The organism is Longimicrobium sp., from assembly GCA_036387335.1.
Classification (GTDB): domain Bacteria; phylum Gemmatimonadota; class Gemmatimonadetes; order Longimicrobiales; family Longimicrobiaceae; genus Longimicrobium.
Map to the genome: position 1 here is coordinate 1 of DASVTZ010000210.1, position 41052 is coordinate 41052.

Annotated in this window: 32 protein-coding genes; 10 read left to right on the forward strand and 22 right to left on the reverse strand. The window is 71.6% G+C overall.

The annotated features are described in order from the left end of the window. Window positions 1–325: 325 nt before the first annotated feature. The 14 genes from VF647_21220 to VF647_21285 all read right to left on the reverse strand — a co-directional run bounded on the left by VF647_21220 (window position 326) and on the right by VF647_21285 (window position 17038). Window positions 326–1687 (reverse strand): sigma-54 dependent transcriptional regulator, encoded by a 1362-nt coding sequence (locus VF647_21220; protein ID HEX8454614.1) that lies wholly within the window; start codon window positions 1685–1687, stop codon window positions 326–328. Continuing rightward, window positions 1684–2913, reverse strand: coding sequence for an ATP-binding protein (locus VF647_21225; protein ID HEX8454615.1), 1230 nt, complete (start codon window positions 2911–2913; stop codon window positions 1684–1686). Before VF647_21225 ends, VF647_21220 begins: the two co-directional genes overlap by 4 nt. Window positions 2914–2960: 47 nt before the next feature. Next, complete coding sequence (locus tag VF647_21230; GenBank protein ID HEX8454616.1) at window positions 2961–3149, reverse strand: hypothetical protein; 189 nt, start codon at window positions 3147–3149, stop codon at window positions 2961–2963. Window positions 3150–3433: 284 nt separating this feature from the next. Then, window positions 3434–4168 carry a hypothetical protein gene (locus VF647_21235; protein ID HEX8454617.1) on the reverse strand — a complete coding sequence of 245 codons (735 nt, stop codon included), beginning with the start codon at window positions 4166–4168 and terminating at the stop codon, window positions 3434–3436. 1 nt (window position 4169) lies between these two features. Next, a complete protein-coding gene (locus VF647_21240; GenBank protein HEX8454618.1) occupies window positions 4170–6437 on the reverse strand; it encodes a GMC family oxidoreductase in 2268 nt (755 codons plus the stop codon). A gap of 2 nt (window positions 6438–6439) precedes the next feature. Next, window positions 6440–7306, reverse strand: a complete 867-nt coding sequence (locus VF647_21245) for a fumarylacetoacetate hydrolase family protein (GenBank protein ID HEX8454619.1) — start codon at window positions 7304–7306, stop codon at window positions 6440–6442. Window positions 7307–7423: 117 nt separating this feature from the next. After that, window positions 7424–8686 carry a nickel-dependent lactate racemase gene (larA, locus tag VF647_21250; protein ID HEX8454620.1) on the reverse strand — a complete coding sequence of 421 codons (1263 nt, stop codon included), beginning with the start codon at window positions 8684–8686 and terminating at the stop codon, window positions 7424–7426. Between the two features lie 3 nt (window positions 8687–8689). Then, window positions 8690–10204 carry an aldehyde dehydrogenase gene (gene aldA, locus VF647_21255; GenBank protein ID HEX8454621.1) on the reverse strand — a complete coding sequence of 505 codons (1515 nt, stop codon included), beginning with the start codon at window positions 10202–10204 and terminating at the stop codon, window positions 8690–8692. A gap of 15 nt (window positions 10205–10219) precedes the next feature. Beyond that, window positions 10220–10981, reverse strand: coding sequence for an SDR family oxidoreductase (locus tag VF647_21260; protein ID HEX8454622.1), 762 nt, complete (start codon window positions 10979–10981; stop codon window positions 10220–10222). A gap of 382 nt (window positions 10982–11363) precedes the next feature. Beyond that, window positions 11364–12551 carry a mandelate racemase/muconate lactonizing enzyme family protein gene (locus tag VF647_21265; GenBank protein HEX8454623.1) on the reverse strand — a complete coding sequence of 396 codons (1188 nt, stop codon included), beginning with the start codon at window positions 12549–12551 and terminating at the stop codon, window positions 11364–11366. Between the two features lie 154 nt (window positions 12552–12705). Continuing rightward, window positions 12706–13878: a galactokinase gene (galK, locus tag VF647_21270; protein ID HEX8454624.1), complete on the reverse strand. Its 1173-nt coding sequence runs from the start codon at window positions 13876–13878 to the stop codon at window positions 12706–12708. Between the two features lie 7 nt (window positions 13879–13885). Continuing rightward, complete coding sequence (galE, locus tag VF647_21275; protein HEX8454625.1) at window positions 13886–14872, reverse strand: UDP-glucose 4-epimerase GalE; 987 nt, start codon at window positions 14870–14872, stop codon at window positions 13886–13888. Continuing rightward, window positions 14869–15927: a UDP-glucose--hexose-1-phosphate uridylyltransferase gene (locus VF647_21280; GenBank protein ID HEX8454626.1), complete on the reverse strand. Its 1059-nt coding sequence runs from the start codon at window positions 15925–15927 to the stop codon at window positions 14869–14871. The genes galE and VF647_21280 overlap by 4 nt, the downstream gene beginning before the upstream one ends. Window positions 15928–15934: 7 nt before the next feature. Beyond that, on the reverse strand, window positions 15935–17038 hold the full coding sequence (locus VF647_21285) for a glycoside hydrolase family 43 protein (GenBank protein HEX8454627.1): 1104 nt from the start codon (window positions 17036–17038) through the stop codon (window positions 15935–15937). 27 nt (window positions 17039–17065) lie between these two features. Between VF647_21285 and VF647_21290 the strand changes: the two genes are divergently transcribed. Continuing rightward, the gene (locus VF647_21290) at window positions 17066–18118 is read left to right on the forward strand and encodes a family 43 glycosylhydrolase (GenBank protein ID HEX8454628.1); all 1053 of its coding nucleotides are present in this window, start codon (window positions 17066–17068) and stop codon (window positions 18116–18118) included. On the opposite strand, the gene VF647_21295 is transcribed toward VF647_21290, so the two are convergent. The 5 genes from VF647_21295 to VF647_21315 all read right to left on the reverse strand — a co-directional run bounded on the left by VF647_21295 (window position 18115) and on the right by VF647_21315 (window position 24157). Beyond that, complete coding sequence (locus VF647_21295) at window positions 18115–19182, reverse strand: glycoside hydrolase family 43 protein (GenBank protein ID HEX8454629.1); 1068 nt, start codon at window positions 19180–19182, stop codon at window positions 18115–18117. The two genes, VF647_21290 and VF647_21295, sit on opposite strands and share 4 nt — an antisense overlap. Window positions 19183–19300: 118 nt before the next feature. Beyond that, the gene (locus tag VF647_21300) at window positions 19301–20362 is read right to left on the reverse strand and encodes an ABC transporter permease (protein HEX8454630.1); all 1062 of its coding nucleotides are present in this window, start codon (window positions 20360–20362) and stop codon (window positions 19301–19303) included. Next, window positions 20362–21339: an ABC transporter permease gene (locus tag VF647_21305; protein ID HEX8454631.1), complete on the reverse strand. Its 978-nt coding sequence runs from the start codon at window positions 21337–21339 to the stop codon at window positions 20362–20364. Before VF647_21305 ends, VF647_21300 begins: the two co-directional genes overlap by 1 nt. Before the next feature lie 3 nt (window positions 21340–21342). Continuing rightward, window positions 21343–22890, reverse strand: coding sequence for a sugar ABC transporter ATP-binding protein (locus VF647_21310; GenBank protein ID HEX8454632.1), 1548 nt, complete (start codon window positions 22888–22890; stop codon window positions 21343–21345). 301 nt (window positions 22891–23191) lie between these two features. Then, entirely contained in the window at window positions 23192–24157 is a 966-nt protein-coding gene (locus tag VF647_21315; protein HEX8454633.1) for an ABC transporter substrate-binding protein, read from the reverse strand. A gap of 387 nt (window positions 24158–24544) precedes the next feature. On the opposite strand from VF647_21315, the gene VF647_21320 reads away from it, so the two are divergent. The 6 genes from VF647_21320 to VF647_21345 all read left to right on the forward strand — a co-directional run bounded on the left by VF647_21320 (window position 24545) and on the right by VF647_21345 (window position 35434). Further along, window positions 24545–25663: a LacI family DNA-binding transcriptional regulator gene (locus VF647_21320; protein HEX8454634.1), complete on the forward strand. Its 1119-nt coding sequence runs from the start codon at window positions 24545–24547 to the stop codon at window positions 25661–25663. After that, window positions 25660–28164: a PA14 domain-containing protein gene (locus VF647_21325; protein HEX8454635.1), complete on the forward strand. Its 2505-nt coding sequence runs from the start codon at window positions 25660–25662 to the stop codon at window positions 28162–28164. The genes VF647_21320 and VF647_21325 overlap by 4 nt, the downstream gene beginning before the upstream one ends. Window positions 28165–28391: 227 nt before the next feature. Then, on the forward strand, window positions 28392–31493 hold the full coding sequence (locus tag VF647_21330; GenBank protein ID HEX8454636.1) for a SusC/RagA family TonB-linked outer membrane protein: 3102 nt from the start codon (window positions 28392–28394) through the stop codon (window positions 31491–31493). A gap of 29 nt (window positions 31494–31522) precedes the next feature. Further along, window positions 31523–32998, forward strand: a complete 1476-nt coding sequence (locus VF647_21335) for a RagB/SusD family nutrient uptake outer membrane protein (GenBank protein ID HEX8454637.1) — start codon at window positions 31523–31525, stop codon at window positions 32996–32998. 84 nt (window positions 32999–33082) lie between these two features. Next, window positions 33083–34144 (forward strand): glycoside hydrolase family 43 protein, encoded by a 1062-nt coding sequence (locus tag VF647_21340; protein HEX8454638.1) that lies wholly within the window; start codon window positions 33083–33085, stop codon window positions 34142–34144. A 234-nt stretch (window positions 34145–34378) separates the two neighbouring features. After that, complete coding sequence (locus VF647_21345) at window positions 34379–35434, forward strand: aldose epimerase family protein (GenBank protein ID HEX8454639.1); 1056 nt, start codon at window positions 34379–34381, stop codon at window positions 35432–35434. Between the two features lie 356 nt (window positions 35435–35790). Here the strand turns inward: VF647_21345 and VF647_21350 are convergent, their stop codons facing one another. The 3 genes from VF647_21350 to VF647_21360 all read right to left on the reverse strand — a co-directional run bounded on the left by VF647_21350 (window position 35791) and on the right by VF647_21360 (window position 38569). Further along, window positions 35791–36351, reverse strand: coding sequence for a phosphoglycerate mutase family protein (locus tag VF647_21350; protein ID HEX8454640.1), 561 nt, complete (start codon window positions 36349–36351; stop codon window positions 35791–35793). Window positions 36352–36461: 110 nt separating this feature from the next. Next, window positions 36462–36668, reverse strand: coding sequence for an MbtH family NRPS accessory protein (locus VF647_21355; protein ID HEX8454641.1), 207 nt, complete (start codon window positions 36666–36668; stop codon window positions 36462–36464). Window positions 36669–36832: 164 nt separating this feature from the next. Then, window positions 36833–38569 carry an alpha/beta hydrolase gene (locus tag VF647_21360; GenBank protein ID HEX8454642.1) on the reverse strand — a complete coding sequence of 579 codons (1737 nt, stop codon included), beginning with the start codon at window positions 38567–38569 and terminating at the stop codon, window positions 36833–36835. A 170-nt stretch (window positions 38570–38739) separates the two neighbouring features. On the opposite strand from VF647_21360, the gene VF647_21365 reads away from it, so the two are divergent. The 3 genes from VF647_21365 to VF647_21375 form a co-directional block, all read left to right on the forward strand. Beyond that, window positions 38740–39975 carry a multidrug effflux MFS transporter gene (locus VF647_21365; GenBank protein HEX8454643.1) on the forward strand — a complete coding sequence of 412 codons (1236 nt, stop codon included), beginning with the start codon at window positions 38740–38742 and terminating at the stop codon, window positions 39973–39975. Further along, window positions 39972–40574 carry a TetR family transcriptional regulator gene (locus VF647_21370; GenBank protein HEX8454644.1) on the forward strand — a complete coding sequence of 201 codons (603 nt, stop codon included), beginning with the start codon at window positions 39972–39974 and terminating at the stop codon, window positions 40572–40574. Before VF647_21365 ends, VF647_21370 begins: the two co-directional genes overlap by 4 nt. 115 nt (window positions 40575–40689) lie before the next feature. Continuing rightward, window positions 40690–41052: EamA family transporter (locus tag VF647_21375; protein HEX8454645.1), on the forward strand; the 363-nt coding region annotated here is incomplete at its 3' end.

Consider the following 41052-nt stretch of genomic DNA (forward strand, 5'->3'; position numbering starts at 1 on the left):
CCGCCGAGTGCGCCTCGATGCCGGAGCTGCCGCAGTGGAATGAGGGGGTGGAGTTCAGGCGGTGAGGGGCCCCCTCCCCCCGACCCCCTCCCCCGCCTGCGGGGGCGCAGGGCGGGGGAGGGGGAGAAAACCGTGTGCGCCCCACAGATCCGGTAGGGGCGCGATTTATCGCGCCCGTGGCCGGCGCGGCTCCGACCCCCGTCCACCGGCACCCAAACCCGTAGGGGCTGCCCCACGTGGCTGCCCGTGCCCGCCCCGGCGCCACCGCCCGCCTCACGCGCAAGGCCCAACCATTCCCCATTCCCGATTCCCCATTCCCCGCAGTTCAATCCAGCCCGTAATCCTGGATCTTGTACGACAGCGCGCGCACCGACAGCTCCAGGATCTCGGCGGCGCGGGTGCGGTTGCCGCCGCAGCGCTCCAGGGCGCGGGCGATGAGGGTGCGCTCCAGGGCCGGGAGGCGGCGCTTCACGGAGAGGTCGCTCTCGTCGTCTCGGACCTCGAAGAGCTCCTTGCCGCTGCGCACGTGCGAGGGGAGGTGCTCCTCGGTGATGCGGCCGCCGGAGAGGACCAGGGCGCGCTCCAGGACGTTCTCCAGCTCGCGGACGTTGCCGGGCCAGGGGTAGGCGGCCAGGATGGGGAGGACGCTCGCCGGGAGCTCGGGGGAGTCGATGTGCAGGCGGCGCGCGTGCATGCGCAGGAAGTGCGCGGCCAGGAGCGGGATGTCTTCCGGGCGCGTGCGCAGCGGCGGCACGTGGATCTGCACCACGTTGATCCGGTAGAAGAGGTCGTCGCGAAAACGGCCGCTCTTCACCTCCTCGATCAGGTCGCGCGCCGTGGCGGCCAGCACGCGCACGTCCACCGCGCGCTCACCGCTGCCGCCCACGCGGCGGATGGTGCGCTCCTGCACTGCGCGCAGGAGCTTCACCTGCAGGGCCAGGGGGAGCTCGCCGATCTCGTCCAGGAAGAGGGTGCCTCCGTCCGCTTCCTCGAAGACCCCCTCGCGCGCGCGGTCGGCGCCGGTGAAGGCGCCCTTTTCGTGGCCGAAGAGCTCCGATTCCAGCAGGTTCTCGGGAATGGCGCCGCAGTTGACGGCCACGAAGGCGCGCGCGCTGCGCGGCGAGGAGCGATGGATGGTGCGGGCGATGGCCTCCTTGCCGCTCCCGCTCTCGCCCGTGATCAGGACGGTGGAGGGGAAGGGGGCGACGCGGCCGGCCAGCTCCAGCACCTCGCGCATCCCCGCGGAGCTGCCGACGACGCCCTCGGTGCCGGTGAGCTGGCCGACTTCCTTGCGCAGGCGGGCGACCTCGCGGCGAAGCTGCTCGCGCTCCTCGGCCTTGCGGAGGGTGAGGATCACCTCGTCCGCGTTGAAGGGCTTGGAGATGTAGTCGTAGGCGCCGCGCCGCATCGCCTCGACGGCGGCGTCGATGCTGCCGTAGGCGCTCATCATGATGACGAGCCCGCCGCCGCCCGCCGCCTTGTAGCGCTCCAGGAACTCGACGCCGCCCAGCCGCGGCATCCTCACGTCGCACAGGATGAGCTCGGGGTCCTCGGCGGCGGCGGCGCGCAGGCCGGCCTCGCCGTCCTCGGCCACCTGCACCTGGTACCCCTCGTCGCGCAGGATCAGGAGGAGGGTGTGGCGCAGCCCCGCCTCGTCGTCGATCACCAGAACCCTGCGGTTGCTCACGATTCGGCCTGGACGGTGGGGAAGCAGACGGAGAAGACGGCGCCGCCCCCCTCCGCGGAGGAGGCTTCGATGCGCCCTCCGAATTCTGCCACGGTGCTGGCGACGATGGCAAGCCCGAGCCCCGTTCCCTCCCCCGGCGCGCGGGTGGTGAAGAACGGGTCGAAGATGTGCTCGATGTTCTCGGCCAGGATCCCCACCCCCGTATCCGAGATCACCGTGCGCACGATGGGCGTGCCGGGCTCGATGCGCGTGGCGTCGCGCACGGAGGCGAAGCGCGGGCGGCGCAGGTGCGCGTACGTGATCCCCGGCGGGTCGTCCGCGCGGCGCGAGGGGATCGGGCGGTCGATGCGGTACTCCTCCAGGATCGTCCTCACCACCAGCTTGCCGCGCCCGTTCATCGCGTTGCAGGCGTTGTCCATCAGGTTGAGGAAGATCTGGTCGAGGAGGTGCGGATCGGCCACGATCGCCGTGTCGCCGGGATCGAGCTTCATCTCCACTTCCACCTCGCCCAGCCGCTCCTGCGCCTGGAGGAGACCGAGCACGCGGCGCAGCGACTCGTTGACCTCCACCGGCTCGCGGTGCGCGGGGGCGGGGCGGGAGTAGTCCAGCAGGGCGCGCACGATGCGGTCGATGCGCCGAGCCTCGCGATCCAGCCCGTCCACCAGCTCGGCCTCCGCGCCGCGCTTGCGCAGGAGCGAGGTGTAGCCGAGCACCGCGCCGAGCGGGTTGCCGATCTCGTGCGCCACGCCGGCCGAGAGGCGTCCGATGGAGGCCAGCTTTTCCGCCTGCACCAGGTCGCGCTGCGTGGCCAGGAGGATGCGGTTGGTCTCGTCGAGGGAGTGGACGTTGTGCGAGAGGCGCTCCTGGTTCTCCAGGAGCTGGTCGGTCATGCGGTTGATGGCGCCGGCGAGCGCCGCCATCTCCCGCGTGTCGCCGACGGGTACGCGGCGCTCGTAGTCGCCCCCCGCGATGGCCTCGGCGGCGCCGACGGCCTGCGAGATGGGGCGCATCACGTGGCGCTGGATGAGGTGGCTTCCCAGGAAGACGAAGGCGAGCACGTCCACCGCCAGGAGGATCCAAACCAGGAGGCTGGAGTTGGGCGCGGCCACGCGGACCACGGTCAGCGTCCAGACGGCCAGGAGGAGCGCGGCGCCGCAGAGGAAGGCGAGGCTGAAGAGGATCTCGCCACGCAGAGAGCCCCGGCGCTTTTCGCCGGGGCTCTGCACGGTGCCCTCTCCGGGCTCGTCGCGGGCGCGCCGGCCGGCGGGGGTGCTCAGACGTCCACCGGCTCGGGCGGGCGGACGGCCTTCTTACGCGCGTCGCCCTCGAACGCTTCCTTTTCCACGAAGTGCCAGAGACGGTCCACCACCGTCCCGATCGGCTCGTCGATGCGGATCATCCCCTCGCCCATGACCTGCTCGAGCGACCTGCGCAGCGCGTGCTTGCTCACCGGCTTCCTCATGGCTTCCCCTCCCAGCGTGAGTGCTTGCTCTCTCGACCGCGGGCCTGCGTTCTGATGGTAACACCCCCGCGGGGGTGGGGGAAGGCGGCGGGGGCCCCCTCCCCCGCTCGTTCCTCGCGGCCCCTCCCCAAACTGCGGGGGAGGGGCGGTACGCGGGCATCTCCGCGCGTTTCGCACGGGTCCCATCACCGGGCGCCGCTCCGTCGCCCATTGCGCGCAACAACGCCCGGTAGGGGCAGACCTGCGTGTCTGCCCTCCGTCGCGCCCACGGGTATGCCGCGACGCTATTCGCCGGTCGGCGTGTTCAGGATGACCATCTTCTGCCACACCTTTGCGGAGAGGCCGGTGGTGAGCGTCTCGACCTCGTCGACGGCGGCGAGGACGACGGGGTCGTCGAAGTTCTGGGCGTAGAGGGCGGCGAGCTTGCTGTTGAGGGCCAGCATCTCCGAGCAGTAGTCGAGGTACCGGGAGAGCTCGTAGCGGCTGAGGGTGCGGCGCGGGGAGGAGGGGGTGTCGCTGCCCACGTTGACGAGGGTGCCCGGATCCTTCGTGAGCTGGTGCATGTCCACGATGTGGGCCACGGCGCGCAGATCGCGGATGAAGCGCAGGGCACGGCGGCGCTTGACCCTCGCCTCGGCGCTCGCCAGGAAGTAGACGGCGGCGCCCAGCAGGATCACGTCGTTGATGGCGCTCTCGGTCGTCTGGAGGAGCTCCACGATGGTGAGCCCCGCGGCGGGCGCGTCCATGCGCAGCACCAGCGAGACGAGCGCGGCCGCCAGGAGCGCGATCGCCGCCCATCCACCGACACGCAGCGGCAGGTGCGGGCGCGCCACCCAGCGGAGCTGCTCCCCCGTCGCTTCGGCGATGCGCAGCAGGTCGGTCGAGAGACGCTCCAGGCCGCTGCCGGGGAAGCGCTCGTGGATGCGCGTACGCAGGGCGCTCACGGTGGCGATGATCTGCTCGGGGCTGAGCTGGGGGCCGGGATGGCGGCCCGTCGCGATGCGGGGCATGGCGGACAAGCTAACCTCTTAGCCGGGCGGCGAGGCGCTCGGCGGCGCGGGCGCAGACGGCCCACATGGTGAGCGTGGGGTTGACGCCGTGGCAGGAGGGGAAGACGGCCGTGCCGAACACGTGCAGCCCCGGCGTGTCGTGGACCTCGAGATCCAGATCGACGACCGAGGTGGCGGGGTCGTGCCCCATCCGGCAGCCGCCCAGCTCGTGGCTGCTCACCACGCCGGCGAAGCGGGGGCCGCGCCACGTGCGTGCGGCCCCCATGGCGCGCAGGATCTTCTCCGCCTCGCCTTCCATGAACTCGGACATGCGGTGCTCGTTGGGCTGCATGTCGTAGGTGATGCGCAGCAGCGGGAGCCCCAGGCCGCTGCGGTCGCGGTGGAGCGGGTCCAGCTCCAGGTAGTTGGCGTGGTACGGGAGCGTGTCCGGCTGCAGGCGCACGGCGGCCACGTGCTGCCACTCGCGCAGGTGGTCGCGGTACGGGCGGCCCCACGAGCGCACCTCCGGCGGCAGCGCTTCGCGGCTGATCTGGATGGGGAGGCGCTGGTTCTCCACGTTGGGCGCCGCGCCGCCGATGAACCCGTGCGCCGCCGAGTCGAAGCCCGCGGAGATGTAGTCGTCCAGGCTCCACATCTGCGCGGCGGGGCCGGTGTGGGCGTTGAAGACGACGCCGGGGAAGTGGCCCGAGACGTCTGACCACAGCTTGCTCATCACGTGCTTCCCCACCTGCCCCGCATCGTTCCCCACCCCGTGCGGATGCTGGCCGCTCCCCGAAAGGAGCATCAGCCGCACGTTCTCGAACGTGTAGCTGCACAGGATGACCGTGCGCGCCTCCTGAATCCGCGCGGTGCCGTTGGCGTCCACGTACTCCACGCCGCTCGCGTGCCCGTCGACGTCGGTGAGGACGCGGAGGACGCGGCAGTGGGTGCGCAGGTCGAAGTTGCCGGTCGCGAGCGCCCGGGGGACCCAGGTCTGCCCCGGATGCCAGCGCTCGTCGTTGAAGGGGCCGAAGCCGCCGCTCCACGCGCAGTAGGTGATGGCCGGGTTGCCGTTGTACGGCTCGCTGTTGACGGCCACGGGGGTGGGGTACGGATGCAGCCCCAGCGACTCTGCCCCCTGGCGAAAGAGCTCGCCCATGCGAAAGGGGCGCACGGGCGGCAGCGGGTACCCGCCGGAGCGCGGCACGAACGGGTTGGCGCGCGCGTCGCCTGCCACGCCGATGTGGTGCTCCAGCGCCGCGTAGTACGGCTCCAGCTCGTCGTACGACACCGGCCAGTCGGCCAGCGTGTGGCCCTCGGGAAGAAGCCGGTCCGCGCCCGTCTCGCGCAGGTGAGAGAGGAAACGGAAGTGATGCGGATGGCAGCGGCGGAGCGCGCCGCCCCAGTGGATGACGGAGCCGCCGACCCCGTTCATCATCCGCCCCAGCGTGAAAGTAGCGGGGCGGGTGGGCTCGTGCTCGTTGCGGCGCCAGCGCGGCGTCTCGGCCAGGAACTTGGGGCCCATTCCGCCGCGGCAGTAGTACGAGGAGCCCAGCTCGTCCGGCACGAAGTCGCGGCTGGTGCGCCACGGACCGGCCTCCAGCCCCACCACGCGCAGCCCTGCTTTGCAGAGGATGGACGCCGCCATCGACCCCGCCGCTCCCACGCCTACCAGCACGACGTCCGCGGCGCCCGGGGGCTCGGCGCCGCGCTGCGGATCGTAGCCGGGGATCTCCACGGGCTCGCGCGGGCCGCCGTCCAGCGAGTAGCCCACGTCGGCCAGCGAGAGGATGATCCCGTTCTTGGTGGCGGGCTCGGTGGCGAGGTTCTCCTCGGCCGTATTCTCGAACCAGACGCCCGGGTGCCCCAGGAAGCGCCACCCCGCCTTCCCCCGGTTGCCGCCGTACGCGGGATCGGCGAAGAGCCCTTCCTGCAGGTGCTGCCGCAGCATGGCGAAGAAGTCGCGCGGCGGCGGCACGCGGAAGCCGTCCAGCGTCCCCGCCTCCAGCTCGGCCAGGAGCGCGTCCTGCTCGGCGGGCGCGCAGTCGGCGAACGGGCGGTCGTGGCGGCGGCAGGCGGCGCGGTCGAAGCTCGCCAGCCCCGTGCGGTACTCGTCCACCCGGTCGCGGTAGGCGCCGGCGAGCGCGCGGTCCACGTAGGCCAGCACGCCCAGCTCGGCGGCGCCCGGGCCGTGCTCGTCGGCCGGGAACATCCGCTCGAAGACCGCCGCCGCGGTGCGCGCCTCGTACGGGTTGAGCGCCAGGAGCGCGGGGTCCGCCGGGCCGGGGTACGGCTGCACGGCTACGCGGCGGCGACCGTGTTGCGCAGCACGCCGATGCGCTCGATCTCCGCCTCCAGCACGTCGCCCGGCTTGAGCCACGTCTGCGGATCCAGCCCCATCCCCACCCCGCTGGGCGTGCCGGTCGAGACCACGTCGCCCGCCTCCACCGTCTGCCCGCGCGAGAGCACGGCGATGATGGTGGGGATGTCGAACACCAGGTCGCGCGTGCGGCTGTCCTGCATCGTCTTTCCATTGAGCCGCAGCGAGAGCGCGAGGTCGCCCGCGTCCGGCAGCTCGTCCGCGGTGACGATGCACGGGCCCATGGGGCAGGTGCCGTCCAGGCTCTTCCCCTTGAAGAACTGCTGGTGCCGGTTCTGGAGGTCGCGCGCGGAGACGTCGTTGATGACGGTGTAGCCAAAGATGTAGCCGAGCGCGTCTTCGCGGGCGATGTTCTTTCCCGTGCGCCCCAGTACGAACCCGAGCTCCACCTCCCAGTCGAGCTGCGTGGTGATCGCGGCGTCGAGCGGGATCTCGGCACCGGGGCCGATGACCGTGGTGGGTGACTTGGTGAAGAAGACGGGGTGTTCGGGGAGCTTCTCCGGCAGCCCCTTCGCCCGCGCCGACTCGTAGGCGTGCGCCGCGTAGTTCATCCCCAGGCACACGATGTTCTTGCGCGGCCGCGGGATGGGTGCGAGGAGGCGCACGCGCTCCATCGGGAGGACCTCGCTCGCCGCTTCCACCGCGGCGCGGGCCTCGTCCAGCCCCGCCTCGCCGCGCTCGATCAGCGACAGCATGTCCGCCGCGACGGTTCCCAGGTCCACCACTCCGCCCTCGACGAGCGCGCCGATACGCGCGCGGCCCTGTGCATCGTACGTCACCAGCTTCATCGCGTGCTCCGGTTGTGGGCCCCACCCCCAGCGTCGCTCCGCGACGCATCCCCCTCCCCCAAAACTGCCTGGGGGAGGGGGAGGTTGGAAAGGGGGCGGGTGGGGTGTTGTATCGCGCTATGCGGCTACGTGGGCTACGGTCTGTGGGCCCTCTGGCAGGACGGCGACGCGGGCGGTGGGGCCGTAGCGGCGGAGCAGTGCGTCGAGGGTCGCTTCGATGTCGGTGCTGGGGATGAGCATGGCGGAGCGGACGGTGTCGGGGGGGAGGGTGGAGAAGAGGTGCACTTCGGCGCGGCGCTGCACGAGCGCCTGACACTGCGCCTGCCACTGGTCGTGCATCTCGAAGCCGGGCTCCTCGATCATGCGCAGGAGATCTTCGGCGGTCTCGCGCATGCGCAGGAGGTCCTTGAAGCTGCCATGGTTGGGGAGGCCGTCGCTGCACTCGGCGGCGACGACGATGGCGCCGCCGGGCTTCACGATGCGCGCGGCGGCGCTCATCCCCTTCACCGCCTGATAGACGCTCTGGTCGAGCGGGTAGCCGCTGTTCGTGGAGAGGACCACGTCGAACGCGTGGTCCACCGCGCGGGTGGCGTGGCGCGCGACGAAGCGGCACGCATCCTCGTGCGCCCGCAGATAGTGGCCCGCCCACACGCCCGTGATCTCGCGGCGCGGATTGATGGCGACGTTGACCAGGAAGTGCGGCGGCGCCATCGCCACGGCGGCGCGGATCTCCTCCTGCACCGGGTTCCCCTCCAGCCGCGCCCAGGTGGAGCCCGGGTCGCCGATCATGCGCGCGCTGTGGAGGTGCTTGATGGTGCGGATCCCCGCCAGCGCCGGGATCACCCCCTTGGCGCCGCCGCTGAATCCCGCGAAGAAGTGCGGCTCCACGAAGCCCGTCACGATCCGGACGCCCGCGCGCAGCCACTCGTCGCTCACCCACACCTCGCCACCCAGCGGGGTGTCGCCCACGCGGGTGAGCCCCGACTCCGCGAAGGCGTCGTGGTTGACGATGCGAACGGTGTCCACGATCTCCGCGCCGAGCATCGTCACCAGCTCGTCGCGCGTGTTGGGGCGGTGCGAGCCGGTGCCGTTCAGGATGACGAAGTTCTCGCGCGGCACGTGCGCCAGCTCCGCCATGATCCAGGGGACCAGGCGCTCGCTGGGGGTGGGGCGCGTGATGTCCGAGATGGAGATGGCGACGGTGGAGCGCTCCGTCGCCAGCGCGCGGAGCGGCGCGGCGGCGACCGGCGCGCGCACGGCTTCCAGGAACGCGGCGTGCTCGTCCGGCAGCCCCGGGAACTCGCGCGGGGAGATCACCACCGCATCGTCGGGGACGGCTACCTGCAGCCGGCCGCGGCCGTAGGCGAGCGAGACGTGCATCCGCTACTGCGGCGGCAGCGGGGCGGCGGCCGATCCGTACGGCATCATCCCCTCCGTGGATCCGTCGCCGTAGCTCACGTAGACGGTCTTCTTGCGGAAGTAGTGGGCGTAGCCGTGGTGGCCGTCGTCGCCGCCCATGCCGCTGAGGCCGTAGCCCGCGTGGAAGCCCTGGAACTGCTCGGGCCCGATCTTGTTGATGTACACCTCGCCGCAGCGCAGCGCATTCACGGCGCGCATCATCTTCTTGAGGTCGCTCGTGAAGAGGTAGGCGCTCAGGCCGTACGGCGTGTCGTTGGCGAGCGCGATCGCCTCGTCGAAGTCGTCGAACGCCATCACCGGCGACACCGGGCCGAAGACCTCCTGCTGCATGATCTCCATGTCGTTGCGCACCCCGGTGAGCACCGTCGGCTGGTACCAGAAGCCGCGCCCGAACTCGCCGCCCTCGGGACGCCGGCCGCCCAGCACCACCTCCGCGCCCTGCTGGAGTGCGCGTGCCACCATTGCGTCCACTTTGACCACTTCAGCTTCGTTGACCTTGGGGCCCAGGTCGACGTCGGTGCGCATCGGGTCGCCCATGCGCAGCCCGCCGGCCAGCGTCACGTAGCGCTCCAGGAAGTGGTCGAAGACGCGGCGGTGGACGTACGTGCGCTCGTTGCAGGTGCACACCTGGCCGCAGTTCACGAAGCGCGCGTGGATGGCGTGGCGCACCGCGAGCTCCACGTCGGCATCCTCCATCACGATGAAGGGCGCCTTGCCGCCCAGCTCCAGCGAAACGACGGTGATGTTCTCGGCGGCGGCGGCCAGGATCTCGCGGCCGGCCCGCACGGAGCCGGTAACCGTCACCAGGTTGGTGTTGCGGTCGCGGACCAGCGCGTCGCCCACCTCGCGCCCGGCGCCCGTCACCACGTTGACGACGCCCGGCGGCAGCCCCGCCGCCTCGCAGACGCGGGCCAGCTCCAGGGCGCTGAGCGGGGTGTCTTCGTGCGGCTTCACCACGATGGTGTTCCCGGCCATCAGCGCCGGCGCCACCTTGCGGGCAAAGAGCGCCGCCGGGTAGTTCCACGGGATGATGGCCACCACCACGCCGTAGGGAACGCTGCGGATCCAGATGTCCTCGTCCGGCGCGTCGGAGGGGAGGATCTCGCCGGCGGGGGCGCGCGCAAAGCTGGTGAAGTAGTCGAAGAAGCCCGCCGCGCCGCCAATCTCGCCGCGCGCCTCCACCAGCGGCTTCCCCTGCTCGCGCACCACCACGCGCGCCAGCCGCTCGGAGTCCGCCTCGATCGCGCGCGCAATGCGGGCGAGGTACGCGCCGCGCTGCACGCCGCTGAGCGCTTCCCAGGCGGGCTGCGCGGCGCGGGCGGCTTCCAGCGCGGCGCGTGCGTCGTCGCGCGTCCCCTCCGGCACCTCCGCGAACGCTTCGCCGGTGGCCGGGTTGAGCACCGGCCGCACCGCGCCCCCCGCGGCGCCGCGCCACTCCCCGCCGATGAGCATCGCGTGGCTTTCGAGACGTGCGTCCATCTGCTTTCCTTGTGATCAGGCGGCGGTCCAGCCGCCGTCGAGTACGATGGAGGTGCCGGTCACGAACGCCGCGTCGTCGGAGGCCAGGTAGAGCGCGGCGGCGGCGACCTCCTCGGGCGTGCCCAGGCGGCCCATCGGCTGGCGGGCTTCGAGGGCGGCGCGCGCTTCGGCCTTGTCCTCGACGCCGGCCAGCAGGCGCTCCACCCAGGGCGAGTCCACCGTCCCTGGACAGACGCAGTTGACGCGGATCCCCTGCTTCACGAAGTCCATCGCCACCTGCCGGGTGAGCGCGATGACGGCGCCTTTGCTGGCGCAGTACGAGGCGCGCTTCGGCACCCCCACCATCCCCGCCACGGAGGCGGTGTTGACGATGGCGCCGCGCCCCCGCTTCACCATGTGCGGCAGCGCGTACTTGCACCCCAGGAAGACGCTGCGGACGTTGACCGCCATCACGCGGTCCCAGTCCTCCGGCTCGCACTCCACCACATCGGTGGTGGAGCCGATCCCGGCGTTGTTGCACAGCACGTCGATGCGTCCCATCTCGGAGATCGCCGTCTCGATCATACGGCGCACCTGCTCCGGCTCGCTGGCGTCCACCGTGTGCGGCAGGCAGAGCCCGCCCTCCGCGTGCACCATCGCCGCGGTCGCCTCCGCCGCCGCGCCGTCGAGGTCCGCGGCCAGCACGCGGGCTCCTTCGCGCGCGAAGAGGAGCGCCATCGCCCTCCCGATCCCCGAACCGGCGCCCGTGATCACCGCCGTCTTGTCGTGTAGCCGCACGCCGCCTTTGTGTTGGGTGTGGTGGGGCGGAGGGCCCCCTCCCCCCGGCCCCCTCCCCCGCCTGCGGGGGCGCAGGGCGGGTGAGGGGGAGAACTCCGCGCGCGTCGCACAGATCCGGTAGGGGCGCGATTTATCGCGCCCGTGCCCGCCGCCGCTCCGCCGCACTGCCCCACGCACACCGCCGCCCGGTAGGGGCAGACCTGCGTGTCTGCCCGCCCTCGCCCCGGCCGCGACTCTCGCCATTCGGCACCCACACCCCTTGGCGCAGACCTGCGTGTCTGCCCACCCTCGCCCGACCTCGACACTGGCGATTTGGGCATCCACACCCGTAGGGGCAGCCCCACGTGGCTGCCCGTGCCCGCCGCGACGCCGTACCCTGCCTCTACGGACCGTGCCGCTCGACCCGGTACCGCTCCACCGTCTCCGGGTTCAGCGCCACGCCCAACCCCGGGCGTTCCGGAAGGGCCATGGTGCCGTCCGGGCGGACGGTGAGGGGCTCCTGGAAGAGCTCGGTGCGGAGAGGGTTGGGGTTTTGGTCCAGCTCCAGCCAGCTTCCGTTGGGGATGGAGGCGATGAAGTGCATGTTGGCGATCGCCGCCACCGCGGACGAGAAGTTGTGCGGGATCACCGGGAGGCCGTAGGCGTGCGCCAAGGCGGCGATCTTGCGCGTCTCGGTGATGCCGCCGGACCAGATCACGTCCGGCTGCACGATGTCCACCGCGCGGCGCGAGATCAGCTCGCGGAAGCCGGGGAGCGACGACTCCGTCTCGTAGCCGGCGACCGGCGTGGTCACCCGGTGCGCCACCAGCGCGGAGCCCTCGATGTCCTCCGTCCCCACCGGCTCCTCCAGCCAATAGATGTCCTGGTCCCTGACCGCCTCCATGAAGCGCAGCGCGAGCGACGGAGTCCACGCATTGTTGGCGTCGATCGCCAGCTTCACCTTCGGACCAATGGCGGCGCGGGCGGCGCGGACGCGCTCCACGTCTTCCTCGAAGGTGACGGTGGCGTAGTCCGGCGCCATCATGTCAGGGAGGGGGTTGAGGAGGGCGTCCGGCTGGCGGCCCACCTTGATCTTGATGCAGCCGAAGCCCCGCTCCGCGTATCCGCCCACCTCCTCCGCCAGCGCCGCCGCATCCTTGCCCGCCGCGTAGAAGCCGGCGGAGGCGTACACGGGAAGGTGGTCGCGGTAGCCGCCCAGCAGCCGGTAGAGCGGGGTGCCCGTGGCCTGCCCCACGATGTCCCAGAGCGCGATGTCCACGCCGGAGATGGCCTGCATCAGCATCCCGCGGCGGCCGCGCTGGTGGGCGCGCGACGCCATCATCTGCCAGAGCCGCTCGATGCGGAACGGGTCCTGGCCCACGACGGTGCGCTTCAGCTCGCCGAGGATGAGCGACTCGGTGCTCTCCAGGAACCCGCCGTACGCCGCCGCCTCGCCCAGCCCCACGATCCCCGCATCCGTGTGCACCTGCACCAGCAGCGTGGGGCGCGAAGGCATGTAGTGGATGGCGTCCGCCATCGCCACGTCCATCGTGTAGTGCAGCTTCAGGGTGGTGACGTCGGTGATGATCAACGGCGTGCTCCGGGTGCGTTAGGCAGGCGACGGTGACGGGGCGGGCACGGGCAGCCACGCCGGGCTGCCCCTACCAGGGATTTTTCCGCGACCAACATAGATCGCGGCGAGCGCCTCCCCCCTCTCTCGATAACAGAGGCGCCAGCCTCTGCTGTTATCGGGAGAGGGTCGGGGTGAGGGCCTCCACGCTCGCCCCGTCCGACGCGGAGCAGACGTAGACGCGCGGCTCCAGGCCGGCGCGGGCGCGGTACTCGTCGGCCACGGTCTGCGCGAAATCGGGGGCGGATTCGGCGCGAACCAGGGCCACGGCGCAGCCGCCGAAGCCGGCGCCGGTCATGCGCGCGCCGTAGCAGCCGGGGTGCGCCTGGGCCAGCTCCACGATGGTGTCCAGCTCCGCGCGCGAGACCTCGAAGTCGTCGCGGAGCGAGGCGTGGCTGGCGTCCATCAGGCGGCCCACGGTGGTGGCGTCGCCGCGCTCCAGCGCGCCCGCGGCCTCCACGGTGCGCGCGATCTCGGTGACCACGTGGCGGGCGCGGCGGCGCATCACCGGCTCGATCTCGCCGGCGCGGGCCTCGAAGGCTTCCGGCGTCACGTCGCGGAGGGCACGGACGTGCAGCACGCCGGCCGCCTGCTCGCAGTGCCGCCGCCGCTCGTTGTACGCCGAGTCCACCAGACCGCGCCGGGTGGCGGTGTCCAGAATCACCACCGAGGTCCCCGGCGGCAGGGGGACGGCGCGCGTATCGAGCGAGCGGCAGTCGATCAGCAGCGCGTGCCCCGCGCGGCCGGAGGCGGAGATCATCTGGTCCATGATCCCGCAGTAGACGCCCACCCACTCGTTCTCCGCGCGCTGGGCGAGCTGCGCCATCTCGCGCGGGTTCCAGGCGAAGCCCGCCATCGCCGCGAAGGCGCGCGCGGTAGCCAGCTCCAGCGCCGCGCTGGACGAGAGGCCGGCGCCGATGGGCACGTCGCCGGCGGTGACGCCCTCCCAGCCCACGAGGCCGCGGTCCTTTTTCTGGAGCGCCCACGCCATCGCCTGCAGGTACTCGATCCACCCGTTCCCGCTGCTGGCCAGGTGGCCGATGTCGAACGACCGCTCTTCGCCGAAGTCCAGCGAGTGGACGGAGACGACGCGGTCGCTGCGGGGGCGGAGGGCGATCCACACGGCGCGGTCGATGGCCATGGGAAGGACGAAGCCCTCGTTGTAGTCCGTGTGCTCGCCGATCAGGTTCACCCGTCCGGGCGCGCGCACCACCGCGGCGGGCGGCTCGCCGAAGCGCTCCTCGAACGCGCGCACCACGGTGGCCTGGAGGGAGTCGTTGCTCGTCATGTGCGGGTCAGGGGGCGGGGGCGTAGCCGTGCGGGTGCGACCGGTGCCAGGCCCACGCGCTCTCGATGATGCCGCGCAGCTCCGGGTGGCGCGGCGCCCACCCCAGCTCCGCGCGGATGCGGTCGCTCGCGGCCACCAGCACCGCGGGGTCGCCGGGGCGGCGCGGGCTCACGCCGGCGGGTATGGGGTGGCCGGTGACGGCGCGCGCGGTCTCGATCACCTCGCGCACGCTGAATCCGCGGCCGTTCCCCAGGTTGTAGGTGCGGCTTCCGTCGTCCAGCGCGTGCAGCGCCAGCACGTGCGCCTGCGCCAGGTCGCTCACGTGCACGTAGTCGCGCACGCAGGTGCCGTCCGGCGTGTTGTAGTCGTCGCCGAAGACCATCACCCGCTCGCGCTGCCCCAGCGCCACCTGCAGAACCAGGGGGATCAGGTGCGTCTCCGGATGGTGGTCCTCCCCCAGGTCGGGCGACACGGCGCCTGCGGCGTTGAAGTAGCGCAGCGCGGCGTAGCGCATCCCGAAGCGGTCGTCCATCCAGTGCAGCATCCTCTCCAGGATGTACTTCCCCTCGCCGTACGGGCTGCCGGGGGTGATGGGCGCCGTCTCGTCGATGGGGATGCGGTCCGGGATGCCGAACAGGTTGGCGGTGGAGGAGAGGATGAAGCGCCGCACTCCGTGCGCGGCGGCGCTCTCCATCAGGTTCAGCCCGCAGCGCACGTTGTCGCCCAGGTACAGGAAGGGCTTCTCCATCGACTCGCCCACCAGCGTGTGCGACGCGAAGTGGAGGATCCCCTCCGGCCGGTGCTCCGCCAGCGCACGGTCGATCGCGGCGCGGTCCGCCAGGGTGCCGTTCACGAAGGCGGCGGCGGGGTGGAGCGCCTCGCGGTGCCCCTGCGACAGGTCGTCGAAGACGGTCACCTCGTGCCCCGCCTCGAGCAGCTCCACCACCGCGGCGCTGCCGATGTAGCCGGCGCCGCCCGTCACCAGCACCCTCATCGCGCGCCCCGCGTCTCGGGGAGGGCGCGCAGGCGCTCGGCGCTGCTCTCCGGGGTGACGTCGCGCTGCGGCTCGCCCAGCATCTCGTAGCCCACCATGAACTTCTTGACGGTGGCCGAGCGCAGAAGAGGCGGGTAGAAGTGCATGTGGAGGTGCCACTCCGGGTGCGGGCGGCCGTCGGTGGGCGCCTGGTGCACCCCGGCCGAATACGGAAAGGAGACGCCGAACAGGTTGTCGTAGCGCCGCGTGAGCCGCCCCAGGATGTCCGCCAGCCCGTCGCGCTCCGCATCGTCCAGCTCCGGCAGCGAGGGCACGGGGCGGCGGGCGACGACCAGCGTCTCGAACGGCCACACCGCCCAGAAGGGGACTAGGGCGACGAAGACATCGTTGGCGAGCACCACCCGCTCGCCGCTCGCCTCCTCCAGGCGCAGGTAGTCGGCCAGCAGGGTGCGGCTATGGCGCTCCCAGTGCTCGCCCATCCGCTGCGTCTCGCGGGCAGGAGCCTGCGGCACCGACTCCTGCGCCCAGATCTGGCCGTGGGGATGCGGGTTGCTGCAGCCCATCATCTCGCCCTTGTTCTCAAAGATCTGCACGTGGCCGATCTCCGGGCGGCTGCCGAGGCGCGCGTACTCCTCCGCCCACACGTCCACCACGCCGCGCATGGCCGCGAGCTCCAGATCCGGGAGCGAAAGGTCGTGTCGCGGCGAGAAGCAGATCACGCGGCACACCCCCGGCTCGGCGCGCGCCACCAGCAGGCCGGCCACGTCCATCTCCGCCGGCTCCGCGCCGGGGCGCAGCGCGGCGAAGTCGTTGTCGAAGACGAAGACGCCCGTGTACTCCGGGTTGCGGTGGCCGCCCGCGCGCTCGTTGCCGGGGCACAGGTAGCACGCGGGGTCGTGCGCCGGGCGGTGGACGGGCGCGAGATCCTCCACCTGCCCCTGCCACGGCCGCAGCGCGCGGTGCGGCGACACCAGCACCCACTCCCCGGTCAGCGGGTTGAAGCGCCGGTGCGGCTGCTCGCGGAGCGCGCCGGGCAGATCGTGTGAAAGCTCCATCTTCTCGTCAGCGGTCACACGGCTCGCCCGACGGCACACGCATCCGCACCCCGGACGCGACCGGCTCCCCGAACTCCGGCGACCCGTCCGCCCGCCAGGTGAAGCGCTGTGCGCGGATCACGCGGTTCCAGTTGGGGAGCGTGTCGACCTTGGCGTGGTAGATGATCCAGTCCTCCGTGCCGTCCGGCGACTTCGTGAAGCCGTTGTGACCCGGCCCGTGCACCCCGTTGGCCGCGGCGAACACGGGGCCGCTCTTGGTCCAGCTCGAGCGCTGCATGGGATCCGCCGTGGGGCTGTTGAGGCGAAGCTGGCCCAGGCGGTACGCCGGCGTCCACGACTCACGCGTGGAGTAGATGATGAAGACCTGCCCGTTGCGCTCCAGGATCTGCGGCCCCTCGTTCAGGTCCAGCCCATCTTTCGGGTCCACGCGCCGCTCCCAGCTCTCGGTGGGGGCGGAGATCTGCGCGCGCGGCCCGCTGATGGTGTGCGGGTCGGACATGCGCGCCACGTAGATGTACTGCGGCGTGCGGGCCAGCGGCGTGTTGTTCTCCCACCCGGACCAGAAGCCGTAGAGCTGCCCGTTCAGCCGGTGCACCGTGAAGTCGATCGCCCACACGTCGTCCGCTCGCGTGGAGAGCTCGCCGCCGGTGTCGAGCTGGCCGAGGTCCTCCCACGCGCCCTGCGGATTATCGCCCGTGGCGCGCAGTACCCCCGCGCGCTGGTAGATGAACGGCGCGTCGGCGGGGCCGGGGCGGCCTGCGGCGTAGTAGATGTACCAGCGGCCGTCCACGCGGCGGATCTCGGGGGCCCACACGTGCGTCTGGTTCCAGCCGCTGTCCGGCGACGTCCACACGCGCACGCTGTCGCGCATGGGATCGATGAGCTTCCTCGACCGGAAGACCCACACGCTGCTATTTTGCCCCTCGGGGTTCTTGGACTGCGCCATGTAGTACCAGCCGTCGCTCAGCTCCACCCACGGGTCCGCCCCCCGCGCCACGGGGTTGGCGAACGTGCACGCGGCGGCCGATGGCGCCGGAGTGGCCGCGGGCGGCGGCGTGCACGCGCCGAGCAGGGCGAAGGCGAGCAGGGCGGTCCCATTGCGGGCGAGCATGATCCGACCACGATTGCGATTCATCTGATGCATTCCCCAGAGCTTTTTGCGGCGCCGGCCAGCTACCGGCCCCTCTTTGCGGAAGACGCCGACCAGGGCGATCCGTACCTGCTCGCCATCCCGGACGGGGTGGCGGCGGAATTCCGCTACTACGTCTACGTCACGCGCGACGAGACCAGCGACGGGCGCGGCGGCGTGGCTTCGGCGGGCGCCTTTCCCGCGTTCGGCTCGAACGACCTCGCCCGCTGGCACCCGTTGGGCCCCACCCTGCGCGGCGACGCCACCCGCCACGCGTACTGGGCGCCGTGCGTGCGCTACGTCCCCGGCCTGCCGCGCCCGTACGTCATGCTGTACTCGCACGGCATCGGCATCGGCGAGGAGGCGCACATCGGCCACGTCATCCGCCGCGCGGACAGCGAGCATCCGGAGGGTCCCTTCGTGGACAGCGGCCACGTGCTGACGCCGGACACCGACTTCGCCATCGACGCGGACGTGTACTCCGCGCCCGACGGCACGCTGCGGATGGCATACGCCACCGACTTCACGGACGACGAGCCGTACGGCACCGGCATCGTGGAGGTCGCGGTGAGCGATGACCTCACGCGCACCCTCTCGCCCCCCGCCCTGCTCGCGCGCCCGTCCGAGCTCTGGCACATCTTCGACCCGGTCCGCCGCCTGCCGTGGAAGACGATCCCCGGCGTGGACTGGAGCACCGACCGTGTCGTGTGGAGCACGGTGGAGGGGCCGGTGGGAGGCCTCGTGTCTCCGGGCGGCCGGCGCGTCTACCTGTACAGCGGCGGCTGCTACTTCGGCTTCTACGCCGTGGGCGCGCTCGTCGAGGACGACGAGGGCCGGCTGGTGAACGTGACCCGCGGCGACCGGCGCTTCGTGCTCCACACCATGCCGGAGCACGGCTTCTACGCTCCCGGCCACTGCGCCTGGTTCCGCACCCCCGACGGGCGCGAATGGCTCGTCACCCACGCCCGCTTCGGCTCCCCCACGGCGCCGCGCAACGCCACGCTCGTGGAGCTGCGCTGGGATGAGGACGATCTGCCGTACTGCCCGCCGCCGGAGTCCTAGCGCGCCGCTGGCCGCGGCCGGGGCGTGGCCGAGGGGCCGCGGTCCACGCGCGGCCAGCCGTTGGCGTACACCAGCCGGTCGATCAGCATCACCCGCCGCGAGTTGACGTCGTCGGTGGGCTTGCCGCGGGGCCGCCGCGCATCGACGGCGTGGTAGACGATCCAGTCGTCGCCGCGGGCGTCGGTGATGACGGAGTTGTGGCCCGGCGCCACCCACCAGCCGGCGCGCTCCAGGATCGCGCTGTTGCGTGCCCCCGTGGCGCTCGCCAGCGTCTCGAACGGGCCGGTGGCGCTGCGCGAGCGCGCGACCATGGCGGCGTAGTGCGCGCGCGGGCCGCAGCAGTTGTCGCCGGAGTAGAACAGGTAGTAAAAGGGCGCGCGGTACCTCACCCACGCCCCTTCCACGAGCCGCTGGTAGTCCGTGGAGTCGGAAGTCGGCACGGTGTGCACCAGCTCCACGGGGCTGCTCCCCGGCGCGAACGACACGCGGTCGGCGGCGAGCTCCTGCACCTTGATCGGGCCGAACCCGCTCCCCCAGTAGAGCAGGCGCTTTCCGGTGGCCGGATCGTCGAAGGCCATCGGGTCGATGTTGATGAAGCTGCGCCCGCACTGGAGCGGCTCCCCCTTGTCCACGAACGGCCCCTCGGGGCGGCGGGCGGTCGCCACGGCCAGGCACAACCCGCGGCTGGTGTCGCGCACCGCCGCGTCCGGCTTGGCCGAGTAGTACAGGTAGTAGGTACCGCCGTGTTCGGAGACGTGCGGCGCCCAGAAGTCCTGCGTCTCGCTCGCCCAGCGCGGCTTGGCCGGCAGCGCGTCGCCCAGCCGCTCCCACGCCACCAGGTCGCCGGACCGCGCCACCTGGATGTTGACGGGCGTGCCGTCGCGCTCCCCCTGCGTGGCGTACGCGTAGTACATCCCGTCCGCCGCGCGGATCACCGTGGGATCGGGAAAGTCCACGTCCAGCACGGGGTTGGTGTACGTCCCCGCATCCGTAGCGCGCGGCGCGGGCGTGGCGCACGCGGCAAGGGCGAGGAGGGCCAGCACCGGCGGTTGAAACCGCTGCAACGACCGCGGGAAGTCCCCCTTCGGGGACTCCGCCGCCGGGGCCGATGCCCGGCCCGGAGTCCGCGCAGGCGGACTTTGTGCTTTTGTTGCAGCGAGTTCACTCGCCATCTCACCCATCTCAACCATGGACCGCCCGCTTCTGAAGGCGGCTCTGCACCACCACCACGCCGAGCAGGAAGACGCCGCGCAGCACGCCCTGCCACCAGGGGGTGATGGTGCCCTCCAGGTTGAACAGGTTGAAGATGACGCCCAGGAGCAGCACGCCCACCACCGTGGAGCCCACGCCACCCTGTCCCCCGCTCAGAAGCGTGCCGCCCACCACCACTGCGGCGATGGCGTCCAGCTCCCAGCCGGTGCCGGCCACGGGCTGCCCCGCGCCCAGGCGCGCGGCGAGGACGACGCCGGCCATCGCCGCAAGCAGTCCGCTCAGCGCGTAGGTGGCGATCAGCACGCGGTCGATCTTGAGGCCGAGGAGCCGGGCGGCGTCCTGGTGGTCGCCGGCGGCGTAGATGTAGCGGCCGAAGCGCGTGTAGCGCAGCATCACCCATCCCACGAGGAACGCCAGCGCGGCGAGCACCACTGGCACCGGAATCCCCAGCAGCCGGCCGCGCCCCAGCCAGAGGAAGCCCTGCGCCGCGCGGTCCACACGCACCGAGTTCTCGCCGGTGACGCCCAGCGCCACGCCGCGCGCCGCGATCATCATGGCGAGCGTCACGATGAACGGCTGGATGCGCGCGCGCGTGATGAGGAGGCCGTTGATCGTCCCCAGCAGCGCCCCGGCGGCCAGCCCGCCCGCCAGCGCCACCGCCGTCCCCTGGCCCGAGAGCGTGGCCGCGACGATCCCGGCCACGGCGAGCACGGCGCCCACCGAGAGGTCGATGCCTCCGGTGAGCACCACCAGCGTCATCCCCAGCGCCACCATCCCCAGCATGCTGTTCTGCCGCAGCACGTTGAGGAGGTTCTCGGCGGAGGCGAAGGGCTCGTAGCGGATGACGCCGAAGACGCACACCGCCACCAGCGCCACCACCGCGCCCTGCCGCTGAAGGAGCGAGGCGGCCTTTGCGCGCAGCGCCGGAGTCCCGCGCGCGGGGATGCCGCTCCCGGCGCCGGGCGGCTGGCTCCCCGCCTCCGCGGCCCGCACGCCGAGCGCCGGGCCTCCCATCTGCCCCTGGTGTTCCACTAGACGCGCCTCGGTCGCTGGAGGTAGACGGCGAAGAGGATGATGAACGCCTTTAAGGCGAGCGCCCAGGCGTAGGGCACCAGGAGCATGTTGAAGCTGGTGGCGATCACCTGCATGATGAGCGCGCCCACCACCGTGCCCAGCAGCGTGGCGCGCCCGCCGCTCAGCAGCGTGCCCCCCACCACCACGGCGGCGATGGCGTCCAGCTCCACGTTCTGGCCGATGCGCGCGGCGGCGCTCGCCCCGAGCCGCGCCGCCTGCACCAGCCCCGCCAGCCCCGCCAGCATCCCGCTGATGACGTAGACGGAGACGACTGTGCGGCTCACGGGGACGCCGGCCAGCCGCGCCGCCGCCGGGTTGCCGCCGGCCGCCAGCACGTACCGTCCGAACGGAGTGGCGCGCAGCACGAAGACGGCGAGCGCCACCACCAGCGCCGCAACCAGCACCTGCACCGGCACCGGCCCGATGTGGCCGCGCCCCAGCGCCAGGAAGTTCGGGTTGTCGATCGCGATCAGCGCGCCGTCGCGGTTGATGATCTGCGCCAGCCCGCGCCCCGCCAGCAGCGTCGCCAGCGTGACCACGATCGCCTGCACCTTGAAGTACGAGACGAAGGCGCCGTTCAGCAGCCCCACCGCCATCGCGACGATCAGCGCAGTCGGCACGGCCACGGCGATCCCCCGGTCCAGCGTGACCGCCGCCACCGCCGCCGAGATCGCCATCACCGAGCCCACGGAGAGGTCGATGCCGCCGGTGGCGATCACCAGCGTCATCCCCACCGCCACCAGCAGCGTGACGGAGAGCTGGAACAGGACGTTCCAGAAGTTTCCCGCCGTGGCGAAGCTGGGGGTGAAGATCGCGTTGGCGGCCACGATGGCGACCAGCGCGATCACCGCTCCTCCGGTTGGTCCCATCGCGCTCCACCAGCGGCCCATCGTCCCGGCGCCCTGGGTGGGGCGCGCGGCTGCGGATGCCTCCATCGGTCAGCTCTCCAGGGCGGGGGCGGCGGCCGCGCTTCCTTCGGCCATCGCGTGGATGATCGACTGCTGCGAGATCTCCGCGCCGCGCAGCTCGGCCACGTTCTGGCCGTCGCGCAGCACCACCACCCGCGAGCTCCCCTCCACCAGCTCCTCCAGCTCCGACGAGATCATCAGCACGCCGAGCCCGGTGCCGGCCAGCTCGTTGATCAGCGCCTGGATCTCCGCCTTGGCGCCGATGTCGATGCCGCGGGTGGGCTCGTCCAGGATGAGGAGCGCGGGGTTCATGCAGAGCCAGCGGGCCAGCAGCACCTTTTGCTGGTTGCCGCCGGAGAGCTCGCGGATCTTCTGGTCGGCGCTGGTGGCCTTGATCCCCAGCCGCCGCATGAAGCGGTCGACGATCTCCCGCTGCTTCGCCCGGTCCACCACGCCGGCCCGCGTGAGGGTGGGGAGCGCCGCCAGCGTCAGGTTCTCGCGCACCGAGAGCTCGGGGATGATCCCTTCGCCCTTGCGGTCCTCGCTGACGAAGGCGATGCCGGCGCGGATGGCGTCGTCGGGGGTGCGGGGGTCGAGGCGCTTGCCGTCCATCTGCATGGCGCCCTCCTGCGGCGGGTCCGCGCCGAAGATGGCGCGCGCCGTCTCGGTGCGTCCCGAGCCCAGCAGCCCGGCCACCCCCAGGATCTCGCCCTTGCGCACGTCCAGCGTCACGCCGCGCAGCTTCTGCCCGCGCCGCAGCCCCTCTGTGCGCAGCAGCGGCGCCGCGGCGGATGCTTCGACCGGGTGCCCCGTGAATGCCGTGGTGCCCTGCCGCAGCGCCTCGCGCGGCTTCCCCAGCATCAGGCAGACGAGGTCGAGCCGCTCCAGATCGGCCAGGCGGTGCGTGCCGACCAACTTCCCGTCGCGCAGCACGGTGACCCGGTCGCAGACCGCGTACAGCTCGTCGAAGCGGTGGCTGATGTAGACGATGGCGGTGCCTTCCGCCTGGAGCTGCCGGATGAGGTCGTACAGGATGGCGACTTCGCGCTCGGCCAGCGAGCTGGTGGGCTCGTCCAGCACCAGCACCTTTGCGCCCAGCGACACGCCCCGCGCGATCGCCACCATCTGCTGCTGCGCGGTGCTGAGCGCGCCGAGCGTGGCGCCGGGGTCGATGTCCAGCCCCAGCCGGCGGAGGAGCGCGCCCGTCTCCGTGGTCATGCGGCCCCAGTCCACGAACCCCCATCTGCGCGGCTCGCGCCCCAGGTACACGTTCTCCGCGACCGTGCGGAAGCTGAGCAGGTGGATCTCCTGGTGCACGGCGATCACCCCGGCCGCCTGCGCGTCGGCGGGCGACCCGAAGTGCACGGGCTCGCCCTCCAGCCACATCTGCCCGCCGTCGCGGCGGTACGCGCCGGTCATGATCTTGATGAGGGTGCTCTTCCCCGCCCCGTTCTCCCCCACCAGCGCGTGCACCTCGCCCCTGCGCAGCGTGAAGTCCACGCCGTCGAGCGCCGTTGCGCCCGCGAAGCGCTTGACGATGCCTTCGAGGCGGAGGATTTCGGGGGCGGGTTCGGTCATGGAGGAGTGCGTGAGTGCGTGAGTGCGTGAGTGCGCTTTTCTTATGTCATCCTGAGGGAGCCGCCGGCTCCAACGCCCGAGACGCGCACCGTACTCCCTGCGGCGACCGAAGGATCTAGCCGGCGAGGCGGGAGGTCAGTGGGCAACAGCGGTCCCCTCGGTACGCGCAGTAGATCCTTCGCTGCGCGCCAGAGATTGGAGACGGGTCGAGGTCAGAGAAGCGCGCGCTCAGGATGACAAAATGGGGGGCGGCGGCTCAGGGTGCTGTGCCCCATTCCCCATTCCCCATTCCCCATTCCCCTCAGTACGCTTCCGCCACGAACCGCGCCGCATTGGTCCGGTCAAAAAACCGATCCTCGATCAGCTTCTTCGTCGGCACCTTTTCGCCCTTGCGCACCTGCTCGATGGTCTCGAAGGCGATGGGGCCGAAGCGGGGGTTGCTCTCGACGGTGGCGCCGAGCTCGCCGCGCTGGATGGCTTCGAGGGCGGCGCGCTGGCCGTCGATGGAGACGATCTTGACCTGGGTGCCGGGGGTGAGCCCCGCGGCGCGCAGCGCCTGGATCGCGCCCAGCGCCATCTCGTCGTTGTGCGCGTAGACGGCGGTGATCTGCTTGCCCAGCGACTGAGCGATGTTCTGCATCACGCTCTGCCCCTGCGCCCGCGAGAACTCGCCCGTTTGCGAAGCCAGGATCTTCATCCCCGGGTGCCGGGCGATGACCTCGCGGAACCCCTTGGCGCGGTCGGCGGCCACCGAGGAGCCGGGAGTGCCGGTCAGCTCCACGATCCCCGCGGTGCCCCCCGTCTCCTTCACCAGCCACTCCGCCGCCCGCTTCCCCTGGTCGATGAAGTTGGAGCCGAGGAAGGTGACGAAGTCCTCGCCCGGCGTCCCCTCCGCCTCGCGGTCCACCAGGATCACGGGGATGTTGGCGTCGCGGGCGGCCTGCAGCGCCGGGGCCAGTCCCTCGAACTCGCGCGGCGCCAGCAGGATGACGTCCACGCGCCGCGCGATCAGGTCCTCCACGTCCGCCACCTGCTTGGCCGTCTGGTCCTGCGCGTCGGTGACGACGAGCTCCACGCCGCGCTTCGCCGCCTCGGCGCGCAGGCTGGCCGTCTGCGCCATGCGCCAGGGGTTGTCGTGCCCCATCTGCGAGAAGCCCACGGTGAACTTGCCGTCGTCCGCGCTTTTGCGGCAGCCGGCCAGCGCGGCGAGGGCGAGCACGGGAAGCACTCCCGCGCGCATCAGGGTACGGAACCGGGGCAGGGGCATCGGGAAGCTCGGGCAGGTGGGGGGCTGGATTTCCGGCGGTCCGGACCGGCCGCATCGCCAGGCAGTCCGCGGATACGAACTTTCTTGAAACGTTTCAAATCGGTTCAGAGACAGTACGGCGGCGGGGTGCGCGCTGTCAAGAACCTTTTTGGCGCGCCTGACGGCGCGTCGTAGCGGAGGATCGGCGACTTCGATGCAGCGCAACGAGATGCAGTGTTTCCCGGCCTTTTCGCGAGGGAGCGCGCGGAGTGGGCGGGCGTGGCGAGCCCTCCACCCAGAGAAACGGGATGCTTGACACTGTGGATGCCAACGTCTAACCTGAACCAATCGAACCCGTTCAATGATGTTCAAGCCGGGCATCTTCCGCGCCCTCCCCGACCCATCCGCATGACCACCAGGCAGTCCACCATCAACGACGTCGCGCGGCTGGCGGGGGTCTCCAAGGCCACCGTCTCGGCCGTTCTCAACGATACGGGCACGGTGAAGCGCTCCACCCGCGAGCGCGTGCTCTCGGTGATCGAGTCGCTCAACTACCGCAAGAGCGGCCCCGACCGGCGCAGCACGGGGCAGCAGGTGCGCAGCCTGGCGCTGGTCATCAAGGAGATCGACAACCCGTTCTACGGCGAGGTCATCACCGGCGCGCGCGCGGCGGCGGACGATGCGGGCTACACCTTGCTGGTGATCAGCTCGGAGGGCGGCCACGAGGCGGAGCGCCGCGCCGTGGAGCTGCTCCAGCGCAAGGAGGTCGACGGCCTGATCCTGACGCCGGTGCTGGACGCGGACGCGGACCTCTCGCACCTGTTCGAGCTGAAGCGGCGCAACTTCCCCTTCGTCCTGCTGGAGGAGGTGCGCGGGGTGCCGGGGAGCCTGATCGACGTGGACAACGAGGCCGCCTCGCGCAAGGCCGTGGAGTTCCTGATCGGGCAGGGCCACACGCGCATCGTCCACTTCGCGGGGCCGGGCTACTCGTCGCACAGCCAAGAGCGCATCGATGGGGTGCGGCGGGCGTGCAGCGGGTCGCACGTCATCTTCACCGACCACGACGTGGTGCGCGCCGGAGCCCATCTGGAAGACGGCTACCGCACCGGGCTCGAGTTCTTTCGCGAACGGCCTGCCGCCGAGCGTCCCACGGCGGTCACGTGCTACAACGACCTGGTGGCGATCGGCCTCTGCCGCGCGCTGGCGGAGCTGGGGCTGAGCGTGCCCGGCGACGTGTCCGTGATCGGCTTCGACGACATCGCGCTTCTCGACTACCTGCCGCTGCGCCTGACGACGGTGCGCATGCCCAAGGGTGAGATGGGCCGGCTCTCCGCGCAGCTCCTCATCCGCCACATCGAATCGCGCGAGGCGGTGCCGCCCGAAAAGGTGTACCTGGAGGCCGAGCTGGTGGTGCGCGACTCCACCCGCGCGCTCAACGGGGCCGCCGCGGAGCGCCCGGTGCGCGTGCGCGTGGCCAGCGGCGATGGGGAAGGCGCGCGGCGCACCCTGAGCCCCGCATCGCGATGAACGCCGCGACGGTGGCCGGCATGGGAGCGTGGATCGGGATGCCGCCGGCCGCCGCGCGCGCGGAGCCGTCGTGGCGCCCCGCGCCCGGCCCGCTGCTGACCCGCTGGGCCGCCGACGTGGACCCCGCGAACCCCCTCCCCGAGTACCCGCGCCCGCAGATGGTGCGCCCGCGCTGGCAGAACCTGAACGGGCTCTGGCAGTTCTCCGTGCTTGGCGAAGGGGACGAGATCCCGTTCGGGCGCGCACTCCCCGAGCGCATCCTGGTGCCCTACCCCGTCGAGTCCGCGCTTTCCGGTGTGGGGCGGCGCGCGACGCGCGTGGTGTACCGGCGCACGTTCCGGGCGGATTGCGCGGAGGGCGAGCGGCTCCTCCTCCACTTCGGCGCGGTGGACTGGCGCGCGCGGGTCTTCGTGAACGGGCGTCAGCTCGCGGAGCACACGGGCGGCTTCGACGCCTTCACCGTGGACGTGACCGAGGCGCTCCGAGGCGGCCGCGAGCAGGAGCTGGTGGTGGCGGTGGACGATCCCACGGACGGCTTCGGACAGCCGCGCGGCAAGCAGGCCACGGAGCCGCACCCGATCTTCTACACGCCCGTCACCGGCATCTGGCAGACGGTGTGGCTGGAGCCCGTCCCCGCCGCCTCCATCGAGTCGCTGCGCATGACGCCCGACGTGGCGGGTGAGGCGCTGCGGCTGACCGTGCGCGCTCCCGCGGGGATCGCCGTGGAGGCGATCGCGCTGGCGGACGGGCGCGAGGTTGGGCGGGCGCGGGGCGTGGCCGGGAGCGAGATGCGCGTCCCCGTGCCCGCGCCACGGCTTTGGGGGCCGGACGATCCGTTTCTCTACGACCTGCGCGTGTCGCTGCTGGACGGCGAGCGGATAGTGGACCAAGTGGACAGCTATTTCGGGATGCGCACGGTGGGGCTGGAGCGCGACGCGCGCGGCTTCACCCGTATCGCGCTGAACGGCGAGCCGTGGTTCCACGTGGGGCCGCTCGACCAGGGCTGGTGGCCGGACGGGCTCTACACCGCCCCCACCGACGAGGCGCTGCGTTGGGACGTGGAGCGGACCAAGGCGCTGGGCTTCAACTTCACCCGCAAGCACATCAAGGTGGAGCCGGCCCGCTGGTACCATCACGCCGACCGCATTGGCCTTCCCGTTTGGCAGGACATGCCGTGCGGCTGGAACGACACCGACGAGGCGCGCGGCCACTTCGCCCGCGAGCTGGCCGCTATGATGGAGGGGCTGCACAACCACCCGTCGGTCATCGTCTGGGTGCCGTTCAACGAGAAGTGGGGCCAGTGGTCGGAGGAGGGCACACGCGAGACGGTGGCGGCGATGCGGCTGGCCGATCCGTCGCGCCTGATCGACGACGCGAGCGGCTGGCAGCACACGGGATGCGGCGACGTGATCGACGTCCACCGCTACCGCGGCCCGCAGGCGCTGGTGCCGTCCAATGAAAAAGCCACCGTCGTGGGCGAATTCGGCGGGCTCGGCCTCCCGATCGAGGGCCACCTCTGGCGCGAGCGCGACGAGGACAACTGGGGCTACGGCGGCGCCTTCCAGTCGCTGCGGGAGATGAACGGCGAGTACGACCTGCTGATGAAGCGAATGTACCGCCTGCGCGACACACACGGGATGAGCGCGGCCGTCTACACGCAGCTCACCGACGTGGAGACGGAGGTCAACGGGATCTTCAGCTACGACCGCGCCGTCCTCAAATTCGATGCGGCACGCCTTGCGGCTGTCAACCGCGGCCTGGCGCCCTTCATCCTCCCCGAGTACCGCGACTTCACGGACTCGGTGGAGGTTTCCGTGCACCAGGGCACCCCCACCGAGCTGCGCTTCACCACGGATGGAACCGAGCCGACGGCGGAGAGCCCTCTCTTGCAGCCGTTCACCCTGCGCGTCGGCGCCACCGTGCGCGTGACGTCGTTCGTGGACGGCCGCGCGGTAGCCTCGGCCAGCGCGAAGTTCCAGAAAGTGGACGGACACGCGCCGGCCGGCGAGATCAGCGTGGTGCCCGGGATCGAATACGCGTACTTCCGCGACGACTCCCCCGAGCCCCCGTTCCGCCTCGATTGGCCCGTGCGGCAGCGGCTGGAACGACTCGAGGCGCGTCCCGACGATCCGGAGCCGACCTTCAGCGGAACGCTCGACTCCTTTTCCCTGGCGCCGCGCGACAGGAACGAGCTGTTCGGCTTCCGCTACACGGGCTTCCTGCGCATCCCCGAAACCGGCGTCTACACGTTTGCGGCGCGGTCGGACGACGGCGTCGCGCTGTGGATCGGCGAGGAGCAGGTGATGTGGTCGATGGGGCAGTCGCCGGCCGCGCAGGAGGACGAGGGCGCGATCGCGCTGCGGGCCGGGCTGCACCCCTTCACCCTCAGCTACCACCAGGCGTACGGCGCGATGGTGCTGGAGCTGTTCGCGGAGGGCCCCCGGATGCCGCGGCAGCGCATCCCTGAGACGATGCTGTTCCGCGCCTCGCCGGCGCGGTGAGAGGAGATCGCGTGGGTGGCGCGTCCAGAAAGGGCGCTCCACCCGCGCCCGCTTTGCGGGGCCGCCCTTCCGGACGGCCCTTCCGGTGACCCGCTACCCGCGGAGCCCATGACCGCCAGCAGCCACAGCCGGGCGCCGCCCGCAGCACGAGCAGCCGCCGGACGCCGTCCGGCGACGAGCGCTCCTTTCCTCACCGCACCATCACCCGCACCCCCGGAGGGGCTTTCATGAACACCCCTGTCGTACCCAAGAGCAGGACCGCCGCCAAGGTGCTCTGCGCGCTGGCGTGCCTCGGCTCCTTCTCCGCCGCCGGCCTCAACCCCGCCGCGCCCACGGCGCTGGCGGCGCAGGCCACCGGCCAGATCAGCGGCACCGTGACCGCCGAGGGCGGCCGCGCCCTCCCCGGCGCCACCGTGGAGGTGGTCGGCACCGGCCGGCGCACCGTCACCGGGCCCGACGGCAGCTTCACCCTCACCGGCATCGCGCCGGGGAGCCACACCCTGCGCGTGACGGCGCTGGGCCATGCCGCGCGCACGCAGACGGTCACGGTGAGCGCCAACACCCCCGCCACCGTCAACATCTCCCTCGCCGCGCAGGCGGTGGGGCTGGAGGGGCTGGTGGCGGTGGGCTACACGCAGCAGCGCCGCACCACGGTGAGCGACGCCGTGTCCGAGGTTTCCGCCGCCACGCTGCGCGACCGCCAGACGGCCACGCTCGAAGAGGCGCTGCGTGGACGCGTGGCGGGCGTCACCATCGCGTCGTCCGGCCAGCCGGGGCGCGAATCGCAGGTGATCGTGCGCGGCCAGAACTTCCTGGGCAACGTCTCGCCGCTGTACGTGGTGGACGGGATGTACACGCGGCAGAACCCCAACCTGAACCCGCGCGACATCGAGTCCGTGCAGGTGCTCAAGGACGCGTCGGCGGCGGCGCAGTACGGCGCGCAGTCGGCCAACGGGGTGATCGTCATCACCACCCGCCGCGGCCGCGCCGGCACGCCCCGGGTGTCGGTCAACTCGTACTACGGCTACCAGGAGGTCCCGCGCCGCATCGAGTTCGTGAGCGGCGCGCGCTGGAGCGAGATCAACAACATGTCGCGCGTGAACGCGGGGCTGCCCGCGGACAACACCGCCATCCGCAGCAACACGGACTGGCAGGACGCCGTCTTCCAGCAGGGCGCCGTGCAGGACTACAACGCCAACGTCAGCGGCGGCGGCGACAACTCCAGCTACCTGATCGGCGGCGGCTACTTCAACCAGAAGGGCACCATCATCGAGACCGACTTCGAGCGGTTCTCGTTCAGGGTGAACTCCGAGGCGCGGGGCCGCCGCTGGCGCGTGGGGCAGAACGCCACGCTCGCCCGCAGCACGCGCAACAACCTGGTGGGCTTCCCCCTGGTGGACGTGGTGCGCCTGCAGCCGGGGATCCCGGTGCGCGACCCCAGCAACGCGAGCGGCTACGGCTACGGCTCGGGCGGCGGGGCGCTGGCAACATTCGGCACCAACCCCGTGGGCGCCTTCGAGCGCGAGGACAACCGCGACATCAGCAACCGCGTGCTGGGCAACGTCTTCGGCGAGTACTCGTTCCTCCCCTGGCTGCGCTACCGCGTCAACCTGGGCGTGGACTACGAGGACCTGAACTACCGCCAGTTCGTGCGGCAGCAGCAGATCCGCCAGAACACGGTGCCCACCTTCAACGAGGGTACGGACCGGCGCGACAACAACATGGTGCTGCTGATGGAGCACCTGCTGAACTCCGAGGCCACTCGCGGCGAGCACTCCATCAGCGCGGTGGCGGGCGTGAGCAACCAGTCCGGCCGGTTCGAGCGGCTGGAGGCGTACCGCCGCGGCTTCGCCAACGAGAACATCACCTCCATCGACGCGGGCACGAGCAACTTCAACAACCGCGGCTTCGAGATCCCGAGCGGGCTGCTGGGGCTGCTGGCCCGCGCCAACTACTCGTACGCGGACCGCTACCTCCTTACCGGCACGGTGCGCCGCGACGGCTCGTCGCGCTTCGGGCCGGGGAACAAGTACGGCACCTTCCTTTCCGGCTCGGCCGGGTGGGTGGTGAGCGACGAGAGCTTCTACGAGGGGCTGCCGGTGCTGGGTAGCTCGGTGCCCACCCTGAAGCTGCGCGCCAGCTACGGCTCGCTGGGCAACCAGGACATCGGCGACTTCCAGTACGCGGCGTCGGTGATCTCCAACCAGAGCTACCTGTTCGGCGGCTCCATCGCGTCGGGCGCCACGCAGCTGCGGCTGGCCAACCCGGACATCCGCTGGCAGGACCAGACGCAGACCAACTTCGGCATCGACCTGGGGCTGCTGGACGACCGGCTGCTGCTGACGGCCGACTACTACGTCTCCAAGTCCGACGGGCTGCTGGTGAACGCGCCGCTGCCGTGGAGCCTGGGCACGGCCTTCAACGACGCCACCGCGGCCCCCACGGTGAACGCGGGGAGCATCCGCAACCGGGGCTTCGAGCTGGGCGCCGAGTACCGCATCACCCGCGGCGACCTGCAGCTCAACACCAGCGCCAACATCACCACCATCAACAACAAGGTGACGGCGCTGGGGAACGGCGGGCAGCCGATCTTCGCCGGCTTCAGCAACGTGTCGCGCACGGCGGTGGGCGGCAGCATCGGCGAGTTCTTCGTGCTCAAGACGGACGGCATCTTCCAGAGCGACGCCGAGGTGCAGGGCTACAAGAACTCCACCGGACGCGTGGTGCAGCCGAACGCCAAGGCCGGCGACGTCCGCTACGCCGACCTGAACGACGACGGCGTGATCAACGACGACGACCGCTACGTGGCCGGGAGCCCCATCCCCGACTTCGAGGGCGGGCTGTCGCTGAACGCCACCTACCGCCGCTTCAACGTGGGGCTGGCCATGCGCGGCTCGCACGGGGCCGAGGTGTTCAACGTGGCGCGCTTCTGGACGGACCGGCTGGACGAGAACTCCAACTACCGGGCCGACCTGGACCCGTGGACGCCCACCAACACGAGCGCCCGCGACCCGCGCGCCGTCTTCGGCGCCGCCGGGGCGGACAACGCGCGCAGCAACACGGACCGCTGGATCGAGGACGGTTCGTACCTGCGCATCCAGAACCTGGTGCTGGGGTACGCGCTCCCCACCCGCTTCACCCGCCGCTTCGGGGTGGACCGCGAGGGATCGCGCATCTTCCTCAACATCCAGAACCTGCACACCTTTACGGGCTTCTCCAACTGGGACCCGGAGATCAACGCCGGCAACGCCCTCACGCGCGGGATCGACGACGGGACGATCTATCCCAACCCGCGGTCGGTCACCCTCGGCATCGACCTGAACCTGTGATGCGCACCCCAACGAAGGCCACCCGAGCCATGACAAAGATCAGCCGGACGGCATCGGCGCTGGTCCTGGGAGCCACCATGCTCGCGGGATGCGCCGACCTGACCCAGACCGACCCCAACCAGCAGACCACCGACAGCTTCTGGAAGACGCAGCAGGACGCGCAGCTGGGGATCAACGCCGCCTACCGCGGCCTGCAGGAGAACGGCACCTACGGCCGCTGGCTGCAGTTCGCCTACGACATCCGCTCGGACATCGGCTTCAGCCGCAGCCCCTGGGGCGACCTGGCGAACTTCACCAAGTCGGTGCTGGGGAGCTACGACTTCGAAGTGAACCGGGAGATCTGGCAGCACCACTACCAGACGATCTTCCGCGCCAACCAGGTGATCGCCAACGTCCCCGGCATCCAGATGGACGCCGCCGTGCGCGACCGCATCGTGGGCGAGGCGAAGTTCCTGCGCGCGCTGATGTACTTCAACCTGATCAGCCTGTACGGCAACGTGCCGATGGTGCTGGAGCCGGCCGTGCCCACCGACCGTCCCGCGCAGGCCACGCCGGAGCAGGCGTGGGCGCAGGTGGAAAAGGACCTGACCGAGGCCCGCGCCGTGCTCCCGGCATCGTACCCGGCCAGCGAGGCGGGGCGGGCCACGAGCGGCGCCGCACTGGCGCTCCTGGGCCGCGCACAGCTCCAGCAGGCCAAGTGGGGGGCGGCCGCGCAGAGCTTCGCGCAGGTGATCCCCAGCTACCAGCTGCTGGGCAACTACGGCGACAACTTCCTGGACGCCAACGACAACAACCGCGAAACCATCTTCGAGGTGCAGTTCGGCGGCCCCGAAGTGCTGGCCGCGGGGAGCCGCGGGCAGAACATCATCAAGATGATGGGGCCCTGCGGCGTGGGCTTCTGCGACGGCGAGCCGACGCGCTGGTACTTCGACCAGCTCCGCTCGGAAACCACCACCACGGGCGCCGCGGACCCGCGGCTGGACGCAACGCTCTTCTACAACAAGCCGGGCGGGATGGACGTGTACGGCACCCCGTACGCCACCCGCTACCCGGACCGGCCGAACGACGCCTTCTGGAAGAAGTACGGCGAGTACCAGAAGCGCGAGCAGGACTGGGACAACCCGATCAACGTCAAGGTGCTGCGGCTGGGCGGGGTGCTGCTGATGCACGCCGACGCGCTCAACGAGAACGGGCAGACGCCGGCGGCCAAGCCGTTCGTGGACCAGGTGCGCGCGCGCGCCGGGCTGGCGCCGCTCCCCAACAACCTGTCGCAGGCCCAGATGCGCGACCGCATCGAGGCCGAGATCCTGAAGGAGATGGGGCTGGAGAACGAGCGCTTCCTCTGGCTCAAGCGGCACGGCTGGCTGACGGACGCGGGGAGGATCAACATCCTGAAGACGCACGACCCGGACTTCAACCTGTTCGAGCCGTTCCGGGCGGTGCTCCCCATTCCGGCGACGGAGACCAACCTGAACCCCAACGTCCACCAGAACACGGGCTGGTGACGCGGGGCGCTGGCTGACTTTCTGCGGACGGCCGTGCATGCGGCCGTCCGCAGCGTCGTTGCACTCACATCCACGGGTCGTACGATGAACCGTTCCCACACCTCCGCCTGCGCCGCGCTGGCGCTGCTGCTGGCCGCCTGCTCGGGCGACAGCACGCCCCCGCCCATCGTGGAGCCGGTGCAGTGCACCTTCAGCAACCCGCGCGCGTCGGGCGCGGACCCGTGGGTGGTGCGGGACGGCGGCGCGTACTACATGGTGCAGTCGCGCGACAACGGCATCCACGTGTCGCGCTCCGCGAACCTCACCGAGGTCGCGGGGACGGGGGTGCGCGTGTGGGCCGCGCCGGACACGGGGTGGAACCGCACCAACATCTGGGCGCCGGAGCTTCACCACGTCGGTGACCGCTGGTACATCTACTACGCGGGCGGCCGGGCGGGGCCGCCTTACGTCCACCAGCGCGCGGGCGTGCTGGAATCCGTGGGCACCGATCCGCAGGGCGCCTACGTGGACCGCGGGATGCTCTACACGGGCGACGACCTGGCCGGCGGCGCGCCCAGCCGCTGGGCGATCGACCTGACGGTGGGGGAGGTAAACGGGCAGCGCATCGCCGTCTGGTCGGGCTGGGAGACGGACGCCACCACCGACCGCACGCCGCAGCACCTGTACGCCGCGCCGATGTCCAACCCCTACACCATCAGCGGCAACCGCGTGCGCATCAGCTCGCCGGTGGAGGCGTGGGAGCGCGGCACCGAGCTGGACCTGCAGGAGGGGCCGCAGTTCCTGAAGCACGGCGGGGCGACCTTCCTCATCTACTCCACGCGCGAGTCGTGGCTGGAGCACTATCGCCTGGGCCAGCTCCGCCTGACCGGCACCGACCCGCTCCGGGCGGCGAGCTGGACGAAGAGCGGCCCCGTCTTCCAGCCGATTCCCGGCGTTCCGGGCGTGGGCCACGCCAGCTTCACCGTCTCTCCGGACGGCACGGAGGACTGGATCGTGTACCACGCCAAGACCAGCACCACGCCGGGATGGGACCGGGTGATCCGCATGCAGAAGTTCACCTGGAACGCGGACAACTCGCCCAACTTCGGCTCCCCCGCCGAGTCGGGCCGCCTCCTCACGAGGCCCTCTGGGGAGTGCACGCCCTGAACTGCTGGCCTCACGCGGAGGCGCGGAGACGCGGGGAGAGAACTGCATGGCTCACACAGAGACACAGAGCCACAGAGAGAACGGCAAAAGGTGTTTTCCCTGTGGCTTCCAGTTCCTTCCGTGCCCTCCGTGTAACGCCTTTTCTCTGTCGTTCTTTCTCTGCGTCTCCGCGCCTCCGCGTGAGATTGCTGTTCGGCGGCTTCACGATGTCACACCCTGGCCGGAGGCGGATCGGTGAGTTCGGAGATCGGCGGCGGAACGGTTTTCGGCACGCTACCCGGCGGTGAGCCCGTGGAAGCGTTCACGCTGCGGAGCTCCGGCGGGGTGGAGGCGCAGGTGATCGCGTTCGGCGGGGCGATCGTCTCGTTGCGCGTGCCGGACCGCGAGGGTCGGGTGGAGGACGTGGTGCTGGGCTACGACTCGCTGGAGGGCTACCTGGCCGACGATGCGTACTTCGGCGCGCTGATCGGCCGCTACGCCAACCGCATCCGCGGCGGCCGCTTCTCGCTGGACGGCGTGGAGCACGCGCTGGACGTGAACAACGGCCCCAACCACCTCCACGGCGGGCGGGGCGGCTTCCACAAGGTGCTCTGGAAGGCCGAGCAGGCGGACGGCGCCCTCACCCTCTCGCACTCCAGCGCGGACGGCGAGCAGGGCTACCCGGGCGCGCTGCACGCCCGTGTCACCTACCGCCTGACCGACGCCAACGAGCTGGTGGTGGACTACGCCGCGACCGCGGAGCGCCCCACGCCGGTGAACCTGACGCAGCACTCCTACTTCAACCTGACCGGCGACCCCACCCGCGACATCCTCTCCCACGAGCTGCAGGTGGAGGCCGACTTCATCACGCCCGTCGACGCCACGCTGATCTCCACCGGCGAGCTGAGGCCGGTGGAGGGCACCGCGTTCGACTTCCGCCGCCCCACCCCCATCGGCGCCCGCATCGCCGACGCCGACGCGCAGTTGGCGCACGCGGGCGGCTACGACCACAACTTCGTGCTCCGCCGCAACGGCGCGGGACCCTCGCTGGCCGCGCGCGTGCACGACCCCTCCAGCGGCCGCACGCTGGAGGTGCTGACCACCGAGCCGGGAATCCAGTTCTACTCCGGCAACTTCCTGGACGGCGCGGTGCGCGGCAAGAACGGCGTGCGCTACGCCCACCGCTGCGGCCTCTGCCTCGAGCCGCAGCACTTCCCCGATTCCCCCAACCACCCCACCTTCCCATCCGTCATCCTGCGCCCCGGCGAGCGGTACACGTCGCGCACGGTGTACCGGTTTCTGACGGATTGAACGCGGGCGTCACGCCCCGATCGCCGGCGACGGCGCGTGCGCGGGGCACGGGCAGCCACGTGGGGCAGCCCCTACGGAGATCTGCGTGCGATACGGGCGTCGGGGGCACGCGAAAGGCGGGCGGACACGCAGGTCCGCCCCTACGAGGTTGGCGCGCGCCGGCGCGAGGTCGGGGACGCGATCTGTGCGCCGCGCAGTCGTCGAAGCCGCGCACGGATGCACACCAAACGCCCCTCCCCCGCGGTTTGGGGGAGGGGCCGCGAGGAACGAGCGGGGGAGGGGGCCCTTCTCCCCCTCCCCCGGGCGGTTTCGGGGGAGGGGGATGCGTCGCGGAGCGACGCTGGGGGTGGGGCCCTTTACGGCCCGAACCGCCCCCGCTCCACGCGCGGCGCGCCCGTCCGCGGGATGACGACGCGGAAGAGGTCGCCGTAGTCGGCTTCGGTGAGGGCGGGAGCGGGGCCGCCGCTCAGCGCCGCCACGATGGCCGGCACCGTGTTGCTGTGGCCGACCACCACCACCGTCTGCCCGGCGTGCTCCGCCAGGATCTCGCGGGCGAGGTCCTGCGCGTAGGTGGCGGAGTTGGCGGCGCTGGCCGGGCGGGTCGTGACCGTGAGGCCCATGGCGGCGGCCAGCGGCGCCGCCGTCGCCCGGGTGCGGCGGTACTGCGTGCTGTAGATGGCGGTCACGCGCCCCGCGTCGCGCACGGCCCGCGGGAGCGCTTCGGCGCGCGCCTGCCCCGCGGGGGTCAGCCCGGGATCGGCGGCGGGCTCGGCCGCGCGCTCGGCGTGGCGCACCACGAACACGGTGGTCGCGGGCTCGGCGGCGGGCGCGGGGACGCTCACGCCCGCCGCGCAGCCCGCGAGCGTGAGGAGGGCGGCGCCCACGAACCAGCGCCGGGTGAAGGCAGGTCTCGTCATCAGGAGTGCTCGGGTGAGGGGGAGATGGCCCACGCCCCAACATAGCGCGCCGTCCCCTCTCGTGCATGCCTCCCGTCCGCGAGCTACGCGGCGGCGACTACCGGAGCCCCTCAGGCGTGCATGGCTACGCGCCCGCGCCGGGGGCGCATCTCGGGCCATGCACGATCGATGTACGCCAGGCACTCGTCCTTGTGCCCCGCCTTCCCCACGTCGCGCCATCCCGCCGGCACCGCGCCGTTGACCGGCACGATGGAGTACTGGCCGCCGCCGTTGACGAGCAAACGGTAGATCGTGGAGTCTTCGCGGCCCTGGCTCATCGTACGCTCTGGTGTGGCGTTGTCGGGACCGCGGAAGCCCGGGTGCGGAGTGTGACTCCGGCCCGTGCCCGCAAAATGAAAACGTTTGGTGGCGACTCTGATAGAAATGCGGCCGCGACCGGCCGGACGCAAGAGTGTTGCGAGATACGGGTATCCCGCACCCATCAATTGGCGGATGCGGTCCGGGTGAACCGCTCCGGCGGCGCCCCGCCCTCCTCCAGCGTGAAGCCCGTCACCGCGCAGCCCTCGCGGTGGAAGGTGATCGACAGGTGCGGCACGCCCAGGAAGCGAAAGGTGGCGGGTCCCACCGGGATCATGGCGAAGTCCTGCCCGGGAATCAGGGCATGGAGCCGCCCTTCGCGCACCCGCATCTCCAGCTTCAGGCCGTGCTCCCCCGCGAATGCGCCGGTGAACCGCTCCAGCTCCGCGGCGGACATCGCGACGGGCGTGGTGGCCAGCGTGCGCACCGGAAAGGGCGGCCGGCGGATGGAGGCGACGCACGACGCGTCCAGCCCCTTCGCGTCCGCCGTGCGGATGAACGCCACCAGCAGCGGCGTGATGCACTCGTTGGTCCCCTGCAGCCCGTCGAAGCCGTGCCCCGCGCTGGGCACGACGATGTGGCGGCCGTTGGGAAGGGTGCGGATGGCCTCGTCGCCCTGCGCGGGCGGGGTGGCCGGGTCCCACTGGCCGGTCAGCGCCAGGACGGGCGCATCGGAGCGCACCGGTTCCAGGAAGGTGCGCTCCACGGGCCGCACCGGCCACGCCGCGCACGCCGCCTTCTGGTTCCTGACGCGGTAGTCGCCCAGGTAGCTCGCCTGCGCCTCCGTCGCCGCTGCCGCCTCCTCGAAGAACGGTACGTCCTCCGCGCAGGTGACGGAGAGGTAGAGGCCGTGGCTGCCCTCGTCCACGATGAAGCGGCGGCCGAAGAGCGCCTGCTCCGCCGCGGGCCCGAAGTCGCCGCGGCTGGCCTGGTGGATCACGGCCGGTACCAGCGACGCCGCGCTGGCGCCGTACGTCATGTAGCGCAGCCCCTCGGCGAAGAGGTTGCGGGTGAGCGTCAGCCTCGCCGGCTCGCCGCTCTTGGGGTCGATGACGGTGACCTCGACGGGTTCGCGGGCGAGCCGCTCCACCACGGCGCGCAGCTTGTCCCTGAGACCGGGGTAGGCCGCGTTGCACGCCGGCTCGCGCTCGCACTCGCCGAGTACGCCTTCGATGGCGCGCTGCGCGTCGGGCGCGGTGCGGCTCGGCATCCGCACGCCCGTGGGCACCACGCCGTGCAGGATGCTGGTGCGCACGCCCTGCGGGTACCTGCGCATGTAGACGAGCGCGGCGCGCGTGCCGTACGAGGTGCCGTACAGGTTCAGCCGCTCGTACCCCAGCGCCGCCCGCAGCTCGTCCAGGTCCTCCGCCATGTTGTCGGTGGTGTACGCGCTCAGGTCCGCCTTCCCGCTCCACTCCGCGGCGCAGCGGCGGACGCGCTCGGCGGGGTAGAAGTCGCCCAGGTACTCGGCCAGCGTGGGTCCGTAGAGGGAGCATCGGAGCAGGTTGGAGCCGCCGGTGCCGCGTGCGTCCACCAGGAGGATGTCGCGCGTGTCCCTCAGCTCCTTCAGCTCCTCGGCCAAACCCGCGGCCCCGTCCGTGGTCGCCTGTCCCGGCCCGCCCGCGATGGGCACGATGGGGTCCCTGGATGCCGTGCCGGTCGCGGGAAGGACGATGAAGCGGATGGGGATCTTGCGCCCGCTGCGCGCCGCCCGGTTCTCCCACACCTGCAGCGTTCCGCAGCGCGCCGCCCCCGCGCCCGGCACCTCGCAGGGCTCCACGCGGAGGCCGGGGTTCGCCTGCGCGTGGAGCGGGGCCGCGAGGGCGAGCGTTGCCGCGGCGGCAAGGGCGGTTCGGCGCATGAGACGGTCCCGGGGTGAGATGTTGGCGGAAAGCGGTGCCGGCGGCGGGCGGCCCTCACCCGATTGGACACGCGGCGGGGCGAAATGGTTTGTAGCGCGGTTGACACCGGCACGCAATCCCGCGATCATCGAGCATCTGTTTAAAACGCTTGTTTGATCGAGGTGATTGGATGTCGGTCGTACTTTCGGGACGGATCGGGCGCGGGCCGCTGGTGGCGATGCTGGCGGGGCTGACGGGGATCACGGCGCTCTCCATCGACATGAGCCTGCCGGCGATGCCGCAGCTCCAGCGGGTGTTCGGCGCGGACGTGGGATCGACGCAGCTCACGCTCAGCCTCTTCCTGGTCGGATTCGCTGTTGGGCAGCTCGTCTGCGGGCCGCTGTCGGACCGGGTGGGGCGGAAGCCGGTGCTGCTGTCGGGGCTGGCGCTCTTCGTGGCGGCGGGGCTCGCGTGCTCCGCCAGCCCATCGCTGGCGCTGCTGGTGGCCGGGCGGTTCGTGCAGGGGCTGGGCGCGAGCGTCGGGCCGATCCTGGCGCGCGCCATCGTCCGCGACACCTTCGAGGAGCGGGACGCGTCCGGAGTGCTGTCGCAGATCACGCAGGTGATGATCGTGGCGCCGCTGGTGGCGCCCACGGTGGGCGGCTACATCCTGGCGTTCTCCGGCTGGCGGTCGATCTTCCTGGCACTCGCCGCCGCGGGCCTCCTCCTGTGGATGGTGGGCTGGCGGCTCCTTCCCGAGACGCGCAGGCCGCACGCGGAGCGGCCGCCCGCGCTGCTGGAGAGCTACCGCGCGGTGCTGACGCACGCCGCCAGCCTGCGCAACGTGCTGACCGTCTGCTTCTCGTACGCGGGGATGTTCGCGTACATCAGCGGCTCGCCGTTCGTGCTCATCGACGCGTTCGGGGTCCCGCGCGAGCTCTTCGGCCTCCTCTTCGCCCTGCCGGCGGGGGCGCTGCTGGCGGGCGCCACGCTCAACCGCATCCTGGTGAAGCGGATGGAGTCCGCGCGGCTCCTGCGAATCGGCGTGCTGCTGGTGTTCGCGGCGGCGGTGACGATCTCGGCGCTGGCGGCGCTGGGGCTGGGCGGCCTGCCGGGGGTGCTGGGGCCGATGATGCTGTACATGCTGGGGATGGGCCTGGTGCAGCCCAACGCCACCGCCGCCGCCATGGCGCCGCACGGCCGCCTCGCGGGTGTGTCGTCGTCCATCATCGGCTCGCTGCAGACGGTGGGCGGGGCGCTATCGGGGTACGTGGTGGGCACCTTCTACGACCACTCGCCGCGCTCCCTCGCCCTCACGGTTGGCACGATGGGTGTGGCGACGCTCCTGGTGCACGCGACCACCCGCGCCCGTCCGCGCGACGCCATGCGCGAGGCTGCCGGCCCGCCGCTGGCCGCCGAGGCATGAGCGGCGAGGCGCGAAAGAGCGCGCGCGAGGCGCTCCTGGACGCGGCGGAGCGGCTCTTCGCCGAGAACGGCGTCGCGGAGACCTCCGTGCGCGCCATCACGGCGGCGGCGGGGGCGAACGTTGCCGCCATCAACTACTACTTCGGCTCGCGCGAGGCGCTGATCGAGGCGCTGCTGGCGCGGCGCCTGGAGCCGCTGAACGCCGTGCGCCTGCGCCTGCTGGAGGAGCGCGCGCCGCGCACCGCGTCCGGCGTGCTGTACGCGCTCGCGGTGCCGGCGCTGGAGCTCTGCTTCCGGCACCCGCATTTCGCCCGCCTCGCCAGCCGCCTGCGCGCCGACACGGACCCGCGCGTGTGGGAGCAGTACCGTCTCCACCAGGCGCCTTTCCTCGAGACTTTCCGCGCCGCCCTCGCCGCCACGCGCCGCGACCTCCCCGCGGACGAATCGGCGCGGCGCCTGCACTACGTTCTCGGCGCCATCCACCACGTGTGGGCGCACGCGCCGCTCCCGCCGGAGGAGTCCCCCGAGCTCCTGGTGAAGAGCTTCCTCGCCTTCTACGGCACCGCCCTGGACGCTCCCGCTCCCCCCACGCTGCCGTGATCCGGCCCAACAGCAAGTCTCACGCAGAGGCGCAGAGACGCGGGAGCGGGCGCGGAGTTCTCTCCTGCGTCTCTGCGTCTCTGCGTGAGATTGTCTTTTCCCGGACGGCATCGCGATGATGGGGATGTGGGTCTTCCTCGCCCTGATGTCCGCGTGCTGCTCGGCGGGGACGAGCTTCTCGCTGAAGCGGGCCGTGGGGCACGGCGGCGCCATCGTGACCACGGTGTCGGCGCGGCTGGTGGCGGGGATGCTGCTGCTGGGGCTCGTGGCGGCGTTGGGCGTGTGGCCGGAGCTGTCGCCGGCCTACTGGCGCGCGGCGGGGATGGTGCTGGTTCCCGAGGTGCTGGGCACGATCTTCCTCACGCTCGCCCTGCGCGCGGGCGACCTGTCGCTAGTGCAGCCGCTGCTGGGCCTGCTTCCGCCGCTGGTGATGGCGGGCGGCGTCGTTTTCCTGGACGAGGTGCCCACGCGCGAGGCG

Excerpts from the sequence above, each read along its gene's own strand:
- VF647_21230 (HEX8454616.1), bottom strand. The coding sequence starts at position 3,149 with ATGAGGAAGCCGGTGAGCAAGCACGCGCTGCGCAGGTCGCTCGAGCAG.
- VF647_21245 (HEX8454619.1), bottom strand. The coding sequence starts at position 7,306 with ATGAAGCTGGTGACGTACGATGCACAGGGCCGCGCGCGTATCGGCGCG.
- larA (HEX8454620.1), bottom strand. The coding sequence starts at position 8,686 with ATGCACGTCTCGCTCGCCTACGGCCGCGGCCGGCTGCAGGTAGCCGTC.
- aldA (HEX8454621.1), bottom strand. The coding sequence starts at position 10,204 with ATGGACGCACGTCTCGAAAGCCACGCGATGCTCATCGGCGGGGAGTGG.
- galK (HEX8454624.1), bottom strand. The coding sequence starts at position 13,878 with ATGACGAGCAACGACTCCCTCCAGGCCACCGTGGTGCGCGCGTTCGAG.
- galE (HEX8454625.1), bottom strand. The coding sequence starts at position 14,872 with ATGAGGGTGCTGGTGACGGGCGGCGCCGGCTACATCGGCAGCGCCGCG.
- VF647_21280 (HEX8454626.1), bottom strand. The coding sequence starts at position 15,927 with ATGGAGCTTTCACACGATCTGCCCGGCGCGCTCCGCGAGCAGCCGCAC.
- VF647_21285 (HEX8454627.1), bottom strand. The coding sequence starts at position 17,038 with ATGCTCGCCCGCAATGGGACCGCCCTGCTCGCCTTCGCCCTGCTCGGC.
- VF647_21290 (HEX8454628.1), top strand. The coding sequence starts at position 17,066 with ATGCATTCCCCAGAGCTTTTTGCGGCGCCGGCCAGCTACCGGCCCCTC.
- VF647_21305 (HEX8454631.1), bottom strand. The coding sequence starts at position 21,339 with ATGGAGGCATCCGCAGCCGCGCGCCCCACCCAGGGCGCCGGGACGATG.
- VF647_21310 (HEX8454632.1), bottom strand. The coding sequence starts at position 22,890 with ATGACCGAACCCGCCCCCGAAATCCTCCGCCTCGAAGGCATCGTCAAG.
- VF647_21315 (HEX8454633.1), bottom strand. The coding sequence starts at position 24,157 with ATGCCCCTGCCCCGGTTCCGTACCCTGATGCGCGCGGGAGTGCTTCCC.
- VF647_21320 (HEX8454634.1), top strand. The coding sequence starts at position 24,545 with ATGACCACCAGGCAGTCCACCATCAACGACGTCGCGCGGCTGGCGGGG.
- VF647_21325 (HEX8454635.1), top strand. The coding sequence starts at position 25,660 with ATGAACGCCGCGACGGTGGCCGGCATGGGAGCGTGGATCGGGATGCCG.
- VF647_21330 (HEX8454636.1), top strand. The coding sequence starts at position 28,392 with ATGAACACCCCTGTCGTACCCAAGAGCAGGACCGCCGCCAAGGTGCTC.
- VF647_21335 (HEX8454637.1), top strand. The coding sequence starts at position 31,523 with ATGACAAAGATCAGCCGGACGGCATCGGCGCTGGTCCTGGGAGCCACC.
- VF647_21340 (HEX8454638.1), top strand. The coding sequence starts at position 33,083 with ATGAACCGTTCCCACACCTCCGCCTGCGCCGCGCTGGCGCTGCTGCTG.
- VF647_21350 (HEX8454640.1), bottom strand. The coding sequence starts at position 36,351 with ATGACGAGACCTGCCTTCACCCGGCGCTGGTTCGTGGGCGCCGCCCTC.
- VF647_21355 (HEX8454641.1), bottom strand. The coding sequence starts at position 36,668 with ATGAGCCAGGGCCGCGAAGACTCCACGATCTACCGTTTGCTCGTCAAC.
- VF647_21360 (HEX8454642.1), bottom strand. The coding sequence starts at position 38,569 with ATGCGCCGAACCGCCCTTGCCGCCGCGGCAACGCTCGCCCTCGCGGCC.
- VF647_21365 (HEX8454643.1), top strand. The coding sequence starts at position 38,740 with ATGTCGGTCGTACTTTCGGGACGGATCGGGCGCGGGCCGCTGGTGGCG.
- VF647_21370 (HEX8454644.1), top strand. The coding sequence starts at position 39,972 with ATGAGCGGCGAGGCGCGAAAGAGCGCGCGCGAGGCGCTCCTGGACGCG.